Genomic DNA, 57,671 nt, shown 5'->3' on the forward strand with positions numbered 1-57,671 from the left:
CATCTTCCCCGACGGCGAGATCCTCCCGTTGTCCGACACCGTGACAGCGATGGAATCGGCTTCCCTCGAGGTACGCGACAGTGAGGCCTTGCGTGAACACTACGGACTCACCCTGCGCGCCTGGACGGCGAATCTGCAGGCGAATTGGGATGCGGCAGTGGAGATGGCCGGTATCGAGCGCGCTCGCACCTGGCTGCTCTACCTGGCCACCTGCGCCCTGGCTTTCGAGCGCGGGCGCGTCACCATCCACCAGGTGCTCGCGGTCAAACAGGACCGCATCGGCGCAAGTGGGATGGGCTGGAATCGTCGCTCGTGGACCGACGACGGAGATCGGTCGGCCTGAGTCGCGGAGTCGGGAACTGGTTGCGCGGCGCGCACGAGAACTCATTGCGCAGCCCTCACCCGCGGGCGGCGCTCACCCACTCGACGACGGCGTCGACATCCCAGGTGGTGACCACGCGATCAGCGGGAATACCGAGTCGTTCGGCACGCTCACACCCGTAGGACTTGAAATCGAGTTGGCCGGGAGCGTGTGCGTCGGAGTCGATCGCGAACAGACATCCCGCTTCCATCGCGATACCGATCAGATCGTCGGGCGGGTCCTGACGTTCGGGTCGTGAGTTGATCTCCACCGCCGTACCCGAATCGGCGCAGGCCGCGAAGACCGCGCCGGCATCGAATCGAGAGGCAGCGCGCCGCCCGCGACCCCCGGCGACCAGTCGTCCGGTGCAGTGCCCGAGTACGTTCACATTCCGATTACGCACCGCCGCAACCATTCTCCGGGTCATCGCAGCAGCATCCATCGACAGCTTGGAATGCACAGACGCGGTGACCACATCGAGTCGGGAGAGCATCTCCTCGGTCTGGTCCAAAGAGCCGTCGTCGAGGATGTCGACCTCGATACCCCGCAACACCCGAAAGGTGGGCAGCGCGGCGTTGATGACATCGATGAGGTCGATCTGATGGGAAAGTCGTTCTGCCGACAGACCGTTGGCGACGGTCAAGCGCGGTGAGTGGTCGGTGACCGCCGTCCACGACTGGCCCAGTTCGGCGGCGGTCGCGACCATCTCGTCGACCGGTGCGCCGCCATCACTGAAATCAGAGTGCATGTGGAGATCACCGCGAAGCGCGCCGTAGAGCTGCCGCCCGCCGTCGGCAAGGGGCCGGTCGACTGCCTGCAGCCGCTGCAGATAATCGGGCATCTCACCCGCCACGGCCTGCTCGACGACCGTGGCGGTGGTCGAACCGATCCCGTCGATGTCTCGCAGCCTGCCGGTCCGGACGAGTTCGGTGGTCGCACTCGGCCCCAGGGCGTCGATGGCGCGTCCGGCACGGCGAAAGGCCTCTACCCGGTAGCGTCCGGCGCCACTGCGTTCGAGAAGATAGGCGATGCGCCGCAGGGCCAGGCTCGCCGACACCGGCGCGGCAAGCGGCGCGACCTCATGCATCGATGCACGTCCTCCTCACCCGCCCACGGTCCCACCGGCGTGGGCCGCGATGGCACCCATCGTCGACCGAAGTCCGGCCGTTCGATGCGCCCGGCTTCGGTCCTGCGACCTACGGTGCCACAACCAGCGCAGTGACGATGACAATCAGCGCGGCCGACTCCCCGGCCGCACACGCCCCCACCGATGTGCGAGCGGTCATATCCGATTTCACCCAGCGTGATCGCATCCATTGTCACGTGCTCAAGCGGTCCATATGCTCGGACGTCGTGGCACCCAAGGCTCTCACTTTCCCCAATCCGGTCAACGAGTACGCGGCGCGTTCGACGGCCGGGCTCGTGGTGGTCCTGGCCATCGTGGCGATCGTGGTCAACTCGCCGATCGTGTACGCGATCCTCGCCCTCGGGTTCGCGCTGCGCGTGATGGCCGGACCGCGCTTCTCCCCGTTCGGCCAACTGTCGGTGAGGGTGATCGCGCCACGCATCGCCCCGGCGAAGTCGGTGCCGGGACCACCCAAACGCTTCGCGCAGGCCATCGGCCTCACCATCAGCGGCACTGCATTCGTGCTCAGTCTGATCGGATTCGGCCTCGCGGCACAGATCGTGGTCGGCCTGGTGGTCATCGCGGCGACGCTCGAGTCGGTGTTCGGCTTCTGCCTCGGTTGCGTGGCCTTCGGCTTACTCCAACGCGCGGGCATCATTCCCGAGACCGTGTGCGAGGCATGCAACGACATCTCGCTGCGCCTCACCGCACACTGAATCCAACCCGCACAGACTGTCCGACCCGTACAGACCCCGAGCTGACACCGACCGAATCCGCCCGAGGTAACCGCCCCCTCAGGCGATACTCATCGCGATCCCGTCGAGAATGTCGTGTTCACTGACCACCATCTCCTCGACGCGCGAACCCTCACGGCCAGAACCGATCACGCGGGCGAGTTCCTCGCAGATGATCGCCCCGCTGCCGATCACGTCGACGCGACCCGGATGCATCGCACCCTGCTCCGCACGCTCCGACTTCGACATGTGGATCAGTCGCTCGCACACGTCGCCGAGTTCGGTGAGCGACAACCGCGACAGGTGAATGCGTTCGGGATCATAGGAGGGCAGATCCTGAGCGACGGCGCTGATGGTCGTCATGGTTCCCGCGACCCCGACCCAGGTGCGCACCCCGGCCAGTGACACGTGGTCGAAGGCGCCGGCGAGGATGTCTGCAGCAACCCGATGTCCTTGTGCGACATCATCATCCGAGGGTGGATCGGCCGGCTTGACGCGCTCGGTGAGGCGCACACAGCCGATGTTCGCCGAATACGCCGACCACACGGCCCGCGCATCGCCCACCACGACCTCGGTGGACCCACCCCCGAGATCGGTCACCACGAACGGTCCTTCGGACGGATCGAGATCACCGACCGCCCCCGCGAAGGACAGTCGCGCTTCCTCGTCACCCGAGATCACCTCTGCGACAGCGCCGGGGACCACCTCACCGAGCAACTCGGCGGTCATCGCGAAGAACTCCTCGCGGTTGTCGGCGTCGCGGGTCGCCGAGGTGGCGACCATCCGCACCCGCGCGACGCCGAGAAGTTTCATCAAGGTCACGTAGTCACGCAGCGCGACCCGCGTGCGCTCGATGGCCTCACCGGCCAACCTGCCGGTGCGATCGACATCCTGACCGAGCCGCACGATCCTCATCTGCCGCACCACATCCGAGAGCGAACCGTCATCGCCGCATTCGGACACCAGCAAGCGGATGGAGTTCGTTCCGCAATCAACCGCCGCGATCCGTGTCACGGACTCCCCCGACGTCGACCCGCCGCCAGTCTCCACGACCGTCACCGGTCATCTCCCCGACCGTCACCGGCACCAGCCGAATCATCAGCGGCACCAGCCGACTCCTCACCCTCACCGAGATCGCTCGTCGAGGGCCAGTCCTGCGGTACCGCGATCCCGCGCAGACCGGCGTCGGCGATCATCGCCACCGTCTCGTCGCCGAGGGGATTGACCCCCGGCCCCTTGGCGAGCGCATGCGCGACCAGTACGTGCAGACACTTCACCCGATCGGGCATTCCACCGCCGGTGAAGTCGGTGCCGAGCGACTCGATCGCATCGCGCTCGGCGAGATACGACTCATGTGCTGCGGTGTAGGCCGCCGAGAGTTCGTCGTCCTGCCCCAGCCGTGCGGTCATCTGCTTCATCACGCCATCGGATTCGAGGCGACTGGCCTCGGCGGTCAGCCGCGGGTCGGTGAGGTAGTACAGCGTCGGGAAGGGCGTGCCGTCGGGTAACCGAGGAGCGGTCTTGACGACCGCAGGACGCCCGTCGGGGGTCCGGTAGCTGATCTCGATCACACCTCGCGGTTCGCGGCCGAGCTGCTGGGCGATCACGCGGAGATCGTCGGGGTCCACACCTGCTGTGTCTGTCACGCCCGCAGGTTACCCGTGCGAGGGGTCGCTGACCGATTCCCACAGGTTGGTGTACCAGGGCCGCGATGCCTCGCGCTGCTTCTTGGCCTCTTCCGGCGACAATGTGGGCGCCGGCGGGTACTGCATGGTGAACGCCTTGTCGCCCGGCTTCACGAACTGCAGGCGCTCACGGGCCTGCGCCTCGATGTAGGCCGGATCGTTCTGCCGGTCGACCTTCTGCTGCAGATCCGACACCTCGCGGTCGAGCTGCGCATTGGAACTCTTGAGCTGTTGGTACTCGCTCTGCTGCGAGAAGTAGGTGCGCAACGGCACGGCCAGGGTCAGGGCGACGATCGTCAGGACCACCGCGAGGATCAGCACCCGCTTCGGGTTCATCCCCTCAAAGCGGTTCGCCAGTCCCGCGGCGGTCTCCGACATCGTCTCTCCTCGCTCAGCGTTGCGCTCGTCGTGCGGCAGCTGCCGCGATCCTCACTTGCCCGCGGTGTACCGCGGGAAGGCCTGGTCGCCGGCGTAGCGTGCGGCATCACCGAGGCCCTCTTCGATGCGCAGCAGCTGGTTGTACTTGGCAACGCGCTCACTGCGCGCGGGCGCACCGGTCTTGATCTGTCCGCAGTTGCAGGCAACGGCGAGGTCGGCGATCGTGGTGTCCTCGGTCTCACCCGAACGGTGGCTCATCATCGTCTTGTAGGAGTTGTTGTGCGCCAACGTAACCGCGTCGAGGGTTTCGGTCAGCGAGCCGATCTGGTTGACCTTGACCAGCAGCGCGTTGGCCGCGCCCAGGTTGATGCCGCGCTCGAGTCGCTCGGGGTTGGTGACGAACAGATCGTCGCCGACCAGTTGCACCTTGTCGCCGATGGCCTCGGTGAGCTTGACCCAGTTGTCCCAATCATCTTCTGCCAGGCCATCTTCGATGGAGACCACCGGGAAGTCGGTGAGGAGCTTCTCGTAGTAGGAGATCATGTCGTCGGCCGACCGGTCGGATCCCTCGTACTTGTAGACACCGTCTGAGTAGAACTCGGTGGACGCCGCGTCGAGGGCCACCACGACGTCGGTGCCGAACTTGTAGCCGGCCTTGCCGACCGCCTCACCGATCACCTCGAGGCCGGCGTAGGCGTTCGGCAGGTCCGGCGCGAAACCGCCCTCGTCGCCGAGTGCGGTGTTCATGCCCTGCGAGTGCAGGACCGACTTCAGCGCATGATACACCTCGGCACCACATCGCAGCGCCTCCTTGAAGGTGGGCGCACCGATCGGGGCGATCATGAATTCCTGGAAGTCGATGCCGTTGTCGGCGTGTGCGCCACCGTTGATGATGTTCATCATCGGCACGGGCAGCAGATGCGCGTTCGGTCCGCCGACATAACGGAACAGCGGCAGCCCAGCCGACTCGGCCGCACCCTTGGCCACCGCGAGCGAGACACCGAGGATCGCGTTGGCGCCCAGCCGCGACTTGTCGGGGGTGCCGTCGGCGTCGAGCAGCACCTGGTCGACGAGTCGCTGCTCGTCGGCCTCGATCCCGATCACCGCCGGGGCCAGCTCGTTGAGCACTGCCTCGACGGCCTTCTGCACGCCCTTGCCGCCGTAGCGTTCGCCACCGTCCCGCAGCTCGACTGCTTCGTGTTCGCCGGTGGAGGCGCCCGAGGGCACCGCGGCGCGGGCGAAGGTCCCGTCGTCCAGCGCGATCTCGACCTCGACCGTGGGGTTGCCCCGGGAGTCGAGAATCTCGCGGGCTCCGACCTGTTCGATGATGGCCACAGCTAACCCCTTCATTCGTCACGCCGCTGTTGCGGCCCATCCGTCACGACACGTGCGCGGTTTCCGCGCCGTCGTGCCGTTCCTCGTCTTCTGCCGAAATGTCAGTGCTCAACCTCTGACCGCACCCGGCGGTCGTCGCCGTGCAGTCGTCGGGTCAAAGCCTAGACGCAACGCGTGCGAAGGTCTCCTCTGACGCGCAGCAGTGCCGTCAGTAGGCGACACCGATCGAATAGGCATTTGCGTGATCCCGCACATCCAGGACATAGGTGGTCGAGTTGTTGTAGACGAGAACCGCTTTCTGCCATCCGGCGGGCGTGCCGAGGTCGCCTCCCGAGATGCACAGGTACCGAGCAGCGCCCAGCGCGGCGTCGTCGATGTTGTCCGGGTCGGCGCGGCCGTCACCATTGCCGTCGGCACCGAATCTGACCCACGTCTCGGGGAGGAACTGAAAGGGCCCCATCGCCCTGGCGTACTCGCCGGTGGTGTGCGGATCGGTCCGTGAGTTGGGGATGGTCCGGTTGCCGCCCGTGCCGTCGAGTTCGACGCCGCGGATGCGCGGGCGGACGTCGCCGACCGCCGAGATCGACGCCCCGTGGTAGGTGCCGTGTCTGCTCTCGACGCCGCCGATACCGGCCAATGTGGTCCACGCCAGCCGGCATCCGGGGTTGCGCTGGCGCTGCGTCTCCGCAGCCCGGCCGTAGGCAATCAACGCACGTTGCCCGATGGCGGTGTCCTGCGCCACCGGCTGCGCCCACGCTCGCAGCGCCGCATCCGAACCCGCCCGGTCGGCGAGATCCAGAGCGGGTTGGGTGACCCCGGCCCCCGGCGGGATCCCCTCGGGGATCTTCGGGCGCTGCTGTGACGGCAGATCGATACAGCCCGCGCACATCACCGCGACCATCACCACCGCACCGATGGCGATCACAGAGGAGACAAGGCGGTGGCGGTTCATCGCATCCACTCATACCCGATGGGTCCGTCTGCCCGGTACGCCCGATTCGAACCCCGCTGCACCGACACAGGGTCGGTGGTCCCCGATGACAGACGCCGATATTGTGCTCGCAGGATTGGAAAGCGTAACCTAACCGTCGTTCAGTCGGCCGAGGCGAGGCTGGCCGGCGTCACGCATTCCGGTCACCGGGATCGAGGTGATCGACGGAGCGGACTCGCATCCAGACGTTCTGGGGAGCACCCGCCTCCTCCAGAGCAGGGAGTTCCATGTTCGCCACCCTCGTGATCGGCCTGCGTGAAGGCCTCGAGGCCGCCCTGATCGTCGGCATCATCGCCGCCTTCCTCCGCAAACAGGGCCATCAGAAGGCGCTGAAGTGGATGTGGGCCGGCGTGGTCGTGGCCGTCGTCATCTGCGTCGGTGTGGCGATCGCGCTCGAGGTCATCTCCTCGGAACTGCCCCAGCGCGCCCAGGAGGGACTCGAGACGGTCATCGGCGCCATCGCGATCGCGATGGTCACCTACATGATCGTCTGGATGCGCAACCACTCCCGCCATCTCAAACGCGAGATCGAGAGCGCCGCATCCGACGCGATGGTCTCCGGCTCGGCGATGGCGCTGGCAGGCATGGCATTCCTGGCCGTGCTGCGCGAGGGGCTGGAGACCTCGGTCTTTCTGGTCGCTGCCTTCAACGCCAGCCACAACGCGGTGCCCGCCACCATCGGCGCACTGCTGGGTATCGGGATCGCGGTGGTGCTGGGATACGGCATCTACCGCGGCGGCGTGCGCATTAACCTCGCCAAGTTCTTCACGTTCACCGGCCTGCTTCTGGTACTCGTGGCGGCCGGTCTGACGATGACCGCGCTGCACACCGCGCACGAGGCCGGCTGGCTCAACGTCGGACAGCAGCAGGTCGTCGATCTCACCTGGCTGGTACGGCCGGGTTCGATCCAGGAGTCGCTGCTCACCGGTGTGCTGGGCATCCAGGCGCGACCGGTGCTCATCGAGGTCGTCGGCTGGGTGCTCTACATCGTGATCGTCGGCGCACTCGTGCTGTGGCCCCAGAGCAAGCCGCTGCCCCGCCGCTCGATGGCGGTCGCCGGTGCACTCGTGGGCGTCGGCGCGCTGATCGCGGCCACCGCGGTGTGGGCCACCGCCCCCTCCGAGCCCACCCCGACCCCGGCGGCGCTGCGGCTACCCGCGGCATCCGCGGCCACCGCCGACGGCATCCTCGCCGGCCACACCGTCACCGCCCCCGCGGATGTGACCGTGCGCACCGACGATGGCGGCACGACACCGCCGACGATGAGTCTGACCGCGGCCGGGACCACCACCGAGCTCAAGAATCTCGTCGGACCCGACGAGACCGATCTGTTCGGCGTCTCCGCGCACACCTGGACGACCCTCGCCTCACCCGACATCGACGTGACGGCCTTCGTCCGTGACGCGCCCACCACCGTGACACTGGCTCAGATCATCGCCGGCAACGGTGGCCGCACCCCGGTGGGCCTGAACACGCAGACCTTCGGTGAGTCAGCTCCGGTGGTGTACGTGGCCTCGGCGACGGTGACCGCCGCCCTCGATCCCACCTTCGAGCATCCGATGCAGGCGAGCGTGAACTGGGTGCTCACGGCAACGGCCACACCGCGCTCGGGCTCGGCCGTCGTGCTCGGCAAGGTCGTGCGCGCGCAGAACATCCATCAGGCCGATGCGGCTCAGGCCGATGCGATCGTCGAGGACCAACAGCAACTCGACGCCCACCACACCCGAGGGTTCTCGGTGCCGCTGACACTCACCGTCATCGGTGCAGTGCTGCTCGCGCTCGCCGTCTGCGTATGGCCGTGGCACCGGCGCGGCCATCGCGACGCCGACACCACCGCCCCCGGTGGATCCGACCACATCCCACTCACCGAAGACCAGCACACGCACGAAAAGAAGGAGATAACTCAATGAGGGCCGGCCCTATTCTCGCCGTCGGCGCCACCGTCATCACGATGGTGTCGCTCGCCGCCTGCTCGGACAGCAAAGACGACAGCAAGGACAGCAGTTCGAGTGCGACGAAGACCGTCAAGGTCGAGATGACCAATGACGGTTGCAAGGCGACCCCCGACAAGGTCGACGCCGGTCCCATCACGTTCTCGATCACCAATACCAACGCCGCCGCGGTCAGCGAGGTGGAGTTGATCAAGGACAACCGCATCCTCGCCGAGCGCGAGAACATCGCCCCGGGTATGGCCGCGGTCTCGTTCTCCCACAAGCTCGACGGCGGCAGCTACGAGCTGTACTGCCCCGGAGCAAGTACCGAGAAGACCGCTTTCACCGTGACCGGCAAGGCGGCCGCGGCCACCGGAACTGTCGCCGATCAGCTCAAGCAGGCAACGGTCGACTACAAGCAGTACGTGGTGACGCAGGTGAACAGCCTCGTCGACTACACCGGACAGCTCACCGCCGCCGTCGACTCCGGAAACCTCGCCTCCGCCCAGGATCTCTACCCCAAGACCCGCCCGTACTACGAGCGCATCGAGCCGGTCGCCGGTGCATTCTGCACCAACGGCGCCACCGACTGCTCCGACAACGCCTCGGTCTCACTCGACTTCGCCATCGATGCCCGCCCCGCCGCGGTGGGCCCCACCGACAAGTGGACCGGCTTCCACGTGCTCGAGAAGGGTCTCTTCGAGGAGAAGTCGCTCACCGGGATGAAGCCGGTCGCCGACGAACTGCTCACCAACGTCAAACTGCTGCAGACCGTGGTGAACAAGCCCACATTCGGCTTCTCCCCCGCCGACATCGTCAACGGTGCCGGTGATCTGCTCGACGAGGTGTCGACCACCAAACTCACCGGCGAGGAAGAGTTCTACTCCCACATCGACGTACTCGACATGCAGGCCAACATCGAAGGCTCTGAACAGGCTTTCGCGATGGTCAAACCCGCTCTCTCCGAGATCGATTCGCAGCTCAGCGACACCATCACCAAGGCATTCGCCAACGTCGACAACTACGTGGACTCACTGCGTGACCCCAACCAGCCGGGCGGGTTCAAGCTCTACACGGAGCTGACCGCGGAGGAGAAACGTCAGTTGGCATCCGCGGTGATCGCCGTCAAGGATCCGCTGGCCGAGGCCGGCGGCAAGGTCGCGGCCGCCAGCTAGATTCGAGTATGTGATGAGTGATGACAATTCCCCCGAGGTCTCGAACACACCGGGACAGGGGTCCGCACCGCAACGGCGCCGGGGTATCGGTCGGCGCGGATTCCTCACCGGTGCAGGCCTGGCCGGTGCCGGGCTGGTCGTCGGAGCGGCGGCCGGCGGCGCGACCGGCTATGTGGTGGGCAACGACGACACCACCGACGCCGGTGCGGCCACCGAGCCCTTCTACGGTGACCACCAGTCCGGAATCGTCACTCCCCAACAGAATTCGATGGTGTTCGCGGCATTCGACGTCAACGACTCGGTGATCACCAGCCAGCTCCAGACGATGCTGGCACGGTGGGCGGCGGCGGCGAGTCTGCTGACCGTCGGCAAGCCGGTCGGGCCGGTGGAGACCCAGCCCGGGTCCCCACCGGCCGACACCGGCGAGGCCTTCGACCTGGGCCCGCACCGTTTGACGGTGACCGTGGGCTTCGGTGAATCACTGTTCGACGACCGCTTCGGTCTGGCCGACAAGAAGCCGGCGGCACTCGCGCCACTGGGCCAGCTCGCGGTGGACTCCTCCATCGACCCGACGATCAGCGGCGGGGATCTGTGCATTCAGGCGTGCTCGGAGGATCCGCAGGTCGCCTTTCACGCGGTGCGCAACCTCGCGCGCATCGGCCGAGGCGTGGTCACGCTGCGCTGGCTCCAGGAAGGTTTCGGTCGCGCGTCGGCGACCTCCACCTCGCAGGTGACTCCCCGAAACCTGATGGGATTCAAGGACGGAACCGCCAACATCAAGGCCGAGGATCCCGACATCGCCGACAAGTGGGTGTGGGTCGGCGACGAGAGCGACCAGGAGTGGATGAAGGGCGGCAGCTACCTGGTCGCCCGCAAGATCCGCATGCACATCGAGGCATGGGATTCCGACGACATCGTCGACCAGGAAGCCATCTTCGGTCGCAGCAAGGACTCCGGCGCCCCACTCTCGGGTGGTTCGGAGTTCACCGCGTTGAACTTCACCAAGAAGGGTCCAGACGGCAAGCCGCTGGTCGAACGCTTCTCCCATGTGCACCTGGCCCATCCCGACACCAACGGGGGTGTGCAGATCCTGCGGCGCGGCTACAACTACACCGACGGGATCGACACGCGCACCGGAACTCTCGACGCAGGGCTGTTCTTCATCGCCTACCAGAAGAACGCGCACGAGCAGTTCGTGCGGATCCAGAACAACCTGGCACAGGACCGGCTCAACGAGTACATCGCACCGATCTCGAGTTCACTGTTCGCCGTGCCGCCGGGTCTGACCGCGGTCGGCGACTGGTACGGCAAGACGATGTTCGGCTACGTCGCCTGATCGTGGTCGCCCGAGCCGGGCTCGCCCAAGAAGCGTCTCCACTGGTCGGCGCTGCGCGGGGTGAGACCGGCTGCGCGGGCACGATCCTCGGCCGCACGCACGGTCTGCATGAACGCGAGCACCGCGCGCCGCAGATCGTCCTCGACACTGGCCTCACCGCCGACGACCGACACCGTTGTGACCGTCGACGGGATCGACCCGGCCGGAAAGCCTGCCGCATCGAGCCGCTCGACCACCTTCTGCGCCAGCGCCAGTGACGGCTGCGCGGTGGCGATCCCGTCGAGAACCGAATCCCGCTTCTTCTCGGCGGCCTTACGCTCCTCCCATTGGCGCAGCTGTGTCTCCAGATCGACGGGCCCGTCCAGCACACCGTGGGTGCGATCGGAGACCTTTGCGGTGAAAGCCCTGGCCACATCGTCGATGTCGAACGGGTGGTCGGGATGATCGGCAGCCACGCGGGCGTGAAACAGCACCTGCAGCAACAGATCGCCGAGTTCCTCGAGCAGATGCCGCTGGTCGCCGGAGTCCACGGCGTCGAGGAATTCGTAGGTCTCCTCCAGCAGGTACCGGCGCAGCGAGTCGTGGGTCTGCGTGCTCTCCCACGGCCCCTGCCGGCGGAGGCGATCCATCAACTCGACCGCGTCGAGCAACGCCTCACCCGAGCGCGCTCCCGCGCGGCGATCGGCCGTCTCGGGATCGGCCTGCTCGAGATCGGCAGGGTCAGGGCCGGAGCCGACCCCTCCGCTCTCGCTCACACCGCTTCCTCGGCACCGGTGCGCACGCGCATGCTCACCGTCCCGGGGTTATCCCCGCGCGCCACCAGCAGCAGGTCGGCGACCACCTGGACCAGATCGACATCGCGGACACGCGCCGAACCCACACCACCCGTCCGCGGTATCGGCATGGTCACCACAGAGGTTGTCGCACGGTAATTCGACTGCGGGAACAGACGTTTCACACGCACCTGCTTGCTGTCGGCCAGATCGAGCGGCGCCACCTTGATCTGCGTCCCGGTGGCACCGATCTCGGTGACCCCCATTTCCCGCGCGAGCAGCCGCAGTTTGGCGATCGAGACCAGCCGCGACACCTCGTCGGGAATCGGCCCGTATCGGTCGATGAGTTCATCGACCACCGCGGTGAGTCCGGCGTCGTCGGTCGCGGAGGCGAGTTTGCGATAGGCCTCCAGCCGCAGGCGGTCGGAGTCGACGTACTCGGCAGGGATGTGCGCGTCGACGGGGAGGTCGATGTGGACCTCCTTGTTCTCCTCCACCGCAACGGGTTTGCCGTCTGCGGCCGCGCGGTAGGCCTCGACGGCCTCGCCGACCAGTCGCACATAGAGATCGAAACCCACCCCGGCGACATGGCCGGACTGCTCGGCACCGAGAACATTTCCCGCACCACGCAATTCGAGATCCTTGAGCGCGACCGCCATACCCGCACCGAGTTCGTTGTTCTGCGCGATCGTCGACAACCTGTCGTATGCAGTCTCCGAGAGCGGCTTGTCGGGACTGTAGAGCAGGTAGGCGTATCCGCGTTCGCGTGAACGTCCGACCCGTCCGCGCAGCTGATGCAACTGCGACAGGCCCAGCGCCTCGGCGCGATCGACGATCAGGGTGTTCGCGTTGGAGATGTCCAGACCGGTCTCGATGATCGTGGTGCACACCAGCACATCGAAGTCCCGGTTCCAGAAGCCCGAGACGGTGCGCTCGAGTTGATCCTCACCCATCTGGCCGTGCGCCACAGCGACGCGAGCCTCAGGCACCATCTCGGCGACCTCCTTGGCCACCTTGTCGATCGAGCTCACGCGGTTGTGCACGAAGAACACCTGCCCGTCGCGCAGGAGTTCGCGGCGGATCGCCGCGGCCACCTGTTTGGGCTGGTAGGGGCCCACATAGGTGAGCACCGGATGCCGCTCCTCCGGCGGGGTCAGGATCGTCGACATCTCGCGGATGCCGGCCATCGACATCTCCAGCGTGCGCGGGATCGGCGTGGCCGACATCGTGAGGACGTCGACGTGGGTGCGCAGCGATTTGATGTGTTCCTTGTGCTCGACACCGAATCGCTGTTCCTCGTCGACGATCACGAGACCGAGGTCTTTCCAGCGCACCCCGGTCTGCAGCAACCGGTGGGTACCGATCACGATGTCGACACCGCCGGTGGCCATCTCGTCGATGGTCTGCTTCGACTCGCGCGCGTCGGTGAACCGCGACAGCCCCTTGATCCGTACCGGGAACCCGGCCATCCGCTCGGTGAACGTCTGCAGATGTTGTTGGGCGAGAATGGTCGTGGGGACCAACACCGCGACCTGTTTGCCGTCCTGCACCGCCTTGAACGCGGCGCGCACGGCGATCTCGGTCTTGCCGTAGCCGACGTCACCGACGACGACGCGATCCATCGGGACGGGCCGCTCCATGTCGCTCTTGACCTCACCGATGACGGTCATCTGATCGACCGTCTCGGTGAACCCGAAGGCGTCCTCCATCTCCCGCTGCCAGGGCGTATCCGGCGAGAAGGCGAAGCCCGGCGAGGCGTGGCGTGCGGCGTACAGCTGCACGAGTTCGCCGGCGATCTCGCGAACGGCCTTGCGCGCCTTGCGTTTGGTGTTCTGCCAGTCCGATCCGCCGAGTTTGCTCAGCGCGGGCTGCTCGCCGCCGACGTATCGCGACAACTGGTCGAGAGCGTCCATCGGCACGAACAGCCGGTCGCCGGGCTGGCCGCGCTTGCTCGGCGCGTACTCGATGACGAGGTACTCGCGGCGGGCGCCGCCGACGGTGCGCTCGATCATCTCCACGAACCGACCGATGCCATGCTGGTCGTGGACCACCATGTCGCCGGCCTTCAGTGCCAGCGGATCGACCTGGTTGCGGCGTTTGGCTGGCAGCTTCTTGCCGTCTCGACTACCGGTGACGCGCGCACCGGTGAGATCGGGTTCGGTGACCACCACTAATCCGGCGTCGGGGGCGATGATTCCGTGGCGCAAAGTGCCGCACAGGATCGTCACCGCACCGCGCACGGGTTGTGACCCCGGTTCGCCGATGTGCACGGGTACCTCGGCCTCGCGCAGCCGCTCGGCCATCCGCTCGGCCGTACCCTTGCCCGCGACCACCAGCGCCACGCGGCCACCGGTGGACACGTGTGCGCGCAGTGAGGCGAAGGTCGTCGCCGCGGCGTCCTCGGCGCCGCGCGGCGCCGGCCCCGGTTCGAGGTCGAGATGGATCTCGTCGTCGTCGAGATCGTCGGGAACCCCTGCGGCCAGTGGACTCAGCGTCCACCAAGGCCGCCCGGAGGCCATCGTGGTGTCGCGGACCGCGTCGAGCGGGCGGTAGCTGCTCGCGGCCAGGTCGACACCGAGACTGCCGCCGTCGATCGGCGCATCACCACCGAAACCCGCTGCGGCCCAGGATGCCTCGAGAAATTCCTCGCCGGTCTTGGTGAGATCGGCCGCGCGTGTGCGTACCTTCTCCGGGTCGAGCACCAGCACGTGACTGCCGTCCGGCAGCACCTCGGTGAGCAGTTGCATACGCCCGGGCACCAGCGCGGGGATGAGGGCCTCCATACCCTCCACCGGAATGCCCTGCGAGAGCTTGGTCAGCATCTCCGTGACCGGATCCGCGGGGGCGCGGCCGGACGCCAGTTCACCCGCACGTATACGCACATCCTCGTCGAGGATCAGCTCACGGCCGGGATGGATGTGCACCACCGAGGTCTCCACCTCGGGGTGACTGCGCTGATCGGCGACCGAGAAGGCACGCATCTCGGCGATCTCGTCACCCCAGAAGTCCACGCGCACAGGATGATCCGCCGTTGTCGGGAAGACATCGAGGATGCCGCCGCGCACAGCGAACTCGCCGCGGCGTCCGACCATGTCCACACGTTCGTAGGCCATCTCGACCAGGCGCTCGGTGAGCTCGTCGAAATCGAGTTCCACTCCCTCGCGCAGCGTGATCGGTACCAGCGAGCCCAACCCGGGTGCCATCGGCTGCACCAGCGAGCGCACCGTGGTGACCACCACCGACAAGGGCGGACCGTACGTGGCATCGGCGGGATGTGAGAGCCGGTAGAGGACCTCCAACCGCGCCCCGACAGTGTCGGCGCTCGGTGACAGCCGCTCATGCGGAAGCGTCTCCCACGACGGGAACTGCGTCACCCGATCGCCGAGGATGTCGTGGAGTTCGGCGACGAGATCGTCGGCCTCACGGCCGTTGGCCGCGACGACCAGTATCGGCGCGGGTGCGGTGGACGAATCAGACTGGGACGAATCCGACTGGGCCGGATCAGACTGGGCCGGATCAGACTGGGCCGGATCAGCAGATGACGAGACGGATGAGGAAGCAGCGGCAGCGGCGAGTGCGGAGACCACGAACGCGCGAGACGCGTCCGGTCCGGTGATGTCAAGGGTCGGGCGGGTGAACCGCTCCCTCACCCCTGCGATCGACCGATCGTCGCACGCGATCTCGGCGAGACCGGACAGCGGAGCAGACACACCCCGAGTCTATTCCGCGCATCGGAGTCGGCATACCGGTGGGCTGCTGCGCCCGCGGTGACCACACAGACGTGAGCGACAACGACGCGCCGGCTTCCTGTCACGCAGGCCACCGACGCCTGATTCACACGTTTCACGGTTTGTCACCTCCTGTTCATGGATCCGGCTTACCGTTGCCCGGTCGCACGTACGGTCACAGGAATTCAAGGAGTTCGACATGGCCTCTGGCCCCTTCGCAGGTATGTCCCGACGGGACTTCTTCGCACGCGTCGCCGCGGTCGGTGGCACGGCGTTCCTCGCGAACTGGGCCAACCCGATCATCGACCGCGCCTACGCCGCCGACCCGGCGGGAGCCGGATCGTTTTCGGATATCGAGCACATCGTGCTGTTCATGCAGGAGAACCGCTCGTTCGACCACTACTTCGGGACCCGCGCGGGAGTACGCGGATTCGCCGAGGACCCCGAGTCGCTCAAGCAATACGGCTGGGCACCGGGCAAGGGCCCGACCAAGAACGGCTACACGCTGCCCTTCCGCCTGGACACGACCCGTGGTGCCAGCCTTGCCGGGGAGATCATCAACGACCCCGATCACTCCTGGGGTGGCCTGCACCGCGCGTGGAACAACGGCCGCAACAACGGCTGGTTGCCCAATGCCATCAAGGCAAACGGTCCGCAGAATGCACCCGCGGTCATGGGCTACTACGAACGCGCTGACATCCCGGTGCACTGGGAGCTCGCCGACGCGTTCACCCTGTGCGACAACTACCACTGCTCGGTGATCGGCCCCACCGATCCGAACCGGCTCTACTGGATGAGTGCGAACCTCGACCCCGAGGGCACGCACGGCGGGCCGCTTCTGCGGACGCCGACGGGACTGCCGGTCAACGCCTACTCGTGGCGCACGATGCCCGATAACCTCCGCGACGCCGGGGTCAGCTGGAAGATGTACAACAACCGCGACGTCGGCCCGATCTCGCAGGTGATCCTGGACGGGATGATGGTGTGCTTCAAACAGGCGGCTGACCCCAACTCCGAACTCCATCGCCGCGGCATCGACCCCACCTATCCGGGGACGTTCATCGAAGACGTCAAGAACGACCGGCTGCCCGCGGTGTCCTGGGTCATCCCCCCGCTGATCGATTGTGAACACCCGGCGCTTCCCGCGGCGCTCGGCGCCGTCGGACTCGTGCAGCTGCTCGACATCCTCACGTCCAATCCGGCGGTCTGGGAGAAGACCGCACTGATCGTGAGCTACGACGAGAACGGCGGCTTCTTCGATCACGTGACCCCGCCGACCCCGCCGCCGGGAACACCCGGCGAGTTCGTGACCGTACCCAACATCAACTCGGTCACCTCCTCGGAGGGCATTCGCGGTCCCATCGGGTTGGGATATCGCGTCCCCGCCTTCGTGATCTCGCCCTACAGCCGAGGGGGACTCGTCGCCTCGGAGGTGTTCGACCACACCTCGCAGCTCAGGTTGATCGAACGTCGATTCGGCGTCGAGGTGCCCAACCTGACTGCCTGGCGGCGCAAGACCACCGGGGACATGACCTCAGCATTCGACTTCGCACATGCGCCCAACGCCAAGAAGCCTGCGCTCAGCGATCCTGCCCCGCGGGCACGTCCGTTCACCGACCCCGCAGCAGGGGCAGCGCAGAACTGGGTCCAGATCGGCTTGGGTTCCGAGGCAAACGCGGCGCCCAATTTCCCGGTACCGCCGAATGCGATGCCCCGGCAGGCCAGCGGGACGAAACGGGTGCCGTCGGGCCTGATCTGATCTGTCGGATCGTCCACGGTTGGGCCGGGCGTGCGACGGTACGCTGCGGGTCATGACGATCACGATCCGCCCGGCGAGTGCATCCGACAGCGCCGAGATCGCGGCGATCTACCGGTATTACGTGGACAACACGGTGATCACCTTCGACTACGAGTCACCCGATGCACACGCATGGCAGGTGAAGATGGCCGGAATCCACGATGCCGCACGACCTTTCCTCACCGCGGCCGACGAGAACGGCACCGTCGTGGGCTTCGCCTATCTGGCGCCGTTTCGCGCCAAACAGGCCTATGACTGGACTGTGGAGGACACCATCTACCTCCACCCCGACCACCGCGGCCACGGGACGGGACGGCGACTGCTCGCGGCACTGCTGACCTCGGCGTCGGTGGACACCGTGCGCCGCATCATCGCGGTGATCGCGGTGACCGAGGAGACCGCCGCCTCGATCGCCCTGCACACACGCCTCGGCTTCACCGACTCCGGAACACTGTCACGTGTGGGCTTCAAACATGATCGCTGGGTGGACTGCCGAATGCTGGAGTATTCGCTCGACCCCGTCGACGGCGCCGACGCACCACCGACGGGGTAACCGAGACGTCACCGCGTCTGCCGACCAGCTCGACGTGATCGCCGGTGCTCGTCAGAACCGCGGACTGTGGTCGAGGCTGAATGCCCACGGCCGCAGCTTTTCGATGGCGGTGCCGATCCGGAACACCGTCGGATCGTCGTAGGTGTGGCCAACGATCTGGACACCGGTCGGCACGTTGTTGTCGGCATGACCCGACGGGACCGCGAGCACCGGGCACCGGTTGCAGATGTTGAACGGCAGCGTCATCAACGCAAGCAGTGAGAGGGGGACGTGCGTTCCGTCGATGTCGACCCCGTCGGCGAGCGTGTCCCCGGCCGGCAGGCCAGTGGACGCCGATGTGGGGCAGATCAGCGCGTCGTATCCCGTCATCGCCTCGGCCAGCGCGCGCTGCATACCCGTCTCGATCTGCGTCGAACGGAAGTAGTTGACCTCGTCGGTGCGGGCGATGGGACGCAGCATCTCCACGAACGCACGTCCATAATCGGTCAGCTCGTCGACTCGGCCATCAACGGTGGAGTAGACCATCTGCGCCATCATGGTGCCGAAGTGGCCTGCCGAGGCGAGGACGATCTCCTCACTGCGCCACGGCAATTCGATTTCCTCGACAATCGCACCCGCTGATTCGAGTGCGTGCGCCACCGCACGCGTGTTCACGATCACCTGCGGGTCCACCACATAGTCGCCGAGCCGGTAGCACAACGCGATGCGCATCCCGGCGACATCGTCGTATTCGCGCGGAAGGGTGATCGCGGGCACCGTGGCGTGATCGCGGGGATCGGGACCGATGAGCTGGTTGGCGAACAGGATCGCATCCGAGACGGTCCTGGCCATCACCCCGTCACCGCGGTAGTAGTCCATCGACATCGGACCCGCGCCGGGGATGCGGCCGTAGGGAGCCTTGAAACCGACTGTCCCGGTGAAGGACGCAGGCCCACGCGTGGATCCGCCGATATCTGACGCCGTGGCCAGCGGCGTGGAGCCGGCGGCGAGGGAGGCACCGGCACCACCGGATGAGCCGCCCGGAGTGAAGTCGGGATTCCACGGATTCCTTGTGACACCCCACATGTCGCTCTGCGTGTAGAGCGCGATGGAGAACTCGGGAGTCGCGGTGCGGGCGTGGATGATCCCACCGGCGGCGAGCAGCCGGTCGATCACCGGCGCGTTCTCGAGGGCAATATTTCCCTTGAGCGCCAACGATCCTTCGGTCAGTGTGCGCCCGGCTATCGCATGCTTCTCCTTGGTCGCGATGGGCAGACCTTCGAGTGGACGCGGGGTCGCCTCCCGATCGGCATAGACCGCCTGCGCCGTCGTTGCGGCAGCGAGGGCTTCGTCGTACAGCGTTTCGCAGAAGGCGTTGATCGTCGGCTCCACCTTCTCGGCACGATCGATAAGCGCGGTGAGGTATTCGACCGGCGAAAGCTGCCCGGAGGCGAACTGCGCCAGCACATCGGTGGCACTGGCGTATACGAGCGGATTTGTCATCTTGTCTCCTTGACATCGGTGTCGACAACGGTCTGGTCGGTGAAATGGTCATGCGATGGTGGCTGCGAACCGGAGTCGGTCGAGCTGCCTGCCGCGGCACCGAAGCCGGCTCGGAAGGCATTCGCATCCGCTGGGGCACACAGGGTCGCGATCACGGCGATGATCGGGCCGATCGCCAGGAACACGAATCCTGCTGTCCACGAGAACTCGTCGATGATCACGCCGACGAGAGTCGGTGCGACCACACCGGCGATCATGCCGCCGAGCAGGATCATCGACGAGGCCGTCCCCGCGACCTCCGGCGGCAGACCTCTCATCGCGAGAGCGAAGGTCGGCATGTAGGCGATGGCGGCCACCGCCGATGCCACGGTCATGCAGATGACGAGCGTGGGTACGTTGGGGCACAACGGCATCACTGCGATGAGAACTGCGGCGACGAGCATCGACGGGATCACCAGCGGTCGTGGTCGCCCGGCCAACCGATCCGACCACCTGCCGCTCACCGCGATCATCACCGCCGAGAGAATGGTCGGGAACGCCATCAGCAGGCTGGCGGTACCGAGTCCGACATGCCTGTCCTCGTTCAGATAGGACGGCGCCCAGGTCTGCGAACCCCACACCAACAAGTCGTACCCGAAGAAGGCGATCGCAAACATCCACATCGCGCGATTGCGCAGCAATGTGCGCATGGTGATCCCGGACAACGCAGTGTCACTGCCCCGCTGCGTCGAGGTCAGCGCCTCGGGCATCTTCCATCGCAGCAACACTGCGGTGAGTGCACCGATGATGGCGATCGCCGCGAACATCCCGCGCCATCCGATCAACGGCAGCGCCACGCCGGCGATCAACGCGGCCAGCAGTGCACCCACGGCGTTGGATGCCTGGACCGCGCCGGTCGCGCCCATCCGATCGGCCGCGGTCGTCCGCTCCGACAGCAACTTGAAGCCGGCCGCCGGGAACACGCCTTCGGCGAATCCGAAGAGAATCCGGATGATCAGCATCGACACCAGGGAGAAGGCGAGCGCGGTGAACAACGACCAGGCGATCAGCGCGAGCACCGCCACACGCAGCGCGCCGTATTTGTCGGCGATCAGGCCACCCGGCAGCTGCGCGAGCGCGTAGGCGACGAAGAACGCCGACACGATGAGGCCGCGCTGGCCGTGGTCGATGCCGAGGTCGTGGCCGATCTGCGGCAACGCCGAATTGATGACGAGGCGATCGATGTAGTCCACCGACCATGCGATGAAGAGAAGCCATACGGTGGTCTTCGTCGTGGGATTCATTCGTCTCTCCAGTAGGCAGGGGGTTCAACCGGTGGAGGTGAACGTAAGCTTTCCGACTATCGATGACGTCAAATCGCTGATATTCGGCACTGAGCAAGATCTGGAGCCGGATTCGGTCAGGCAGTTAACCGAGCCGGAACTCGAACTCATCCACGCCGTGCAGATCTCTCCACGCGCATCATGGTCGGAAGTGGGCCACGCGCTGGGGATCGACGCATCGACGGCAGCTCGACGCTGGAAGCGCCTGGAGCATCGCGGTCTGGCATGGGTGATGGGCTATTCCGACGAACAGTCGGGCGCGGTGATGTACGGGCGCATCAAATGCGACTCGAGTGCGATCCGCGAAGTGGGCGCCGCCCTGGCCGCGGCACCCTGGACGTTCATGGTCCAGCGAACAGACGGCCGCTACGACTATTTCGTTGCGGTCGCACTCACCTCGGCGACACACGCCGACGCGTTCATCCTCACCGTTGCGGCGATGCGCGGCGTCACCGACGTCGCCATGGTCACACTCCTGCACACCTTTCACGACGGGACGACCTGGGAGCCGGGTGTGCTGACCAACCCGATCCCGCGAGACGGTTTCGTGGAGTTCTCCTCGTCACGCCGCCGGCGGACGCCGCTGAGCGACCGCGACCGGAGTCTGATCGACGCCCTCGGGCGCGACGGGCGCGCATCGTTCACCGAACTCGCCGCCGCGGCAGGGATTTCCGAGGCCACGGTTCGCCGACGAATCGGCGCACTGCAGAGCGAACACCGCCTGCACATGCGCTGTGACATCAGCCAGACCGCCGCCGGCTGGCCGTTGACGATGCTCGCGATGCTCGCGGTGGATGAAGATCCCGCCGAGTTCGCCCGGTCGATCGTCCGTCGCTCCGAAACCCGGTTGGTGGTCGCGACCACCGGTGATCATCAACTGCTGACCCAATTCTGGTTGCGCACACCCGCCGAGGGCTATGCACTGCAACGACGACTCTGGGGCACTGGACGCGGGGTCCGCGCAGTCGACACCGTGATGATCACTCGCCAGATCAAGCGCATGAGCAGACTATTCGGCCCCGATGGCTCAGCCGTCGGATTCGTGGGCTTCGAGCCCTTCACCGCCGCACATCCGTCGCTGCGACGTGCGATGGCCGTCACAGATTCGCATTGAAACGGACCGTAGTCCGATTAATCGGCTTACACTGAGGACCATGAGCGACCCCACCCAGGTGCCTGATTCACCAGACACGCACGGTTCGACAGACGCGCACGGTTCGACAGACGCGCACGGTTCGACAGACGCCCCCACGGGGCGGATGCCGGCACTGTTTCTCAGCCATGGCGCACCGCCGCTGGTCGACGACGTGCGCTGGGTCTCCGAGCTCAAAGAACTGGCCACCAAGCTCCCCCGCCCCCGCCAGATCCTCGTGGTGTCGGCGCACTGGGAGGCCGCACCCCTGACCGTGGGTGCGACCGATTCGCGGGTGCCGCTGACCTACGACTTCTGGGGCTTCCCGCAGCGCTACTACGACACCACCTACGATTCCCCCGGCGCACCGGATCTGGCCGACGCAGTCGCCGCGCTGATGCCCGACGGTCAGGCGATCCACCGCGACGAGACCCGGCGTCTGGACCACGGGGCGTATGTACCGCTGACGGTCATGTACCCCGAGGCCGACATCCCGGTGCTGCAGGTGTCGATGCCCACCCTCGACCCCACCACTCTGCTGTCGGTAGGACGTCGACTACGCGAACTGCGCGATCAGGGCGTACTCATCATCGGATCGGGCTTCACCACACACGGCCTGCCGTTCCTGACCGACTCGCGCCCCAACGCAACCCCTCCGGGATGGTCGGTGGAGTTCGACGCCTGGGCCCGTGAGCGATTCGCCGCCGGTGACATCGAATCCCTCGTGGACTTCACCCACAAGGCACCGGGAATGCCCTACGCGCATCCACGCACCGAACATTTCGCACCACTGTTCGTCACGCTGGGTGCGGCCGACGAGCCCGAGGACATCCCCGATCAGGTGATCGACGGATTCTGGATGGGGCTGGCCAAACGCAGCCTTGTGGTCAACTGACCTTCCCGCTGACGTCCCGACCCCCCGCATCGCGCCCGACGGCCTCGTCACCGACAGCATCGTCGTCGGGCAACGGCTCACCGGCCGGATCGACCAGGACGGGGTGATCTTCCATATGCGACAAGCCGTTCCAGCACAGATTCACCAGATGAGCGGCGACGACTTCCTTGGACGGCTCACGAACGTCGAGCCACCACTGAGCGGTGAACGAGACCATCCCCACCAAGGCCTGGGCGTACAGCGGCGCCAGTGACGCATCACGCCCACGTCGCTGGAAATCACCGGCGAGGATGTGCTCGACCTGACTGATCGCATCATTGAGCAGACTCGAATAGGTCACGGTCTCACCGGTATTCGTCGGCACACCGCGAACGAGTATCCGGAATCCCTCGGTGCGCTCCTCCATGTAGGTCAGCAGCGCGAGCGCCACCTGCTGTACGCGGAAACGCGAACGGTTCTCGGTCAGCGAGGCGGTGACCATGTCCAGGAGGGTCTCCATCTCGCGGTCGACGATCACCGCGTAGAGGCCCTCCTTGCCTCCGAAGTGCTCGTAGACAACCGGTTTGGACACACCCGCGCGCTGTGCGATCTCTTCGATCGAGGTGGCCTCGAAGCCCCGTTCGGCGAAGAGTCCCCGTGCCACGTCGATCAGCTGCAGACGTCGCTGCGCCCCGGTCATCCGCGCCCGCGGCGCCCGTTTCACCCGTTCTGACGCAGTCGGCTGATCGGTGGCCATCGCACCTTCCTCGTCTACTCGGCGGTGATACGGGATACGGCCCCACGCCGTGCACCCGAGGCCGGCGATCACCTCATCATCGGGCCACGGTACACGGTGACACCGCTAGAATCGGGGCTGAGCACGGCTGGGGATCCTCCGAATGGAAGGCACCGATCGTGAACGAGAGCAACACCGGCAGCAGCTCTGACACCTCCTCTGCTGTGGAGGTCGCACCATCGGAGACCGATACTCCCGAGGCCCGCGTGCCCGCGTCGAAGGCCGAACGCAGCACGCGATTGTCCGATCTGAGGGCCAAGGTTTCTGCTCTGCGCGAGGACGCACTCGACGCCGAGAAGCAGTGCGCCGAACAAATCGAGGCCGTGGCCCCGCGACATCGCAACGGGGCCGTCAACATGGTGCACTACGGCGCGGTGCGCTCACACGACCTGCGTGAGCTCCAACCCGCGCTTGCCGCCGAGGGGCTGTCCTCCCTCGGACGTATGGAGGCCGGCGTCCTGGGCAATCTCGAGGCCGTCATCCGCATCATCGATGACGCACTCGATCAGTCGGGAACGTCGGTGGATGAGCGCACCATCACCGTCGCGGGTGCGAGAGTTGAAGCGCAACAGGGCGGTGACATCCTCGCGCGAAACGCCGCCGACCTCCTGGGTGGTGAGCCGACCGACCGCAGCACCCGCATCATGGTGACAATGCCCTCCAACGCCGCCACCGACCCGGATCTGATCACCCACTTCGCCACCGCCGGCATGGACGACGCCCGGATCAACTGCGCCCACGACGATCCGGGCACCTGGCGGGCGATCGCCGCACACATCCGCTCGACCAGCTCATCGTTGCGTATCGCGATGGATCTCGGGGGTCCGAAGTTGCGCACCGGCCCGATCGCCGAGGGCCCGCGGGTGATCAAGGTCCGCCCGCGCCGCAACGCCCTGGGCACTGTGCTGACCCCGACGCGCTGCTGGTTCGGTGAGGCACCCGGCCACAGTGAGATCACCGTCGCCGTACCGGTTGACGGCGTCGAGTGGGTGGCTGCCCGACGCGTCGGTGACACCCTGAGCCTGTACGACGCGCGCGGCCGGCACCGTCATCTCGAGGTGCTCGCGATCGGCAGTTCCGGCGTGCTCGTCGGTTGCGACCGCACCATGTACCTCGTGCCGGGGACCGTGGTGTCGGCCCATCGCGGCACCACCGCAATTCTCGGTGAGGTGGCACCCGTGGCGCAGGCGCACCGGATCTTCCGCGGTGACACGGTGACTCTCACCGCGGACATGACCCCGTCCGAACCCTCCGACGGATCCACCCACCGCATCGGCTGCAGCCTCCCCGAGGCCTTCGGCGCGGTGCGCGCGGGCGATCGGGTGCTGTTCGACGACGGCAAGATCGAAGGCGTCGCCACCGCCGCGAGCGACACCGAGATCTCGGTGAACATCACCCGCGCGGCACCCACCGGCACGAAACTCAAGGCGCAGAAGGGGATCAACCTCCCCGACACGTCGCTGCCCGTTGATGCAGTGACCGCTCAAGACGTGCAGGATCTCGACACCGTGGTCGACATCGCCGACTTCGTCGAGTTGTCGTTCGTCCGGACACCCGCCGACGTCGCCAAACTGCAGAAGCTGCTCGCCGAACGCAACGCAGCCGATCTCGGCGTCGTCCTCAAGATCGAAACAGCCGCCGGGTTCGCCAATCTGCTGTGGATCATGCTGCAGCTGATGCAGACCGACAATGTCGGCATCATGATCGCGCGCGGCGATCTCGCGGTGGAGGTCGGATTCGAGAGTCTCGCCGAGGTCCAGGAGGAGATCCTCTGGTTGTGCGAGGCCGCCCACATCCCCGTCATCTGGGCCACCGAGGTGCTCGATTCGCTGGCCGACCACGGCATCCCCACCCGCGCGGAGGTGACCGACGCCGCCGCCGGTGAACGCGCCGAATGCGTGATGCTCAACAAGGGCCCCTACATCGTCGACGCCATCGAGGCACTCAGCGAGATCCTGGCGCGGATGAAGGGGCATATCGACAAGAAGCGCCCCATCCTCAACAGGCTCGGGACCTGGGACCCGCATCACTGACCGGCGCGTAGTCCCGCCCTCGCGCGGATCGCCTCAGCCCTCGCGCTGATGGACGATTCGAGCCATTTCGACGCGCTCTGATCGTAAAGACTCTCCCGTTGTGCCACAACAGCTTTGAGCGGCGATGAGTTGCTGTCGCGTGCCGCCCTCTGGATCGGCGGCTCATCCGGTGTGCACCATATGCCGGACGCAATCTGTTCGGGCGCCCGCCCATACGCGTCACCGCGCACATCACAGAGGAGCAGAAGTGTTCACCATCCGACGGCGTTCGATCGCCGCACTGTCCGTTGTCGTCGCCGCGACGATCGGGCTGTCCGCGTGTTCGTCGTCGAGCGACTCGGGCGGCTCCTCGGCCAGCGGTGCATCCGGCGACAAGGTCACCCTCGTGGTCGGCGACCAGGTACGTCAGACCCAGTCGCTGCTCGAAGCATCCGGTGAACTGAAGGATCTGCCCTACAACATCACCTGGTCGTCATTCGAGTCCGGCCCGCCGCTGCTCGAGGCAGCCTCGGCGGGCAAGGTCGACATCGGTGGAACCGGCGACGTACCGCCGGTGTTCGCGCAGGCATCCGGCGCGCACGTCAAGATCGTCGCCGTGCAGGATCGCCAGGCGGCCAACGACTTCCTGCTCGTCCCCAAGAGCTCCACCGCCACCTCGATCGCCGATCTCAAAGGCAAGTCGATCGGTGTCGCCAAGGGGTCGAGCTCGCACGGACTGCTGCTCGGGCTGCTCAAGAAGGCCGGTCTGACCCCCGCCGACGTCAACGTCAAGTACCTGCAGCCCACCGAGGGACTCTCGGCGTTCCAGTCACACCAGATCGACGCCTGGGCGGTCTGGAATCCCTACACCGCGGTCGGTGTCGCGCAGGCCGACGGCAAGATCATCGGCGACGCCAAGGGTGTGACGACGCTGCAGAGCTACTACCTCGCCTCTGACGCGGCGCTCGCCGATTCGGCGAAGTCGAAGGCTCTCGGCGACTTCGTGACACGTCTGACCAAGGCACTGGCATGGTCGGGTACCCACGAGGACGAGTGGATCCCCACCTTCAGCAAGCTGACCAAACTTCCTGCGCCCGTTGCCAAGGCGACCTTCGAGACGAGTAAGGGCGTACTGGTGCCGATCGGCGATGCCCAGATCGCACAGCAGCAGGAGCTGATCGATCTCTTCCACGGCGCCGGTGAGATCTCGTCGGCACCGAAGGCCGCCGAGTACTTCGACGACCGGTTCAACTCCGACGTCAGCGCGGGAACCGCACAGTGACGGCCTCGACTGTCGAGGGCAACCGTAGCGCGGCAGCCGTCGAACCGACCGCGAGTTCTGCGGCGGTTCGGCGGCGTGGCCGGTCGTGGCGATCGCTGCTGCGCCTGATCTCCCCAATCGCACTGCTGGCGCTCTGGCAGATCGCGTCGAGTTCGGGTCTGATCTCCGAGTCGAAACTGCCTGCGCCGACCCAGGTCTGGTCAGCGGCGACGGAGTTGTGGTCCGACGGTGAGCTGCAGTCGGCGTTGACGGTGTCCTTGCAGCGCGTCGCGATCGGACTCGTGATCGGCGTGGCCGTGGCCGTGATTCTCGGCCTGCTGGTGGGCTTCTTCACCGTCGCCGAGTACGCGATCGACCCGCCGCTGCAGATGCTGCGCACCGTTCCCTTCCTCGGCCTCATCCCGCTGTTCGTCATCTGGTTCGGCATCGGCGAAGAACCCAAGATCCTGATGGTGGCACTCGGAGTGCTCTTCCCGCTCTACCTGAACCTCGTCTCCGGCATCCAGGGCACCGACCCGAAACTGGTCGAGGCCGGAAAGTCCCTGGGACTCGGGACTCTCGGACAGGCGTGGTACGTGGTGTTGCCAGCCTCGCTCCCGAGCGCACTGACGGGCTTCCGGCTCTCGCTCGGAGTCGCATGGCTGTCGCTGATCGTCGCCGAACAGATCAACGCGGATGCAGGCCTCGGATATCTGATCATGAACGCGCGCACCTATTTCCGAAACGACATCATCGTTCTCGGCCTGGTGATCTATGCACTGCTGGGATTCGTCACCGATGCGCTCGTGCGCCTTCTCGAGAGCCGGCTACTGCGATGGAGGATCGCGCGATGACCCACATCTCCGCACCACACCGGAACCGACCCGGTGCCCACGGACGAGGTGCCCACGACGGCGCCGGCGATCGCGCCCTGACGCTGCAGGCGCAGGGTGTCACCCGCTCGTTCGGCGACACCGAGGTACTCCACGGCATCGATCTGACACTGCATCGCGGCGAGATCGTGGCGCTGGTCGGCAGATCGGGCTCGGGTAAGTCGACGCTGCTCAACTGCATCGCCGGGCTCGATCCCGGACACGGCGGCAGTATCGAGGTCCACGGTTCGCGGGCGGTGGCATTCCAGGAACCGCGCCTGCTTCCGTGGCGCAAGGTGGTGGCCAACGTCTCGCTCAACCTCGATGGGCCCGATCCGAAATCGCGTGCGCGTACGGCCCTGGCCGAGGTAGGACTCGACCATCGGGCGGACGCCTGGCCGCTGACACTGTCCGGCGGTGAGGCACAGCGGGCGTCACTGGCACGAGCGCTGGTCCGCGACCCCGACCTGCTGCTGCTCGACGAACCCTTCGGCGCACTCGACGCCCTCACCCGATTGTCGGCCCATGATCTGCTGCTGCGACTGTGGGATGCACACCGGTTCACCGCACTGCTCGTCACCCACGACGTCGAGGAGGCGGTCGCACTGGCCGACCGGATCCTGGTGCTGGAGAACGGATCCATTGCGCACGACGTGTCAGTGCCCCTCCCCCGCCCACGGTCACGCGCACACCCCGAGGCGGTGGCGCTGCGTGAGCTCGTACTAGACCACCTCGGCGTCCACGGCGCGGATGTGCGCCCATCCCACTCCCGCACGGATCGTGTCGATACCGCGGGTATCGGTGCCGCCGACTTTCACGCGACCCCCGCCCGCGCACAGGAGATCTGATAGCGATGACCGCACATTTCCACTGGTTCCTGCCCACCTCCGGCGACGGCCGAGAGGTGGTGGGAGCGCTCCAGTCGTCCGGGCTGGTCGGCACCGCCTCGGCCTACCGCCCACCCTCGCTGGACTATCTGACCCTGGTCGCCAAGACCGCCGATCAGCTCGGCTTCGAGTCGGTACTCACTCCCACCGGCACGTGGTGCGCCGATGCGTGGATCACCACCGCCGCACTGATCCAGCAGACGTCGCGTCTGAAGTTCCTCGTCGCCTTCCGGCCGGGCCTGATCACCCCGACGCTGGCAGCCCAGCAGGCGTCGACATTCGCCGAGTTGTCGGGGAATCGCCTGGCGCTCAACATCGTCACCGGTGGTGACGCCGAGGAGCAGCAGCGTTTCGGCGACTACCTGACCAAGACGCAGCGATACGAGCGAACCGGTGAGTTCATCGACATCGTTCGTGGGGCGTGGACGGGACAACCGTTCGATTACAGCGGCGAGCACTTCACGGTGACCGGAGCGATGGTCGCGCGGCCGCCGAGTCCGGCGCCGGAGGTCTTTTTCGGCGGGGCGAGCGAGGCGGCGCGTGAGGTCGCGGCGAAAGGTGTCGACACCTATCTGACCTGGACCGAGCCGCCGGCGAAGGTCGCCGAACTGGTCGCCGATGTGACGGCTCGTGCCGAGAAGTACGGGCGCACATTGTCATTCGGGATCCGCGCGCACGTGATCGCCCGGGACACCCATGAGGAGGCCTGGGCCGAGGCGCGGCGCCTGCTCGACCGGATGGACCCGAACGTGATCGCATTCGCGCGGGAGCGGTTGCTGGCGTCGGAATCCGAGGGCCAACGACGCCAACTGGCCCAGAACAGCGACATCGACAATCTCGAGATCTACCCGGGTCTGTGGTCGGGGTACGGCCTGGTCCGCCCCGGTGCTGGAACAGCACTGGTCGGCAGCCATGCCGAGGTCGCCGATCTGATCGAGCAGTATCGGGCGGTCGGGGTGGACCACTTCGTGATGTCGGGACAGCCCCATATCGAAGAGGCGTTCTGGTTCGCCGAGGGTGTGGTCCCTATCGTTCGTGCCACCGAGGCCGCGCGGGCCTCCACCGGTCCCGAAGCCGCCGTCCCGGTGAGCTGAGCACGCCGGTTACGGCCGTTTGCCGAGGGCCTGCTGGATCTCGTACACCTGGTCGTCGGTCATCGGCGGCGTGTGCAGCGGGCCGCGATCGGCGTCGGCGCGGATTCCCTCGAGCATGATCTCGAGATAGCGACGCCACAGACCCGGCACGGTGGCTTCGGTGTTCCGGGCGATCTCCGAGAGCATCATCGAGATCCCGAAGAAGTCGGTGTTCACCACGCCCGGACGTACCGCACCGGCCGTCACCGCACGGTCGAAGACCGATTCGACGCCCGCAACGAGCTGCTTCTTGAGCGGTTCGATATCGGGGTGGGAATGATCCACCCGCATCATGATCGCCCCCAGCCCGCGGTCCTCGGCGAACACGCTGCCGAACCATGTCATCAGGTGGACCACACCGGTCCAGGGGTCAGGAGCGTCGAGCGCCTCGCTGACCTGCGAGGACACGTCACGCAGATGCTGGGCGAACACGCCGGCGATGAGCTCGTCACGGTTGGCGAAACGTCGATAGACGGTGCCGACGCCGACCCCGGCTGCCGCTGCCACATCATCGAGCGACACCTCGAGGCCGCGTTCGGCGAACAGTTCCTTGGCCGCGGCGACGATGCGCAGCCGATTGCGTTCGGCGTCGGCGCGCAGCGGACGCCCGTCTTCGGCGCCGTCGGTGCATCCGCATGCCATCGCTGTGCCTCCTGCAGTCGTGGCCATCATCACATCTCTACAACCGGAGGAACAATCTCCGCATTCCCTCCGTTGGCCCCTGAGTAACCGGAGGAACTATCTCCACCTAGTACTCGGAGGCGCCATGACGACAGTAAGCGACGGGGTCGACACACAGTCGCCCCCTCAGGAATCCTCGGAGGACCGTCACCACCGGCTGCGCTGGGTGGTTCTCGGTGTCCTCGCACTCGCGCAGCTGATGGTGGTCCTCGACGCCACCATCGTGAACATCGCGCTGCCCCACGCGCAGTCGTCGCTGGGCTTCGACAACGCCGACCGTCAGTGGATCGTCACCGCCTATGCACTGGCATTCGGCAGCCTGTTGCTGCTGGGCGGCCGCCTGTCGGACCTCATGGGTCGCAAGCTGACGTTCATCATCGGACTCGTCGGATTCGCGGTCATGTCGGCCATCGGCGGCGCTGCGGTCAACTTCGACATGCTCGTCGTCGCCCGCGCCGGTCAGGGCATGTTCGGTGCACTGCTGGCTCCGGCGGCTTTGTCGCTGCTCACCACCACGTTCACCAATTCGCAGGAGCGCGCGAAGGCGTTCGGCATCTTCGGCGCGATCGCCGGTGGCGGCGGCGCGCTGGGGCTGCTGCTCGGCGGCATGCTCACTGAGTGGGCGAGCTGGCGCTGGTGCCTGTACGTGAACCTCGTGATCGCCGCGATCGCGCTGGTCGGCGCGCTGCTGTTCGTGGGGTCGCACAAGTCCGACAGCCATCCCAAGCTCGATATCCCCGGCGTGGTGACGGTGTCGATCGCACTCTTCTCGATCGTCTACGGCTTCTCCAACGCCGAGACCAACGGCTGGGGCGACTGGGCCACCATCACCTGGCTGGTGCTCGGCGTGGTGCTGCTCGGTGTGTTCACCTGGCTGCAGATGCGGACCCCGCATGCCCTGCTCCCGTTGCGCGTGATCCTCGACCGCACCCGTGGTGGCGCTTATCTGGTGGTGTTCATCTCGGCGATCGGGATGTTCGGCATCTTCTTGTTCCTCACCTACTATCTGCAGCAGAATCTCGGCTACACGCCGATCAAGACGGGTCTGGCCTTCCTGCCGATGATCGGTGCGGTGATCGTGGTGGCGACCACCTCGACGGCGGTTGTGCTGCCGCGCTTCGGTCCTCGCTGGCTGATGATGTCGGGGATGTTCGTCGCCGCTATCGGTATGGGGTTGCTCACGCAGCTGACCGACAGCAGCACCTACGTCGCGAACATCCTGCCCGGGTTGATCATCATGGGCGTCGGTCTCGGCGCCTCGATGGCACCGGCTATGCAGGCAGCGGTCTCCGGTGTGTCCCCTCAGGACGCGGGTGTGGCATCGGCAACGGTCAACACCATGCAGCAGGTCGGCGGTTCCGTCGGTACCGCGCTGCTGAGCACGATCGTGTCGAGTGCAGCCGCGTCGTATGTGACCAGTCATGCTGCGGCAGCGAAGAATGCGACCGAGCTGTCGATGCAGGCAGCGGTGCATTCCTACACGGTGGCCTTCTGGGTCGCGACGGCCGTCTTCGTGGTCGGCGGCATCGTGGCCGGACTGCTGGTGCGCAGCGGCAAACTGCCTTCTTCCGAAGGAGAGTCAGTGCCGATGGCCCACTGATCTCGATGGCGCACTGACACGCCGGTGATGTACACCAGTAGCACGTATACGCAACGCGGACCCGCATATGAGGATTCGTCTCGCGTATACGTGCTACTGGTGTATTCACCCAGCGCTACTACGCGGTCACGCCCTGCAGGCGGGCCGATTCGCGCCGGTGCGCGGTCAGCATCTCAGCCAGCGCCGAGTTCTGGATCTGTCCGTCGCGCACCAGGATTCGCCCCGCCACCACAGTCGTGTCGGCAGCCATCGGTCCACAGCGCAGCCAGGCTTCGACCGGGTCGGTCAACGCACCAGCGAGTGAGAGTTCTGACCCGCCCCAGATCACCAGGTCCGCACAGGCACCTGGAGTCAGATGACCGGTCTCGTCCTCCCATCCCAGGCATCTCGCACCACCGCGCGTGGCCATGTCGAGCACATCGCGGGCGGTCATCGACGTCGGCCCGCATCGGAAGCGGGCGAGCGTGAGCGCAGCGCGCGCTTCGAGCCACAGCGAGCCGTGGTCGGTGGACGCCGAACCATCACAACCGATTCCGACCGGTGCACCCAGCCCACGCAGGCGCTGCACATCAGCTGAACCTCCCCCGATGAGCATGTTGGAGCTCGGGCAGTGCGCCACCCCCACGCCGGCGGCAGCCATCCGCTGCTCCTCGTCAGGGCTGGGGTAAATGAAGTGCGCGACCCACGACCGCGACTGCATCCAGCCCACGCTGTCGAAGTACTCGACCGGCGTCATGCCGTACACCTCTTGGCAGTAGGTGAGTTCGTCGCCGTCCTCGGCGAGGTGGGTGTGCAGACGCACGTCGTGCTTCTCGGCGAGGGCTGCCGAATCACGCATGGTCTCGCTGGTGACCGAGAAGGGCGAGCACGGGGCAAGCGCCATCCGGGTCATCGCCCCCGGCGCGGGGTCGTGGTATCTCGCGATGAGACGCTCACTGTCGGCGAGGATCTCATCGCGCGACTGGACCACCTCGACGGGCGGCAGACCGCCGTCCTCGACCGATCTCGTCATCGACCCGCGGTTGGCGTAGAAGCGGAAGCCGAGGTCCCCGGCCGCACGCACCTGGGCGTCGATCAGTTCACCATGCGGATGGACGTACATGTGATCCGACGACAGCGTGCACCCGCCGAGCAGCAGCTCGGCCATCGCCACCCAGGTGGACAGGTAGACCGACTCGTCGTCGATCTGCGACCAGATCGGATACAGCTGCGTCAGCCACGTGAACAAATCGGCATTGACCACCGGTGCAAAGGATCTCGTCAGATTCTGATACATGTGGTGATGGGTGTTGACCAGTCCGGGGGTCACCAGTCGCCCACCGGCATCGATCGTCTCGGTTGCGGTGGGCGCCGGTTCACTGTTTGCCCCCACACCCGCCACACGGCCATCGGTGATCGCAATCCACCCCGACGAAATCTCCCACCCGGCGTCGACGTAGATGTAGGCGCCGGTGATGAGCAGATCACACGAACCGGTGGTTGCCGCTTGCTGATTCACGAAGTACTTCTTCCTGGACGGGGGCAGCTCGATGAAAGCTGCTCGTCGAAACCCTGTCCCGGAGGTTGGCCAACCGGATCGTCACCGCAGAAGCGGACGGGCGACTGTGCTCACCGATAACTATGCGCCACCGGTGTTGCGGCGAGGTTACCCGAAGGGGGTACGTGATCGATCGAGGACAGTGGGGACCCGGGCCACCACCTTTTGCTCCCCCACCAGGACTCGAACCTGGAATGCCTGAACCAAAATCAGAAGTGTTGCCGATTACACCATGGGGGAATACTGCGCGTGGTGATTGTGCCATGACTGCGACCGGCGTCGGCAACCAGTGGTCGGTCCCAGGCGGTGTCCGCAGTCGCACTGGCAGTGACCGTGCCAGAGGCCCTGGCAAAAATCGTCCCCGTGAGCGCCGCGGAGGGCAATGTTCCCTCGGCGACGCTGAGGGGGCCGACAATTGCCACGGCTGCGACCGGAGCGCGACGTCCACTGTCGGCGGCGCGTGAATTGCCGCTTTCAGCTGGTACATCGGGGAAAGACGCTACTCGGCGCGCACTCGGGCGGCGTCGGTCACGACCAGGCGACGACGTAACATCGCCCTCGAATCGCACCCGGCTCGTATCGACCCGGCCGACCGCGCACCAAGGCCCGCAAGGCCACGCGCGTCACCGGCCCCGAGGAGTGGCATGACATCCAGCAGCAGCCAACCGTCCGTCCCCCGCAGCACACCCCGGGCGGTCATCGTCCTCGCGGCGGGAGCAGGCACACGGATGCGGTCGTCGACACCGAAGGTGCTGCACTCGATCGGCGGGCGCACGCTGCTGGCCCACGCGCTGCGAGCAGCCGCCGACACCGATCCGTCATTCCTGGTGACGGTGGTCGGCCACGAACGTGACCAGGTGACGCAGGCCTGCGACGCCGAGGCCACCGCACTGGGCCGACCGATCCTCACCGCCGTCCAGGAGGTCCAGGACGGTACCGGTGGCGCGGTGCGCGCCGGCCTCACCGCGCTCCCCGACGACTTCACCGGAACGGTGATCGTCACCGCCGCCGACGTACCACTGCTGACCGGTGACGCACTCGAGCAGCTCACCGCACTGCACACCGAGACCAGCGCAGCGGTCACACTCATGACCTCCACCGCCGAGGACCCGACCGGCTACGGCCGCATCCTGCGCACCCAGGACGGGCAGGTCACCCAGATCGTGGAACAGAAAGACGCCACCGAATCGCAGCGTGAGATCACCGAGGTCAATGCCGGCGTCTACGCCTTCGACGCGTCCTTCCTCAGCGCGGCGCTGGCATCGCTGTCCACCGACAACGCCCAGCACGAGCTGTATCTCACCGACGTGGTGGAGATCGCCCGCGACATGGGAAAGCCGGTGCACGCCAGTCACATCGACGACGCCGCGCTGGTCGCCGGCTGCAACGACAAGGCCCAACTGGCGACTCTCGGCGCCGAGCTCAACCGCCGCATCGTCACCGCCCACATGCTCGCCGGGGTCACCGTGATCGACCCGGCGACCACCTGGATCGGTGTCGAGGTCACCATCGAACCCGACGCGACGATCCTCCCCGGCACCCAGTTGCACGGTCGAACCCACATCGCGCGCGATGCCCAGGTGGGCCCGGACACCACCCTCACCGACGTCACCATCGGCCGCGGCGCCCACGTCATCCGCACCCACGGCAGCTCCGCCGTGATCGGCGACCACGCGCAGGTCGGCCCGTTCGCCTATCTTCGCCCCGGCACCTATCTGGGCACCGAGGGCAAGATCGGCACATTCGTGGAGACCAAGAATGCCGTCATCGGTGAGGCGACCAAGGTGCCGCATCTGACCTACGTCGGCGACGCCACCATCGGCGACCACAGCAACATCGGCGCGTCGAGTGTGTTCGTGAATTACGACGGGGTGAACAAACACCGCACGGTCATCGGCTCACACTGTCGCACCGGATCGGACACGATGTTCATCGCTCCGCTGACCGTGGGTGATGGCGCCTACACCGGAGCAGGTACCGTCGTGAGGGAAGATGTTCCGCCGGGTGCACTGGCGGTGTCGGGTGGTCATCAACGCAATATCGAGGGCTGGGTACAGTCCAAGCGTCCTGGCACGCCCGCAGCCACCGCTGCGGCAGCCCATCAGTCCCGCGACGCATCACCGAGCAGCGACCGCGATACGAGCACGACACAGAACGGATAAACGCACGTGAGCTGGACCACCGAGAACCACAAGAACCTGATGCTGTTCACCGGGCGTTCACACCCCGAACTCGCCGATCAGGTCGCCGATGAACTCGGGATCAAGGTCACCCCGCAGACCTCCCGGGACTTCGCCAACGGTGAGATCTTCGTTCGTTATGAGGAGTCCGTCCGCGGTTCCGACGCCTTCGTGATCCAGAGCTGCCCGGTGCCGCTCAACAAGTGGGTCATGGAATCGCTGATCATGATCGACGCACTCAAGCGCGGCTCGGCCAAGCGGATCACCGCGGTCCTGCCGTTCTACCCCTACGCACGCCAGGACAAGAAGAGCCGCGGTCGCGAGCCCATCTCAGCCCGACTGATCGCCGATCTCCTCAAGACCGCGGGCGCCGACCGCATCATCACCGTCGACCTGCACACCGACCAGATCCAGGGCTTCTTCGACGGTCCGGTCGACCACATGCATGCTCTCGGCCAGCTGTCGGACTATGTGCGCACCAACTACGGCACCGACAACATCACGGTGGTCTCCCCCGACTCGGGCCGCGTGCGTGTGGCCGAGAAGTGGTCGGACGCCCTCGACCAGGCGCCGGTCGCCTTCGTCCACAAGACCCGCGATCCGCTGGTTCCCAATCAGGTCATCGCCCACCGCGTGGTCGGTGAGGTCGAGGGGCGCACCTGTGTGGTCATCGACGACATGATCGACACCGGCGGCACCATCGCCGGCGCGGTGAAGATCCTCAAGAACGCGGGCGCGGGCAAGGTCATCATCGCCACCACTCACGGCATCTTCTCCGACCCGGCCACCGAGCGTCTGGCCAACTGCGGGGCCGAGGAGGTCATCGCGACCAACACGCTGCCGATCCCTCCCGAGAAGCAGTTCGACGGGCTCACCGTGCTGTCGATCGCACCGATGCTGGCACAGACGATCCAGCAGGTGTTCGAGAACGGGTCGGTCACCAGCCTCTTCGACGGCATCGCCTGATCGCGAGAGGATCGATGGCCGCCACCATCTTCCACAACCCACGGTGTTCGACGTCGCGGAAGACCCTGCAGCGTCTCCGCGACGCCGGCATCGAGCCCGATGTGGTGCTCTACCTGAACACTCCGCCCACACGGGCGCAGCTGTCGCAGATGATCAGTGATGCGGGCATCGACGTGTCCCAGGCAGTGCGCAAGCGTGAAGCGCTCTACTCCGAACTCGGTCTGGCCGATGCCTCCGACGACGAGCTCCTCGACGCGATGGCCGAGCACCCGATCCTCATCGAACGTCCGTTCGTGGTGACCGACAAGGGAACACGACTCGCCCGACCCATCGACTCGGTCGACGAGATCATCTGATCACGACTCGGCGGGCTCGCCGTCCGCACGTCAACGTCTGCTGCGCAACCGGATACGTGTGGTCATCGGCTCGACGAGCGCGACGACCACCCCGCGTGCCACGTCATACCAGTCGAAGTAGTCCCGCCACACCGTGATCCGCCCGTCGGACACCTCGAAGTGGCCCCACACCCAGAACCGAATACGCAACCGCCCGACTGCGACCTCGTCGGTTCGTTCGATGAGCACTGTATCGGCGGTTGCGGCAATCGCCTTCTCCTGCATGGAGAATCGCACCGGAGAACGATCGAGGGCACTCAGTGCCCGCAGTACAGATCTCTTGCCGCGTGCGGTCGGGAGCGACACGTTGGTGAACACGATGTCGTCGGCCAGGTAGGGCTCAGCACCGCGGGCACCGCTCTCCGTCATCGCTGCGAAGAACGCACGCACCACGTCGATCGCATCGGCAGAGCGCTCGGTACCCATGACGCCAGCCTGTCAGAGCCACCATCCCTCGGCCAGGGCACACCGGCTCGCCCTGTCATCCCGACAGCCCGAGGATCCGGTCAGGACAACCACGCCGCCTGATCGTCACGCGATGCTGTTGCGGGCAGATGCGGACGGGCGGCGGGGATCAGGGCGCCGACAGCGCCGCGCGCACAGGCACCGGCCACCTCGGCCCAGTCGAAGTAGTCGCGCCATTCGACGATCTTGCCGTCGACCACCCGGGTACGACCGCATACCGCGAACTGCACCCACACCGGCCCGAAGCGATAGGCGTCGGTGCGTTCGCTGAGCACCACCACACCATCTCCGACGACGTTGTGGATGAAGGTGTCGAAGCGGCGCGGCGACCGGGCGCGACGCAGCATCGAGCGGCATCCGCGCGCCGGCAGCCACCCGAAACGGAAGCTCACCTGCGGCGCGAGCATCTTCTCGGCCAACTCCACATCTCCTCCGGCCAGGCAGTCGAGGAATCGGGCGGTCACATCCGGAGGCGACCACAACGGTGTGTAATGCATGTCACCTCTCTTCCGTGTACGCAGCGGGTGTCCCCGGGGCGTGGATATCCATGGTGCAGGCGGTCGCGATCACGAGCCGGAACTCGACATGAAGGCCAGGCGAACACTCGCCGCGCGGACCGTCCCGAAGGCGACGGATCGGGCAGAACCCCTGGATATGACCCCGCAGATGTGACACACCGTCCGTGTCGCAGCTATGCTGGTTGCCGTTGTCACGGCGAGGGTGTGTATGCACCGTCATCGGCGCGGCAGTCGAGTCTTCCGGTGGGGTTCTGCCGAGGTCGTCGATGCGCGTCTTCATATGCCGCGACCCGACCCACCGATGAAGGAGACCACCATGAGTGCACCCACTCAGAGCAAGCTGACCGTGTCCGTGCGCACCGAGAAGGGCAAGGGCGCCGCCCGTCGCGCGCGTCGCGAGGGCCTCGTGCCCGCCGTCCTGTACGGCCACGGCAGCGATCCGCAGCACCTGTCCCTGCCCGCTCGCGAGTTCGCCGCGATCCTGCGCAACAACGGCCTCAACGCGATCGTCGACCTCGACATCGAGGGCACGAGCCAGCTCGCGCTGACCAAGCAGGTCGACATCCACCCGATCCGCAACTACATCGAGCACGCCGATCTGCTCATCGTCCGCCGCGGCGAGAAGGTCACCGTCGAGGTCACCATCTCCGTCGAGGGCGATGCCGCACCGGGCACTCTGGTGGTGCAGGACGCCTCGACCGTCGAGATCGAGGCCGACGCCCTGTCGATCCCCGAGCAGATCGTCGCCTCCGTCGAGGGTGCCGAGGCCGGCACCAGCGTCACCGCCGGTGATCTCGAGCTGCCCGAGGGTGTCTCGCTCGTGTCGGATCCCGAGATGCTGATCCTGGCCGTGAACGAGGCCACCGTCGCCTCGACCGAGTCCGAGGACAGCGCCGACGAGCCCGCCGAGGGCGATGCCGAGGGTTCCTCGGACTCCGAGTAACACCCGACTCTCTCGCGAGTCGACACTCTTCACGAGAACGCCAGCGGCACGGGAACCATCGTCGATCGATGACCCGTGCCGCTGTGTTCGCCGACGATGCCTCGGCGCCTGACCGGCCACCGGCATCCCCGACACCAGTACCCACGACGAGACGGGGAGCATGAAACTGATTGTCGGCCTGGGCAACCCGGGCCCGCGGTATGCGGCCACCCGCCACAACATCGGTGCGATGGTCGCCGATGCGCTCGCCGACGACGCCGGCGAGTCGTGGAGGGTGCACAAGAAGTCCGGCGCCGACCTCGTGACCACCAGCTACGAGGGTCAGACCGTGCACATCGCCAAGCCGCGTACCTACATGAACGAGTCGGGCCGCCACGTCGGCCCGTTGATGAAGTTCTTCTCGGTATCGCCGGCCGATCTGATCGTCATCCACGACGAACTCGACATCGACTTCTCGCTGGTGCGCCTCAAACGCGGCGGCGGCGAGGGCGGCCACAACGGGCTGCGGTCGATCTCCTCGGCGATCGGCACCCGCGACTATCTGCGGGTGCGGATGGGCATCGGTCGCCCACCGGGACGCCAGGATCCCGCCGACTTCGTCCTCAAACCGTTCTCGTCGGCAGAACGGGACCAACTGCCCTTGTTCATCACCAACGGTTGTGATGCGGCCAAGCTCCTGGTGTCGCAATCATTGGAAGATGCACAGAACTCGGTGCACTCCTGGTGAGAAACCAACCTACGGCGTCGTAGGCTGAGCATGCGACGGGGCAGACGAAACGGGCACACGCGGAAACAAGCGGGGCCACAACCCCGATACACCTCGAGGAAGCCCCCACGGGGCAACGCCCTGGCAGCCCATCCGGCCGCGGTCGGGGCAGAGTAGACGAAGGACGGAACATCACCATGGTCAGCATCGCCACCAACACGCCACGAGCGAACGTCGGGATCCTCGGTATCGGCGCTTACCGTCCTGAGCGGCTGATCACCAACGACGAGCTGTGCCAGACGCTGGACTCCACCGACGAGTGGATCTACGACCGGAGCGGCATCCGCGCACGTCGCTGGATCAGCGGCGAGGAGACCAACGAGTCGATCGCCGTGGCGGCCGGAGAACGCGCCATCATCAACAGCGGCATCGACCGCGAGAAGATCGGCGCCGTGGTGATGACCACCAGCACCTGGCCGCACATCGTGCCGCACGGCGCCCCGACCATCGCCTACGACCTCGGCATCAACGGCGTGCCTGCCTTCGACCTCGTCGCCGGCTGCGGCGGCTTCTGCTACGGCCTCGGCGTGGTTGCCGACATGATCCGCGCGGGCACCGCCGAATACGTGCTGCTCATCGGCGTGGAGACGATGTCGGCCGGACTCGACCCGACCAGCCGCTCGACCGCCTTCCTCTTCGGCGACGGCGCAGGAGCCGTGGTCGTGGGACCGACCGAGGAGAACGGCATCTCTCCGACCGTGTGGGGCAGCGACGGCGAGAACGCGATGGCCATCGCCCAGACCAGCAGCATCATCGAGTACATGGACCGCGCCGAGGCCATGCAGGGTGTCGACCCGGCAGTGGAGAAGGTCGGCCGGATGACGCTGACCATGGAGGGCCAGCGCGTGTTCCGCTGGGCAGCCATCACCCTGCCCAAGGCGCTGACCAGTGCTCTCGAGCTCGCCGGCCTGCACAACGACGACGTCGAGGTCTTCATCCCGCATCAGGCCAACGGCCGCATCAACGACCTGATCAAGAAGAACCTCGGGCTGCCCGAGGAGGTCCCGGTGGCCAACGACATCGAGTTCACCGGCAACACCTCGGCCGCATCCATCCCGCTGGCGATGGAGGAGATGCTCGCGACCGGCAAGGCCAAGGGTGGCCAGACGGCGCTGCTGCTCGGTTTCGGCGCGGGCCTGAGCTACGCCGCACAGGTCGTCACACTGCCGCCGGCTCCGACCGAGGTCAGCCTCCGCGACTGACCGCAGATCACTGCACACTGGTCACGTGAGCGGGCCGTTGGCGATATATTTCCGCAACGGCCCGCTCACGTGACCACTTTGTCGGCGCGCCCTCACCGCGACCCGGGTGAGCACCTCGCGAACACGGTGGAACACGGATTTCGTGCACTGCCACGCCGTTGATTACCCTCGTTGAGTGAGTTCTTCAGCCGACGTCAGCACCTCTGGCAGCACCGATCGCCGCCACATCGCCACCGAGGCTGCCCGGCGCCGCACCTTCGCCATCATCTCCCACCCCGACGCCGGTAAGTCCACGATGACCGAGGCGCTGGCACTGCACGCCCGCAAGATCTCCGAGGCGGGCGCCATCCACGGCAAGGCCGGACGCAAGTCCACCGTCTCGGACTGGATGGAGATGGAGAAGGCGCGCGGAATCTCGGTGAGCTCGACGGCTCTGCAGTTCACCTACGTCCCCGACGGCGCCGATCCCGACACGGGAGGCGCGGTGATCAACCTCGTCGACACCCCGGGCCACGCCGACTTCTCCGAGGACACCTACCGCGTGCTGACCGCGGTCGACTGCGCGGTGATGCTCATCGACGCCGCCAAAGGTCTCGAACCGCAGACGCTGAAGCTGTTCCAGGTGTGTCGCCACCGCGGCATCCCGGTGATCACCATCATCAACAAGTGGGACCGGCCGGGTCGGACACCGCTGGAGCTGATCGACGAGATCATCGACCGTATCGGCCTCACGCCCACTCCGCTCTACCTGCCTGTGGGTATCGCCGGTGATTTCCGGGGTCTGCTGGACCGGCGCAGCGGCGAGTACATCCATTTCACCCGGACTGCCGGCGGTGCGACCATCGCACCCGAGGAGTACGTGGATCCCGAGTCAGCCGCCGAACGCGAGGGTGATGACTGGGTGGCCGCGGTCGAGGAGAGTGCTCTGCTGTCGGAGATGGGTCAGGACCACGATCAGGAGATGTTCCTGGCCGGACAGACCTCTCCGATGATCTTCGCCTCGGCAATGCTGAATTTCGGTGTGCGACAACTGCTGGACGCACTGGTCGCGCTGGCTCCCGCGCCGAAGGGACGCGAGGGCATCGACGGCACGATGCGCGAGGTGACCGATCCGTTCTCGGCCGTGGTGTTCAAGGTCCAGGCGGGTATGGATTCCGCGCACCGGGATCGGCTCGCGTTCATGCGGATCGTGTCGGGCGAGTTCGAGCGCGGCATGGTGGTCAACCACGCCCAGACCGGAAAACCGTTCGCCACCAAATACGCTCAAACAGTGTTCGGCCGTGATCGTCAGACCGTGGACACCGCCTACCCCGGCGACGTGGTGGGTCTGGTCAACGCGATGGCACTGGCGCCGGGCGACACCCTCTACATCGACCCCAAGGTGCAGTACCCGCCGATCCCCTCGTTCGCACCCGAGCACTTCGCGGTGCTGCGTGCCGAGAGTGCCGGCAAGTACAAGCAGTTCCGCAAGGCGATGGACCAGCTCGACTCCGAAGGCGTGGTTCAGGTGCTGCGCAACGACATCCGTGGCGACGCCTCACCGGTGCTCGCCGCGGTCGGACCGATGCAGTTCGAGGTGGTGACCGCACGGATGAAGACCGAATTCGGCGTGGACACCTCGATCCAGTCATTGCCCTACAGCCTGGCCCGACGCACCGACGCCGACAGCGCAGAAGAACTCGCACGTCAACGCGGCGTGGAGGTGTTCACCCGCACCGACGGCGCGATCCTCGCGCTGGTCAGCGATAAGTGGCGGCTGCAGTACATCGAGAAGGAAAGCCCCGACCTGACGCTCGAACCGCTGGTCGCCGCGGCCGACTGAACCCGACACGACCCGCGAGGCCACGCACGGCCGGCGGCTACGGGCTATGCGTACACAGATGACACGTGTGCGAGTCACCGACCCCGTATATGCGGTCCGTAGCTCGCACAGGTGTCATCCATGTACACGTCGGCCGATAGACCGCACCGCGGGCTCAGTCCCCGACGATGTCATAGACGGTTGCCGCGTCCACGTCCTCGACGGTCGCGGGATCCCACTGGGGGTCGCGATCCTTGTCGACCAGCACCGCGCGCACACCTTCGGCGAAGTCGTGGCCGGTGGTGATGCGATCGGCGGCGTGCAGTTCGCGGTCGAAGCACTCGTCCAGCTGTGACGACGACCCCTTGTCGATGAGGTTCGCGGTGACCAGCAGGCTGGTCGGCGAGGCGGCCTCGAGCGCGCGCAGCGCCTCGGTTGCCCACAGATCGTCGACCGCGACAGCGCCACGAAGGCCGCCCATGATCGCGGTGACGTTGTTGTCGTCGAAGTACTGCGCCGCCTTGTCCATCATGTCGATGTCCACCGCCGCCGGCTCCACATAGTTCGCGAAGGCATCGGCCAGCCGCGCACCACCACGGATGGCCGCCGCGACATGTGGCAGGTTGTGCGAGCGAACGTAGTGGGTCGCCAGACCCACCGCGATCATGCCCTCACCCGACACGCGTTCGCCGGTCAGACCCATCCACATGCCCACACCTTCGGGCAGTCGCGGCAGGAAGTAGCTGGCACCGATATCGGGGAAGAACCCGATGCCGGTCTCGGGCATCGCGGCGACGGCCTTCTCGGTGACCACCCGGACCTCACCGTGCACACTGATCCCGAGTCCGCCGCCCATCACCACGCCGTCTATGAGGGTCACATAGGGCTTGGGGTACTCCGCGATCAACTGGTCGAGCCGGTACTCCGACTCGAAGTAGTGGTGGACCTCCTCGGTCTCGCCCGCCAGCGCATGCTCGCGGATCGCCCGGATGTCCCCGCCGGCGCAGAAGGCGCGGTCGGAACCCGACGTGACCAGGACGGTGTCCACTCGGGCGTCGTCGCCCCAGGCGAGCAGGGTCTGATACATGTCGTCGACCATGCTCTGGTCGAGCGCATTGAGTGCTTTCGGGCGATTCAGGACGATCTCGCCGACTCCGTTGTTGGTCGAGGTGTCGATGAAGGACATACCTGCAATCTATCGGAGCCGCCGCGCACACCGTGGCGATCGGGGCTTGCGGGTGTGCCTGCCCGGCCCGTTTCTCAGCCCCATTCCTCGGCGAGTTCGAGCCATGCCATCTCCGCCTCATCCTTGGCCGCGGTGACCTCACGGAGCTGGGCATCGAGCTCCTGCAGTCGCGTCACGTCTGTGGCGGCCTCGGCAAGCTGTTCATGCAGCTTCGCCTGCTGCTCGCCCAGCTTCTCCATCTGCCGCTCCAGGCGGCGCATTGTCTTCTGCGCTTCGCGCTCGGCGGCCGAATCACGCTGTGGCGTTGTCATTTTGACGTCGATGGTGCCGCTATCGGACCGAGCCGAGGCGGCTGCTCGCGACGACCCGACCCCACCGGCAGCCATCTCCGACCGACGCTGCAGATACTGCTCGATACCGCCGGGAAGGTTGGTGAGCTTGCCGTCGCCGAACAACGCCCACGTGGAGTCGGCCAGCCGTTCGATCAGATAGCGGTCGTGGCTGATCACCACCAGGGTTCCGGCCCACGAGTCGAGCAGATCCTCGAGTTGCTGCAGCGTGTCGATGTCGAGATCGTTGGTGGGTTCGTCGAGAAGCAAGACGTTCGGCTGGGCCATCAACACCCGTGTGAGCTGCAGACGTCGGCGCTCGCCGCCGGAGAGATCACGGATGGGCGTCCGCTGGCGGGCAGGGGTGAACCCGAGCCGCTCGGCGAGCTGCGCCGCCGAGAGTTCTCTGTCGCCCACCGTGATCCGCTCCGCGACGTCCTCCACCGCGTCGAGCACCCGGATGTCGGTGGGCAGATCATCGAGTTCCTGTCGCAGCCAACCGATTTCGACAGTCTGTCCTTGGATCCGACGGCCCGGCGACACGTCTTCGTCACCGGCAAGCGTACGCAGCAGAGTCGTCTTGCCCGAGCCGTTGACCCCGACCAGACCGATCCGCTCGCCCGGCTCCAGCCGCCAGGTGAGGTCCTCGACCAGGATCCTCTCGTCGGGCGTCGTGAGGGTCGCGTCTTCGAGTTCGATGACGACCCGACCCAGTCGACGCTTGGCGAAGGCGGTCAGCGCGACGCTGTCGCGGGGCTCGGGCACATCGGCGATCAGCTTCTCGGCGGCCTCGATGCGATAGCGGGGCTTGGACGTACGGGCCGGCGGGCCACGACGCAGCCACGCCAACTCCTTGCGTGCGAGGTTGCGCCGACGCTCCTCGGCGGCGTCATCGAGTCGCGACCGCTCGGCGCGGGCGAACATCCAGTCGTTGAATCCGCCCTCGTATTCGGCCACCCCACCGCCCTGGACCTCCCACGTGCGGGTCGCGACCTGATCGAGGAACCAGCGGTCGTGCGTGACCACCACTAGTGCACTGCGCCGGGCCAGCAGGTGATCGGCGAGCCACTGCACACCCTCCACATCGAGGTGGTTGGTCGGCTCGTCGAGCATCACCAGGTCGAGTTCCTGCACGAGCGCCGCACCCAGCGCGACTCGTCGCCGTTCGCCACCGGACAGTTCGCCGATCCGGGTCCCCAGCCCGAGCCCGGAGATCCCCAGACCGTCGAGAACCGAACGGATCTTGGCGTCCGATGCCCATTCGTGTTCGGCAACCCCGAGCGGGGTGAGCACCACCTCACCGATGGTCAGCGCCGGATCGAACTCGTCGCGCTGGGTGACCACGGCCATCCGCAGGTCGCCCACGTGCGACACGCGACCAGAATCCGGGGGTTCGACACCGGCGAGCACCTCGAGCAGCGTGGTCTTGCCACCGCCGTTGAGCCCGACCACACCGATGCGCTGACCGGCCTGCACACCGAGGCTCACGTCGTCGAGTAGGGGTTTGACCCCGAAGCTCTTGCTGATCTTCTCCGCATTGATCAGGGAGGTGGCTGGCGTTGTCATCGATTGGCCAGTTTATGTCACCGTGCTTCCGGGTCGACCGCGGCTATCGTCAGGGAGGTGCGCCACGACCCCGACGGCCCCGACGCGAGCGGCCCCGCAGCCGGCGACCCCGCCTCGGGTAGCCGCCGCCGAATGGAGTCGCGCCCAGGGCGCGCACAAGGTGACGTTGCAGGTGTGGCCGCACAATCACGCCGCCATCGCGCTGGACCGCCGAGCCGGATTCGTCGAGGAGGGCGTGCTGCGCCGGCACAATCACAACCGACAGCTGATCTCCACCGCGTCGTGTCCACGTGCACCCATGCTCATGCTCATGTAGCCATTGCCCGGGTCACGCACATAGTCGAGGTAGGGCGCGACGTCCGCGCGTGTCGTGTTGTCGGCGACGATGGTCGCCCCTGAGCGCAGGTTCGGCTCGATCAGCGCCAGCACCGGTAGGTACATCTCCTTCCAGCCGTCGAGCAACACGATCCCGATGCTTTCGGTCACCGACGCCAGGGTCTCGCGGGCGTCGCCGGGCAGGATGGTCACCACGTCGGCGACCCCGGCTTGCTCGAAATTCCGCGTGGCAGCAGTGACCTTCTTCGAACTCAACTCGGTCGTGTACAGATGCCCGATACCGTTGTCGCGCAACGCGGCTGCGATGTAGAGACCCGAGATCCCGTAGGAGGTACCGAATTCGACCACCACCTCCGGTCTCGCAGCACGGATCATCGTGTAGAGGAGGGTCCCGGTGTCCGGGCTGATCGGCATGTACCGGTCGCTCATGAGGTCGGCTCGATGCTGGGCTGTTGCGTCGGCAGGAAGCTGCACACGCGGCGGCCCGGAAGCCGAGGAGCGCTGCTCCTCCGCTCGCTCATAGAGTCCGGCAAGCGTTGCGGCAAGGGGCTCGCTGACAATGGTGGCGGTCATGTTCGTGACGCTAGCCCCGGTCACTGGCGATCAGCTGTGAATCCGCTGGCGGGCACCCGCCGACCGATCGGCCTCACCGCGAACACGATGTGCAACAAGTCTTGACGGTCATGTAACACCCTCGTCATTATCCGGAACTTGGATAAGGTCATGGGCGCACCGCCGACGAGACCGATGATCGTGACACGCATCCGTGACATCGCACCCGATGTCCGCGAGTTCGAGCTGCGTGCGGCCGATGGCTCCGAATTGCCGTGGTATGAACCGGGTTCGCATATCGGGATCGAACACGAGGCCGGTGAACGACCAGAATTCAACGCCTACTCGCTGACCGACAGCGGCATCGCCCCACAGGCGTACCGGATCTCGGTCCTGCGGTGTGGTCACACCGACGATGCGGGGGCAACCGGCGGATCCGACTGGCTGCACGACAATCTCACCGAGGGAACCCAGGTCCGCGTACAGGGTCCGGTGTCGGCGTTCCGACCGGTCCCCAGTGCGCGCAACCATCTGCTGATCGCGGTCGGGATCGGCATCACCCCGATCCTGTCGCATCTGCGCGCCGCACGGCACTGGGGACGACCCATCACCGTTCTCTACGGCTACTCCCCCACCCGTGCACCACACCTGGACGAATTGTGTGCCGAGGCAGGCGACAACCTCCGTCTGACCTGTGGTCGCGCTGAGATCGCCGAGGCGACCGCAGAGCTGATGTCGGCACAACCGATGGGCACCTACGCCTACGCGTGCGGTCCGGCCGGCTATCTCGAGGACTTCGAGAAGATGGCAGCCGCCCTCGGCTGGCCGGAAGACCGTGTGCGCGTGGAACATTTCGCCGGCCTCGAGCTCGACGCGGGCGATCCCTTCACCGTCACGGTGTCCTCGACGGGTGAGCGGATCGACGTGCCGTCGGGTGTCAGCCTGCTCGACGCGCTCGACTCCCACGGCGTCACGGTGCCGAACATGTGCCGTCAGGGCGTGTGCGGACAATGCCGGGTACGGATCGCGTCGGGACGGGCAGTGCACCGCGACATGCTCACCACCGACGCACAGCGCCAACAGCATTCGCATCTCTATGCCTGCGTGTCGCGCGGCGTCGAGGACACCCTGGAGGTAGCCCTGTGAAGGTCGGGACGGGTAAGACCGATGTCACCGACGCCGTCGGCGCACCGGCACCGCTGTCCCTGCCTCGCTGGTCCGACCAGCTACCGACACCCGACCCGAGAGCCCTCGCTTACTTGGTGATCGGACTCGGCGAGGACGGCCCCGCACTGGCCGCCCAGTGGGCAGGACGACTCAACATGCCGTGCACCATGCTCACCGGCGACCGGTTCAGCGACGTCGACGCGGCGGTGTCGGCGGCACTCGACCGCCTGCTCGTGGGCCACCGCGTCTGCGCAATCGGGCCCGAGGCAGACCTCCTGCTCATCGCCTCACGATTGGACGCCGCGGGACTCATCGAGGCGGAGTACGCGATGTGCGCCACCTCCACCAGCGACCTCACCGTCTACTGCGTGCACTGTTCGGCGACGACCCGTACGGCCGCGCGTACCGGCGACATCGTGATCTGTTCTGGATGCCGCCGTCACCTCTACATCGATGCCCACGTCTCGCGACTGCGAGGCGGATATCTCGGAACCGACGCCTACGCTCAGGAGTTGCGATGACCGTCCCGTCGTACTATCCGTGGCCGTTCTCTCGTGGCGACAACACCTTTCGCTACTCGGTGAATGTGTCCAGAGCCCGCGAGCTCGCGCACACCGCCGTCGGGAGCTGGGGCCGTTACGTGGTGGAGGTCGAGAACGATCACGACTACATCAGCGCATGCCGTGCCCGGTCACGCATCCTCTACGAGGACCCTCGCCGACTACAGGTGCGCGATCACATGCGTCCGGCATGCTGGGACACGGTCATGTTCTATCTGCGCGAGCTGTGCGACGCCCGCCCCGACGTGATGTCGTTGCGCACCGACGGCGATCACCATGTGTGGACCAACGGTCTGCTCGAGCAGGAGGTCCGCTTCCGCTACGGCGACGACGACACCGTCCCGATGGGGCCACTCGGGTTCATCGGATCCCAGGTACCCGAGGACCTGCTGTTGCTGAGTGAGCGCGACGGCCAACTCTGGTTCGACGCCGGCATCGTGACCTTCGCAGGCAGCTGGTCGTTCGACTTCGACCTGGGCATGAGCTTCCATCAGATCCATTCGCCGATACCGCGTTTCACCGGGGAGGGGCATACCGGCGCCGCAGAGCGATTCATGATGTCGTTGACGCCCGACAACATCTACCGCCGCACGAACTGGACCTTCTCCTCGACCGGAACGCCGCGGCTGGACACGAGCCTGGAGGCGATGCCGAGCTGGGGCTGGGAGATGCCGGCGTTGATCGCCGCACAGGACTGGGGGCGCATCCAGTTGCGCATCGAGACCGAGCATTTCATCCGACTTCCGGCCAGCGGCGGACTGGTGTTCAGCATCCGCACCACGATGCTCTCACTCGCCGACATCGCCACGGTGCCCGAATGGTCACGTCAGTTGATCGACATCGTCACCGAATTGCCCGACGACATGGCCGAGTACAAGGGAATGACCGATTACCGGGCGCCGGCGATGGCCTGGCTTGCGCAGGCCGCCGGTATCAATTCCCCTGCCGCGGAGCACTATTCGACGTGCCGGGACTGCCGCCACCCTGGACGTATGCCGGCCGCCTCCACCCCGAGCTGCGCGGCGACCATCCGGGCCAGTCGTTCGACCACATCGACTCCCTCCGCACCGAGGTCGATGATGCCGGCGGCGTACGCGAGGTCGTAGCCGTCCATCGTGGCGAGGATGGTCTCGGCGATCGTCACCGAATCGGCCACCGGCGTGAACAATCCGTCGGCGACACCGTCGTCGATGGCCTCGACGAACGGACGCGCCCATTCGGCGTGGATCGCCGCAATCCGCTCACGCTGCCGCTCACTGCGCGCGGCCGATGAGCCGAATTCGACCCACAACCGGCTGCGCTGACGGAAGTCCCCGACGTCACCGTAGGCGGCCAGTGCCCGCATGATCCGCTTCCACGGATCACCGCCCCTGGCGCTGAGCTCCTGGATCTGACGCACCACCCCGAGGGTGTAGGCATAGAAGGCCTCGTCGATGAGCTGCTCGCGGGTGGCGAAGTGATGTTGCAGTGCCCCCACCGACACGCCGCACCGAGCGGCGACATCGGAAAGCCGAACGCTCGACACCCCGTGTTCGGCGATCAACTCGACCACCGCGATGAGGATCTCGCCTCGTCGCTCGTCGGTGAGCCCCGTCCCGCGCGTACCCATGGGCACCCACTCTAGGTGCCCACGGGCCATGCGGATGCGATCAGAGGCAGTCGGTCACCCGGATGCGCTCTGACCGGGTCGGATCACACGTGCCCGTCGGCCACCGGTACCTCGGCGGTGTCGGTGGTGATCGACGGACGCTGCTCGGGGTCGGGGCCCAGGCCCGCATACGCACGGCCCATTCGGCGGATGAACTGGTACACGCCGTCCTCATCGGGGGCGAGCGGACCGGCGATCGCGAACGGCGAGGCCAGACCGCGCTGCACTGATTCGCATGCCGTCCAGTCCTGTCGGTTGGTCAGATCCCAGAAGTCGACGGCGTATGCACCGTCGAAACCCGCGCGCTCCGCGGCCGCGACGGGAAAGGCCCATGAACACTCCACGAACGTCGACTCCGGCGTCAGTGGCCGCAGCGTATGGGTCATCACATAATCCGGATGCAGACTGATGAGGATGTTCGGGAAACACACGGCGTACATCACCGTGCGCATCCGGGTCTCGTCGAGTCCGGGGATCGGCACGCCACCCGAGCGCCCGTCCAGCGACATGGTCTGCGCGCGATCGTCGAGATCCATCCACCCGCCGATCCACTCACCGTCGGTGTCAACGTTCTCGCCGCTGTCGGGTGGGCTCACCCGACACAACTCCGGGTGGATCGACGGGCAGTGGTAGCACTCCTGGTAGTTCTCGATGATCACCTTCCAGTTGGCGGCGATCTCGTAGGAGTGAGTGGCAACGGTGCGCAACTCCTCGGGTCGGTATGGCGCGACCACACTCTCGAGGTCACGCACGTGATCGTCGAAATCGCCTGCGTCGCCGGATGGGTCGACGAAGATCCAGCCGTGCCAGTCGGTCACCGCGATCGGGACCAGGCCGAACTCGCTCTTGTCGAACCCGGCCACGTCACGAAAACCCGGGGCATTGCGCAGTCCACCGTCGAGTTTGAACGACCACGCGTGATACGGGCAGACGATCGAACGTCGTTGTGCAGTACCGCCACACGGGATGAGTTCGTGAGCGCGGTGGCGGCAGTAGTTGGCGTAGGCGCGGATCTGTTCATCCTCGTCGCGCACCAGCAGCACTCCCCCGGCACCGGTCTGCACCGAGAGCTGACTGCCGACTCGCGGGAGTTTGTCGGCGGTGGCCACACACATCCAGCCGGAGAAGATGTTGGCCTGCTCCCAGTCGAGGACCTCAGGACTGGTGTAGGCCGCCGGCGGCAGCATGCGGGCCTGTTCGAAGGGTGCGTAGGCGCGTGCCACCTCGTCGGCGCGCAGGGGCGCCGGGACGCCGCGCAGTGCTGGTGTGCTCACGTGGTACTCCTGATGTCGTTGTGTCTGTGGTGTTTTGTTGCGGTGGTGGTTTCACGCCTCGCCGGCGAAGACACTCAGATCGGCTCCATTGCCGCTTCTACGTCCCAGCCAACGGAATACGGCGAACCCGAGCGCGATCGCGATCATGGCCGCCGCGAGCAGGATGGTGGCCAGGGCGTTGAGCGCCGGTGTCGGTGAGGATCGTGCCGAGTTGTAGATGAGCACCGAGATCGGCTCCGTGTCGGCGCTGCCCGACAGGTAGCGTACGAGTACGAAGTCGTCGATCACGTCGGCGAACACCAGCACCGCGCTGGCCACGATCGCCGGTGCCAGCATCGGCAGGATCACCCGCAGCTGCGCCTGTAGCGGTGACGCCCCCAGATCCATTGCGGCTTCCTCGTATTGCGTGCCGATGGTGGCCAGCCGCGAGCGGACCAACACCGCCGGATACGACAGCTGGAAGGTCACCAGTCCGATGACCTGCGCGGAGGTACCCAGGCTCACCGGCAGGGCCAGGTTGGTCACCACGAACAGGATCGCCACTGCGAGCAAAGTTTCGGGGACCACGAACGAGATCAGGGTGATCCCGTTGACGCCCGAGGGAATCCGACCGCGCCACCGGTCGAGCCCGATACCGAGCGCAGCCCCCAGCGGGACGGTGATCAGCGTCGTCAGCAGGCCCAGCCAGAGGGTCTGCACGATCGCCGAGTGCAACGTGTCGTTACCGAGCACCGACTGGTCGGACCCGAAATACCACCGGGTCGAGAAGCCCTGCCAGACCGACCGCGAGCGACCGCTGTTGAACGAGAACAGGATCGCGATGACGATCGGCAGAAGCGACCACAGCAGGTAGAACGCGGTGATCGTGGCGAGTACCCGCGGCTTGCGCCACGGGTCATCCCACCAGCGTCGAATCCAGGTCACGGTGCACTCCTCACATCGCGAATCCGTCGGACCGGGAGACCGATCGGATGTAGTACAGCATCGGCAACAGGCACACCAGCAGCACGAGGAGCACAAATGCGCCCGCCTGCCCGGTCTGTCCGGGCGTCAGGACCGTCTCGTTGATGAGGTTGCCCACCATCGATGTGCGCGGTGATCCCGAGAGCAGGTCGTTGGTGAAGTAGTCCCCCAGCATCGGCAACGAGGTGAGCAGAAGGCTGGCGATAATGATGGGTCGCGTCATCGGCAGGGTGACACGGAAGAACGCATCGGTGCGACTGGCCCCGAGGTCGCGCGCCGCCTCGATCGCCAAGTCGGGCAGCCGGCTCAATCCGGCGACCAGCGGCACCACCATGTAGGGCACATATCCGTAGACCAGACCGAGGATCACCACGAACGCACGTCCGGAGAGCCAGTCGATATGGGTCGGCAGCAGTCCACCCAGACTCAGCACCTTGTTGACCAGTCCGTCGACGGCGAGCAGATTCACCCACGCGAGCATCCGCATCATGTAGCTGATCCAGAACGGCGCGATGAGCAACGCCAGCAACGGCCCTCGCCACCGGCCGGCAAGTCGCGCGACGAAGTAGGCGATCGGCAGCGCGACGAACACGCACACCACACTCGCCACCGCCACGTAGACCAGGGTGCGCAGCAGGGCCGGCCCGAAGATGCCTTCGGGGCCGACGATGTGTCGCAACACGTAGGTGAACTGCGCGGGATCCCAATAGCGCGGATCCCATTCCGGTGCCGCGGTGCGGAAGACCGGGTCGACATGTCCGAACACGACGGCGAGGACCACGTAGAGCGGTGCGATGAAAAATGCCAGCAACCACAGCGTCCCCGGCATCGCGAACGCGACACCCAGGTCCAGGCGCCGTCCGTGCCGTCGGCTTCGACGGCGCCCGTGCGGCCGCGCCTGCGTGGGTCCGTCGGTCGCAGCAGCAGTATCAGGCGGTGACGTGCTCGCCACGTCGGGCTCGACGCTCATGTCTCACACCCCCGCCTTGAACGACTGCCACACGGTGTGCCAGGCGGCATCATTGGCCGGGGCGAGTTCCAGCAGCCGGTACCCGCCGGTGAACCAGTCCTCACGCACCGCCGCCTGCGACAGGCTCTGCGGCAGATATCCCTGTGCGACGAGGGTGTTGGTGTCGAGAGTGCGCTGCGGGGGCTGATATCCGATGCTGGAGAAGTTCTTCGTGGCATTGTCGGTGTCGAGCATGTGCTGCAGAAACAGATGTGCGAGCACCGGGTTCTTCCCGCCGCGCATCACCACCATCAGGTCGTTGTCGACCAAACCCTTGCCATCCTCGGGGAACCAGTACCGGAGGATGTCGGCGGATTGCCCCTTGGGCAGGTAGTACTGCGCGTTGACGGCATCACCCGACCACATCTGCGAGATGCCGAGCTGACCTGCGGGCAACTGGGTGTACATATCCGAGGTGACCTTGGGGTTGGTCGCATTCTTCATATCCGACAGCCCCTGTGCCACCTTGTCGAGGTTCTGCTTCGAATCGGTGTTGACGTCATCGATTCCGTCACGCAGCAACACCATCGCCATGGCCGTGTGCCAGTCGTCGATCAGCCCGACCTTGTTCTTGTACGCCGGATTCCACAACGACTCGTACGGATTGCTCAGCGTCGAGATGTCCTCACCGATAGCGTCGGAGCTCCAGGCGATGCCGGTGGTGTACACGGTGTAGGGCACCGTATAGCGCCACTGCTGGTCGTACCACGGGTTGGTGAACGTCGGCCACACATTGTCGATGTTGCTCAGATAGGTGTGGTTGAGCGGACGGATCAGCTTGGCCGTCACCAGTTTCGAGATCTGGTCGTAGCTGGGGATGTAGACGTCGAAGGGAACCGCGCCGGTACGGATCTTGGCGATCGACTCGTCGGCGTCGTTGAAGGTCGAGACCTCCACCTTGACCTTGTACCGCTCTTCGAAACTCTTCACCACATCGGGTGCGATGTAGTCAGGATAGTTGTAGACGAGCAACGGCCCTTTCTCGGGTGCGAGTCCGTCGGCGATCGGCTGGTTGTCCGAGGCGATCGGCCACGTCACCGGGTGATCGGGGGAGGCGAGAGTCAGAGTCGTGGCGGTGGCGGAGTCACCACGCTTTGCGCATCCCTGCAGCGTGGCCGAGAGCACCGGCGCGCTTATTCCGAGAAGTGCTGCTGCGCGGAGGAATTCGCGCCTACTGGTCCGTGGCGACGGCATAGCGGAACCTCATCTGGCCGGACGGGAAGATCCCGTATCGCGAGTGTTGTGTCAGGCATCTGCGGCATCTAAGCTCGCCGAGAAGGCACCGACTGAACGCTCAGTCAATCTAACTTCTCCCGTCACTCCGGAGGTTTCGCGATGGTTACGTCTATGTCAGCTTCGGCAACACTCGACGCGGCCATCGCGTCGGAGAGCGACATCTTCATCCGTCGTCAGCCACGCGGCTCCGCGCTCGGCACCGCGGCCACCGACGTGCTCGCCGGCGGTGCCACGTCGAGTTGGCAGATCGCCGATCCCCAGCCGGTGTGGCTCGATCACGGTGCGGGCGGGCATATCTGGGATGTGGACGGCAACGAGTACGTGGATCTGCACGGCGGGTACGGCGCCGGGATCGCCGGTCATGCCCATCCGGCGATCGTCGCCGCGGTCACCGAACAGGTCTCCCGGGGCACGCACTTCGCTCAGCCGACCGAGGACGCCCTGTGGGTGGCCCGGTCGCTCGCGCAGCGATACGACCTGCCGCTGTGGCGATTCGCCAACTCCGGAACCGAGGCGACCATGGATGCGGTACATCTGATGCGGGCGGTCACCGGCCGCGACATGATCATCAAGGTCGAGGGCTGCTATCACGGCCACCACGACTCCGTTCAGGTGTCGGTGAGTCCAGACCTCGACGAAGCCGGTCCGGCGCACCGGCCCGAGAGCGTGCCATCGAGTACCGGCATACCCACGGCGATCACCGAGCTCACCCGCATCGTCGGCTTCAACGATCTCGACGCGGTGCGACGAATTCTCGACGAGAACCCCGGGCAGGTGGCGGGGATGATCGTGGAGCCGGTGATGATGAACGCCGGCATCATCACCCCCGAGCCCGGCTACCTCGCCGGGTTGCGCGACACACTGCACTCGGCGGGGGCGTTACTCACATTCGACGAGGTCAAGACCGGTTTCACCGCCGGTCCCGGCGGTGCCACCGCCCGCTTCGGTGTCCGTCCCGACATCATCTGTCTCGCGAAGTCACTCGGCGGTGGGCTCTCCACCGCAGCCATCGGCGGTACATCCGACGTCATGTCCGCCATCGCCGATGGCATCTACGAACAGGTGGGCACGTTCAACGGCAATCCACTGGCGATGGCCGCGGCGCGCGCCAACGTCTACCAAGTTCTCGACGACTCCGCATACCGCCACCTCGCCGACCTCGCCGCACACGCCAGTGCGGCGATCACCGACGTCATCGCCGCACACGGACTGGCGTGGCATGTGAAGTCGGTGGGCGCCAAGGGATGTGTGATCTTCTCCCCCACCCCGGTGACCGACTATCGCGAGTTCTTACAACTCGACGACCGCTGGGGACAGCTGCACTGGCTGATACAGCACAACGGCGGCGTCTTTCTGCCACCATGGGGCAAGGTCGAACAGTGGTTGCTCTCCGTGGCCCACACCCACGCCGACGTGGATCGTCTCGTCACCAATTTCGAACGCCTGGCGGTCATCGCCGAGGAGGTACTCGCATGATCACCAACGACGCCACGGCACCGACAGGCACTCCCCCGGGCGCACTGAGCCTGCGCGGAATACACAAGTCCTACGGCGAGGCGACGGCCGTCGCCGGCATCGACCTCGACATCGCCGCCGGTGAATTCTGTTCTCTTCTAGGCGCTTCCGGATGTGGCAAGACGACGACACTGCGCATGATCGCCGGCTTCGAGCGACCAGACGCCGGCACCATCACACTCGACGGCCGCGACATCACCGCATCGCCGCCACATCGGCGCGCGGTCAACACGGTGTTCCAGAACTATGCACTGTTCCCACTGATGACCGTCGCCGACAACGTCGCCTTCGGCCTGAAATACCGACGCGTGCGTGGTGCCGAGGCACGACGCCGCGTGGCCGAGGCACTCGACATCGTTCAGTTGCGCGCCCATGCCGATCGCCGGCCCGCCCAGCTCTCCGGCGGTCAGCAACAGCGTGTGGCGCTGGCCCGCGCACTGGTGTTGCGGCCGGCGGTCCTGCTGCTCGACGAGCCGATGGGGGCACTCGACGCCGCACTGCGCGCACAGTTGCAACTCGAGCTGCGATCGTTACAACGTTCGCTGGGAACCACATTCGTCCACGTGACCCACGATCAGCAGGAGGCACTGTCGATGAGTGACCGGGTGGCGGTGATGGCCGACGGCGTGATCCATCAGGTGGGTACGCCGCATGAGGTCTACACCGCACCGGCGACGGCATATGTGGCCCGATTCATCGGTCACGCAAGCCTTGTCGAGGCGACCGTGCTACGGGTCGATTCCGAACACGCGGTCTGTGAGGCGTTCGGCACGCTCGTCCATGCCCGAGCGGCCACCGGACTGTCCGCGGGGCCTGCCACCCTGATGATCCGCCCCGAGCAGATCACCCTGCGCGACCGTGGCGCGCCCGTGGACGCCGATCACAATCGGGTGGATGCCGTGGTCACCGACGTGGTGTACCTGGGGTCGAGTTCACAGGTGCACACACGCACCCCCGACGGCACGCGACTGACCGTGGAGGTCACCAACTCGGCCGCACCCGTATCACTGACCACCGGTTCCCCGGTGCAGTGTTCGTTCACTCGCGACGCGGTACGGCTGTTGCCCGACGACGTCGCGGCACGACCTCAGACCGACGCTCAGCTCGCCGAACGCATCAACCGCGGTAACTCGACGTCCAGCGCGGTCTCGGCATAGGACATGGCCATCTCATAGGCCACCGCGGGGGTCACCTCCGAGTCGGCGAGAGCGCACTGGATGGCCAGTCCGTCGAGCAGTGCGGTGAACGTGAGTGCGAAGTAGCGCGCGTTGACCTCGGGAATCTCACCCGACTCGATCCCCTCGCGGACCACGTCTTCGAGAAGGGCACGCCACTTGGTGTCCTGGAGCTTGCGCACCGCGGCGATCTCCGGATGCCTTGTGGCCATGGCCCATACGTCGAGCCACAGACCCCAATCACCCGGTGACTCGTCATCGGCCCGCGCCACGCAGCATGAGCTGACGATGCGGTCGATGCGGTCGGCGAATGCCGGCGCATTCGACATCGTCTCCGACATCGCGCGGTAGAACTCCTCCTCGTAGAGGGTCAGTGCTTCCACGAGCAACCGGTCGCGAGTACCGAAGTAGTAGATGACCAGCGCC

General features: G+C 66.1%; 50 protein-coding genes, 1 tRNA gene and 1 pseudogene (2 of these 52 cut by a window edge). 27 read left to right on the forward strand and 25 right to left on the reverse strand.

Annotation, left to right across the window (positions count from 1 at the left end; translation table 11 throughout):
* Positions 1 to 343: the 3' portion of an SAM-dependent methyltransferase gene (locus IEW22_RS07090; protein WP_188585912.1), read on the forward strand. Its footprint begins 1,025 nt before the window's first position; 343 of the gene's 1,368 nt are visible here — the last part of the coding sequence; its start codon lies beyond the left edge, outside the window; it ends in the stop codon at positions 341 to 343.
* A gap of 55 nt (positions 344 to 398) precedes the next feature.
* On the opposite strand, the gene IEW22_RS07095 is transcribed toward IEW22_RS07090, so the two are convergent.
* Positions 399 to 1,448 (reverse strand): PHP domain-containing protein, encoded by a 1,050-nt coding sequence (locus tag IEW22_RS07095; protein WP_188585913.1) that lies wholly within the window; start codon positions 1,446 to 1,448, stop codon positions 399 to 401.
* A gap of 266 nt (positions 1,449 to 1,714) precedes the next feature.
* Here IEW22_RS07095 and IEW22_RS07100 point away from each other — a divergent pair, with 266 nt between their 5' ends.
* The gene (locus tag IEW22_RS07100) at positions 1,715 to 2,203 is read left to right on the forward strand and encodes a DUF4395 domain-containing protein (RefSeq protein WP_229742277.1); all 489 of its coding nucleotides are present in this window, start codon (positions 1,715 to 1,717) and stop codon (positions 2,201 to 2,203) included.
* 78 nt (positions 2,204 to 2,281) lie between these two features.
* Here IEW22_RS07100 and IEW22_RS07105 read toward each other — a convergent pair whose 3' ends face one another.
* The 5 genes from IEW22_RS07105 to IEW22_RS07125 form a co-directional block, all read right to left on the reverse strand.
* On the reverse strand, positions 2,282 to 3,235 hold the full coding sequence (locus IEW22_RS07105; protein ID WP_188585988.1) for a Ppx/GppA phosphatase family protein: 954 nt from the start codon (positions 3,233 to 3,235) through the stop codon (positions 2,282 to 2,284).
* Positions 3,236 to 3,276: 41 nt separating this feature from the next.
* Positions 3,277 to 3,867 carry a DUF501 domain-containing protein gene (locus IEW22_RS07110; protein ID WP_229742259.1) on the reverse strand — a complete coding sequence of 197 codons (591 nt, stop codon included), beginning with the start codon at positions 3,865 to 3,867 and terminating at the stop codon, positions 3,277 to 3,279.
* A gap of 9 nt (positions 3,868 to 3,876) precedes the next feature.
* Entirely contained in the window at positions 3,877 to 4,284 is a 408-nt protein-coding gene (locus IEW22_RS07115; RefSeq protein WP_188585914.1) for an FtsB family cell division protein, read from the reverse strand.
* A gap of 51 nt (positions 4,285 to 4,335) precedes the next feature.
* Positions 4,336 to 5,619: a phosphopyruvate hydratase gene (eno, locus tag IEW22_RS07120; protein ID WP_188585915.1), complete on the reverse strand. Its 1,284-nt coding sequence runs from the start codon at positions 5,617 to 5,619 to the stop codon at positions 4,336 to 4,338.
* Positions 5,620 to 5,827: 208 nt separating this feature from the next.
* Positions 5,828 to 6,571 carry a lytic transglycosylase domain-containing protein gene (locus tag IEW22_RS07125; protein WP_188585916.1) on the reverse strand — a complete coding sequence of 248 codons (744 nt, stop codon included), beginning with the start codon at positions 6,569 to 6,571 and terminating at the stop codon, positions 5,828 to 5,830.
* A gap of 266 nt (positions 6,572 to 6,837) precedes the next feature.
* Between IEW22_RS07125 and efeU the strand changes: the two genes are divergently transcribed.
* Genes efeU through efeB form a run of 3 tightly spaced genes read left to right on the forward strand, consistent with a single transcriptional unit; the run spans position 6,838 to position 11,052 of the window.
* Positions 6,838 to 8,520: an iron uptake transporter permease EfeU gene (gene efeU, locus IEW22_RS07130; RefSeq protein WP_188585917.1), complete on the forward strand. Its 1,683-nt coding sequence runs from the start codon at positions 6,838 to 6,840 to the stop codon at positions 8,518 to 8,520.
* Complete coding sequence (efeO, locus tag IEW22_RS07135; protein WP_188585918.1) at positions 8,517 to 9,716, forward strand: iron uptake system protein EfeO; 1,200 nt, start codon at positions 8,517 to 8,519, stop codon at positions 9,714 to 9,716. The genes efeU and efeO overlap by 4 nt, the downstream gene beginning before the upstream one ends.
* Before the next feature lie 13 nt (positions 9,717 to 9,729).
* Entirely contained in the window at positions 9,730 to 11,052 is a 1,323-nt protein-coding gene (gene efeB, locus IEW22_RS07140) for an iron uptake transporter deferrochelatase/peroxidase subunit (protein ID WP_188585919.1), read from the forward strand.
* Here efeB and IEW22_RS07145 read toward each other — a convergent pair.
* Positions 11,040 to 11,807 carry a MazG family protein gene (locus IEW22_RS07145; RefSeq protein ID WP_229742260.1) on the reverse strand — a complete coding sequence of 256 codons (768 nt, stop codon included), beginning with the start codon at positions 11,805 to 11,807 and terminating at the stop codon, positions 11,040 to 11,042. The two genes, efeB and IEW22_RS07145, sit on opposite strands and share 13 nt — an antisense overlap.
* The gene (gene mfd / locus IEW22_RS07150) at positions 11,804 to 15,535 is read right to left on the reverse strand and encodes a transcription-repair coupling factor (RefSeq protein WP_188585920.1); all 3,732 of its coding nucleotides are present in this window, start codon (positions 15,533 to 15,535) and stop codon (positions 11,804 to 11,806) included. The genes IEW22_RS07145 and mfd overlap by 4 nt, the downstream gene beginning before the upstream one ends.
* Positions 15,536 to 15,752: 217 nt before the next feature.
* On the opposite strand from mfd, the gene IEW22_RS07155 reads away from it, so the two are divergent.
* Positions 15,753 to 17,312 carry a phospholipase C gene (locus IEW22_RS07155; RefSeq protein ID WP_188585921.1) on the forward strand — a complete coding sequence of 520 codons (1,560 nt, stop codon included), beginning with the start codon at positions 15,753 to 15,755 and terminating at the stop codon, positions 17,310 to 17,312.
* Positions 17,313 to 17,364: 52 nt separating this feature from the next.
* Positions 17,365 to 17,904 carry a GNAT family N-acetyltransferase gene (locus IEW22_RS07160; RefSeq protein WP_188585922.1) on the forward strand — a complete coding sequence of 180 codons (540 nt, stop codon included), beginning with the start codon at positions 17,365 to 17,367 and terminating at the stop codon, positions 17,902 to 17,904.
* Positions 17,905 to 17,955: 51 nt separating this feature from the next.
* On the opposite strand, the gene IEW22_RS07165 is transcribed toward IEW22_RS07160, so the two are convergent.
* On the reverse strand, positions 17,956 to 19,386 hold the full coding sequence (locus IEW22_RS07165; protein ID WP_188585923.1) for an amidase: 1,431 nt from the start codon (positions 19,384 to 19,386) through the stop codon (positions 17,956 to 17,958).
* On the reverse strand, positions 19,383 to 20,669 hold the full coding sequence (locus tag IEW22_RS07170) for an MFS transporter (RefSeq protein WP_188585924.1): 1,287 nt from the start codon (positions 20,667 to 20,669) through the stop codon (positions 19,383 to 19,385). Before IEW22_RS07170 ends, IEW22_RS07165 begins: the two co-directional genes overlap by 4 nt.
* Positions 20,670 to 20,700: 31 nt before the next feature.
* On the opposite strand from IEW22_RS07170, the gene IEW22_RS07175 reads away from it, so the two are divergent.
* Positions 20,701 to 21,822, forward strand: a complete 1,122-nt coding sequence (locus tag IEW22_RS07175; protein ID WP_188585925.1) for an Lrp/AsnC family transcriptional regulator — start codon at positions 20,701 to 20,703, stop codon at positions 21,820 to 21,822.
* Between the two features lie 145 nt (positions 21,823 to 21,967).
* Positions 21,968 to 22,735, forward strand: coding sequence for a dioxygenase family protein (locus IEW22_RS07180; RefSeq protein ID WP_229742278.1), 768 nt, complete (start codon positions 21,968 to 21,970; stop codon positions 22,733 to 22,735).
* Here the strand turns inward: IEW22_RS07180 and IEW22_RS07185 are convergent.
* Positions 22,728 to 23,471, reverse strand: coding sequence for a TetR/AcrR family transcriptional regulator (locus IEW22_RS07185; protein WP_188585927.1), 744 nt, complete (start codon positions 23,469 to 23,471; stop codon positions 22,728 to 22,730). The two genes, IEW22_RS07180 and IEW22_RS07185, sit on opposite strands and share 8 nt — an antisense overlap.
* Positions 23,472 to 23,629: 158 nt before the next feature.
* Between IEW22_RS07185 and IEW22_RS07190 the strand changes: the two genes are divergently transcribed.
* From IEW22_RS07190 to IEW22_RS07210, 5 genes are all read left to right on the forward strand, one after another.
* Positions 23,630 to 25,543 (forward strand): pyruvate kinase, encoded by a 1,914-nt coding sequence (locus IEW22_RS07190; RefSeq protein WP_229742261.1) that lies wholly within the window; start codon positions 23,630 to 23,632, stop codon positions 25,541 to 25,543.
* A gap of 247 nt (positions 25,544 to 25,790) precedes the next feature.
* A complete protein-coding gene (locus IEW22_RS07195) occupies positions 25,791 to 26,804 on the forward strand; it encodes an ABC transporter substrate-binding protein (RefSeq protein WP_229742262.1) in 1,014 nt (337 codons plus the stop codon).
* Positions 26,801 to 27,637 (forward strand): ABC transporter permease, encoded by an 837-nt coding sequence (locus IEW22_RS07200; RefSeq protein ID WP_188585929.1) that lies wholly within the window; start codon positions 26,801 to 26,803, stop codon positions 27,635 to 27,637. Before IEW22_RS07195 ends, IEW22_RS07200 begins: the two co-directional genes overlap by 4 nt.
* Positions 27,634 to 28,503 carry an ABC transporter ATP-binding protein gene (locus IEW22_RS07205; RefSeq protein ID WP_188585930.1) on the forward strand — a complete coding sequence of 290 codons (870 nt, stop codon included), beginning with the start codon at positions 27,634 to 27,636 and terminating at the stop codon, positions 28,501 to 28,503. The genes IEW22_RS07200 and IEW22_RS07205 overlap by 4 nt, the downstream gene beginning before the upstream one ends.
* Before the next feature lie 5 nt (positions 28,504 to 28,508).
* Positions 28,509 to 29,636: an LLM class flavin-dependent oxidoreductase gene (locus tag IEW22_RS07210; protein WP_188585931.1), complete on the forward strand. Its 1,128-nt coding sequence runs from the start codon at positions 28,509 to 28,511 to the stop codon at positions 29,634 to 29,636.
* A 9-nt stretch (positions 29,637 to 29,645) separates the two neighbouring features.
* On the opposite strand, the gene IEW22_RS07215 is transcribed toward IEW22_RS07210, so the two are convergent.
* Positions 29,646 to 30,344 (reverse strand): TetR/AcrR family transcriptional regulator, encoded by a 699-nt coding sequence (locus tag IEW22_RS07215; RefSeq protein WP_229742263.1) that lies wholly within the window; start codon positions 30,342 to 30,344, stop codon positions 29,646 to 29,648.
* A gap of 97 nt (positions 30,345 to 30,441) precedes the next feature.
* Here IEW22_RS07215 and IEW22_RS07220 point away from each other — a divergent pair, with 97 nt between their 5' ends.
* Positions 30,442 to 31,956, forward strand: coding sequence for an MFS transporter (locus IEW22_RS07220; RefSeq protein ID WP_188585932.1), 1,515 nt, complete (start codon positions 30,442 to 30,444; stop codon positions 31,954 to 31,956).
* A 118-nt stretch (positions 31,957 to 32,074) separates the two neighbouring features.
* Here the strand turns inward: IEW22_RS07220 and IEW22_RS07225 are convergent, their stop codons facing one another.
* Both IEW22_RS07225 and IEW22_RS07230 read right to left on the reverse strand, forming a co-directional pair.
* Positions 32,075 to 33,454 carry an 8-oxoguanine deaminase gene (locus tag IEW22_RS07225; RefSeq protein WP_188585933.1) on the reverse strand — a complete coding sequence of 460 codons (1,380 nt, stop codon included), beginning with the start codon at positions 33,452 to 33,454 and terminating at the stop codon, positions 32,075 to 32,077.
* 207 nt (positions 33,455 to 33,661) lie between these two features.
* Positions 33,662 to 33,733, reverse strand: a tRNA-Gln gene (locus tag IEW22_RS07230).
* A 404-nt stretch (positions 33,734 to 34,137) separates the two neighbouring features.
* On the opposite strand from IEW22_RS07230, the gene glmU reads away from it, so the two are divergent.
* Genes glmU through arsC form a run of 3 tightly spaced genes read left to right on the forward strand, consistent with a single transcriptional unit; the run spans position 34,138 to position 36,995 of the window.
* Positions 34,138 to 35,655 (forward strand): bifunctional UDP-N-acetylglucosamine diphosphorylase/glucosamine-1-phosphate N-acetyltransferase GlmU, encoded by a 1,518-nt coding sequence (glmU, locus tag IEW22_RS07235; protein ID WP_188585934.1) that lies wholly within the window; start codon positions 34,138 to 34,140, stop codon positions 35,653 to 35,655.
* A 6-nt stretch (positions 35,656 to 35,661) separates the two neighbouring features.
* Positions 35,662 to 36,639, forward strand: coding sequence for a ribose-phosphate diphosphokinase (locus IEW22_RS07240; RefSeq protein ID WP_188585935.1), 978 nt, complete (start codon positions 35,662 to 35,664; stop codon positions 36,637 to 36,639).
* A 14-nt stretch (positions 36,640 to 36,653) separates the two neighbouring features.
* Positions 36,654 to 36,995, forward strand: a complete 342-nt coding sequence (gene arsC, locus IEW22_RS07245; protein ID WP_188585936.1) for an arsenate reductase (glutaredoxin) — start codon at positions 36,654 to 36,656, stop codon at positions 36,993 to 36,995.
* Positions 36,996 to 37,025: 30 nt separating this feature from the next.
* Here arsC and IEW22_RS07250 read toward each other — a convergent pair whose 3' ends face one another.
* Positions 37,026 to 37,460, reverse strand: a complete 435-nt coding sequence (locus IEW22_RS07250) for a limonene-1,2-epoxide hydrolase family protein (protein ID WP_188585937.1) — start codon at positions 37,458 to 37,460, stop codon at positions 37,026 to 37,028.
* An 80-nt stretch (positions 37,461 to 37,540) separates the two neighbouring features.
* Positions 37,541 to 37,996 (reverse strand): limonene-1,2-epoxide hydrolase family protein, encoded by a 456-nt coding sequence (locus tag IEW22_RS07255; RefSeq protein ID WP_188585938.1) that lies wholly within the window; start codon positions 37,994 to 37,996, stop codon positions 37,541 to 37,543.
* 337 nt (positions 37,997 to 38,333) lie between these two features.
* Here IEW22_RS07255 and IEW22_RS07260 point away from each other — a divergent pair, with 337 nt between their 5' ends.
* The 4 genes from IEW22_RS07260 to IEW22_RS07275 all read left to right on the forward strand — a co-directional run bounded on the left by IEW22_RS07260 (position 38,334) and on the right by IEW22_RS07275 (position 42,750).
* Positions 38,334 to 38,960, forward strand: coding sequence for a 50S ribosomal protein L25/general stress protein Ctc (locus tag IEW22_RS07260; protein WP_188585939.1), 627 nt, complete (start codon positions 38,334 to 38,336; stop codon positions 38,958 to 38,960).
* Between the two features lie 160 nt (positions 38,961 to 39,120).
* Positions 39,121 to 39,687 carry an aminoacyl-tRNA hydrolase gene (gene pth / locus IEW22_RS07265; protein WP_188585940.1) on the forward strand — a complete coding sequence of 189 codons (567 nt, stop codon included), beginning with the start codon at positions 39,121 to 39,123 and terminating at the stop codon, positions 39,685 to 39,687.
* A gap of 176 nt (positions 39,688 to 39,863) precedes the next feature.
* Entirely contained in the window at positions 39,864 to 40,928 is a 1,065-nt protein-coding gene (locus IEW22_RS07270; RefSeq protein WP_188585941.1) for a beta-ketoacyl-ACP synthase III, read from the forward strand.
* Positions 40,929 to 41,103: 175 nt separating this feature from the next.
* Positions 41,104 to 42,750 (forward strand): peptide chain release factor 3, encoded by a 1,647-nt coding sequence (locus IEW22_RS07275; RefSeq protein WP_188585942.1) that lies wholly within the window; start codon positions 41,104 to 41,106, stop codon positions 42,748 to 42,750.
* A gap of 154 nt (positions 42,751 to 42,904) precedes the next feature.
* Here IEW22_RS07275 and IEW22_RS07280 read toward each other — a convergent pair whose 3' ends face one another.
* The 3 genes from IEW22_RS07280 to IEW22_RS07290 form a co-directional block, all read right to left on the reverse strand.
* The gene (locus tag IEW22_RS07280; RefSeq protein WP_188585943.1) at positions 42,905 to 43,915 is read right to left on the reverse strand and encodes an enoyl-CoA hydratase/isomerase family protein; all 1,011 of its coding nucleotides are present in this window, start codon (positions 43,913 to 43,915) and stop codon (positions 42,905 to 42,907) included.
* A gap of 74 nt (positions 43,916 to 43,989) precedes the next feature.
* Positions 43,990 to 45,810, reverse strand: coding sequence for an ABC-F family ATP-binding cassette domain-containing protein (locus IEW22_RS07285; RefSeq protein WP_188585944.1), 1,821 nt, complete (start codon positions 45,808 to 45,810; stop codon positions 43,990 to 43,992).
* A gap of 252 nt (positions 45,811 to 46,062) precedes the next feature.
* Entirely contained in the window at positions 46,063 to 46,719 is a 657-nt protein-coding gene (locus IEW22_RS07290; RefSeq protein WP_188585945.1) for an O-methyltransferase, read from the reverse strand.
* 174 nt (positions 46,720 to 46,893) lie between these two features.
* On the opposite strand from IEW22_RS07290, the gene IEW22_RS07295 reads away from it, so the two are divergent.
* From IEW22_RS07295 to IEW22_RS20020, 3 genes are read left to right on the forward strand one after another with little or no spacing between them, the layout of a single operon-like run.
* Entirely contained in the window at positions 46,894 to 47,844 is a 951-nt protein-coding gene (locus IEW22_RS07295; protein ID WP_188585946.1) for a PDR/VanB family oxidoreductase, read from the forward strand.
* Positions 47,841 to 48,386 (forward strand): dimethylamine monooxygenase subunit DmmA family protein, encoded by a 546-nt coding sequence (locus IEW22_RS07300; RefSeq protein WP_188585947.1) that lies wholly within the window; start codon positions 47,841 to 47,843, stop codon positions 48,384 to 48,386. The genes IEW22_RS07295 and IEW22_RS07300 overlap by 4 nt, the downstream gene beginning before the upstream one ends.
* Positions 48,383 to 49,531, forward strand: coding sequence for a heme-dependent oxidative N-demethylase family protein (locus tag IEW22_RS20020; RefSeq protein WP_308421373.1), 1,149 nt, complete (start codon positions 48,383 to 48,385; stop codon positions 49,529 to 49,531). The genes IEW22_RS07300 and IEW22_RS20020 overlap by 4 nt, the downstream gene beginning before the upstream one ends.
* A gap of 32 nt (positions 49,532 to 49,563) precedes the next feature.
* On the opposite strand, the pseudogene IEW22_RS07305 reads toward IEW22_RS20020, so the two are convergent.
* From IEW22_RS07305 to IEW22_RS07325, 5 genes and pseudogenes are all read right to left on the reverse strand, one after another.
* Positions 49,564 to 50,064, reverse strand: a pseudogene (locus IEW22_RS07305) (TetR/AcrR family transcriptional regulator); the annotation flags it as partial.
* 53 nt (positions 50,065 to 50,117) lie between these two features.
* Complete coding sequence (locus IEW22_RS07310; RefSeq protein WP_229742264.1) at positions 50,118 to 51,347, reverse strand: aromatic ring-hydroxylating oxygenase subunit alpha; 1,230 nt, start codon at positions 51,345 to 51,347, stop codon at positions 50,118 to 50,120.
* A gap of 51 nt (positions 51,348 to 51,398) precedes the next feature.
* Positions 51,399 to 52,271 carry an ABC transporter permease gene (locus IEW22_RS07315; RefSeq protein ID WP_188585949.1) on the reverse strand — a complete coding sequence of 291 codons (873 nt, stop codon included), beginning with the start codon at positions 52,269 to 52,271 and terminating at the stop codon, positions 51,399 to 51,401.
* Between the two features lie 10 nt (positions 52,272 to 52,281).
* A complete protein-coding gene (locus IEW22_RS07320; protein ID WP_188585950.1) occupies positions 52,282 to 53,280 on the reverse strand; it encodes an ABC transporter permease in 999 nt (332 codons plus the stop codon).
* A gap of 3 nt (positions 53,281 to 53,283) precedes the next feature.
* The gene (locus IEW22_RS07325; protein WP_188585951.1) at positions 53,284 to 54,513 is read right to left on the reverse strand and encodes a polyamine ABC transporter substrate-binding protein; all 1,230 of its coding nucleotides are present in this window, start codon (positions 54,511 to 54,513) and stop codon (positions 53,284 to 53,286) included.
* 153 nt (positions 54,514 to 54,666) lie between these two features.
* Here IEW22_RS07325 and IEW22_RS07330 point away from each other — a divergent pair, with 153 nt between their 5' ends.
* Complete coding sequence (locus tag IEW22_RS07330; protein ID WP_229742265.1) at positions 54,667 to 56,031, forward strand: aspartate aminotransferase family protein; 1,365 nt, start codon at positions 54,667 to 54,669, stop codon at positions 56,029 to 56,031.
* The gene (locus IEW22_RS07335; protein ID WP_188585953.1) at positions 56,028 to 57,227 is read left to right on the forward strand and encodes an ABC transporter ATP-binding protein; all 1,200 of its coding nucleotides are present in this window, start codon (positions 56,028 to 56,030) and stop codon (positions 57,225 to 57,227) included. The genes IEW22_RS07330 and IEW22_RS07335 overlap by 4 nt, the downstream gene beginning before the upstream one ends.
* Here the strand turns inward: IEW22_RS07335 and IEW22_RS07340 are convergent.
* Positions 57,170 to 57,671, reverse strand: partial view of a TetR/AcrR family transcriptional regulator gene (locus IEW22_RS07340; protein WP_188585954.1) — the 3' portion only. The gene runs 140 nt beyond the window's last position; 502 of the gene's 642 nt are visible here — the last part of the coding sequence; its start codon lies off the right edge, out of view; its stop codon occupies positions 57,170 to 57,172. The two genes, IEW22_RS07335 and IEW22_RS07340, sit on opposite strands and share 58 nt — an antisense overlap.

The organism is Gordonia jinhuaensis (assembly GCF_014639795.1).
GTDB classification, from domain to species: domain Bacteria; phylum Actinomycetota; class Actinomycetes; order Mycobacteriales; family Mycobacteriaceae; genus Gordonia_B; species Gordonia_B jinhuaensis.

What these genes read in the sequence shown, in the direction of transcription:
- IEW22_RS07295 (WP_188585946.1), top strand. Translation starts at nt 46,894, where the DNA reads ATGATCGTGACACGCATCCGTGACATCGCACCCGATGTCCGCGAGTTC.
- IEW22_RS07220 (WP_188585932.1), top strand. Translation starts at nt 30,442, where the DNA reads ATGACGACAGTAAGCGACGGGGTCGACACACAGTCGCCCCCTCAGGAA.
- IEW22_RS07185 (WP_188585927.1), bottom strand. Translation starts at nt 23,471, where the DNA reads ATGGCCACCGATCAGCCGACTGCGTCAGAACGGGTGAAACGGGCGCCG.
- pth (WP_188585940.1), top strand. Translation starts at nt 39,121, where the DNA reads ATGAAACTGATTGTCGGCCTGGGCAACCCGGGCCCGCGGTATGCGGCC.
- efeB (WP_188585919.1), top strand. Translation starts at nt 9,730, where the DNA reads ATGAGTGATGACAATTCCCCCGAGGTCTCGAACACACCGGGACAGGGG.
- IEW22_RS07290 (WP_188585945.1), bottom strand. Translation starts at nt 46,719, where the DNA reads ATGACCGCCACCATTGTCAGCGAGCCCCTTGCCGCAACGCTTGCCGGA.
- efeU (WP_188585917.1), top strand. Translation starts at nt 6,838, where the DNA reads ATGTTCGCCACCCTCGTGATCGGCCTGCGTGAAGGCCTCGAGGCCGCC.
- IEW22_RS07095 (WP_188585913.1), bottom strand. Translation starts at nt 1,448, where the DNA reads ATGCATGAGGTCGCGCCGCTTGCCGCGCCGGTGTCGGCGAGCCTGGCC.
- IEW22_RS07165 (WP_188585923.1), bottom strand. Translation starts at nt 19,386, where the DNA reads ATGACAAATCCGCTCGTATACGCCAGTGCCACCGATGTGCTGGCGCAG.
- IEW22_RS07255 (WP_188585938.1), bottom strand. Translation starts at nt 37,996, where the DNA reads ATGCATTACACACCGTTGTGGTCGCCTCCGGATGTGACCGCCCGATTC.
- glmU (WP_188585934.1), top strand. Translation starts at nt 34,138, where the DNA reads ATGACATCCAGCAGCAGCCAACCGTCCGTCCCCCGCAGCACACCCCGG.
- IEW22_RS07330 (WP_229742265.1), top strand. Translation starts at nt 54,667, where the DNA reads ATGTCAGCTTCGGCAACACTCGACGCGGCCATCGCGTCGGAGAGCGAC.
- arsC (WP_188585936.1), top strand. Translation starts at nt 36,654, where the DNA reads ATGGCCGCCACCATCTTCCACAACCCACGGTGTTCGACGTCGCGGAAG.
- IEW22_RS07215 (WP_229742263.1), bottom strand. Translation starts at nt 30,344, where the DNA reads ATGGCCACGACTGCAGGAGGCACAGCGATGGCATGCGGATGCACCGAC.
- IEW22_RS07180 (WP_229742278.1), top strand. Translation starts at nt 21,968, where the DNA reads ATGCCGGCACTGTTTCTCAGCCATGGCGCACCGCCGCTGGTCGACGAC.
- IEW22_RS07270 (WP_188585941.1), top strand. Translation starts at nt 39,864, where the DNA reads ATGGTCAGCATCGCCACCAACACGCCACGAGCGAACGTCGGGATCCTC.
- IEW22_RS07260 (WP_188585939.1), top strand. Translation starts at nt 38,334, where the DNA reads ATGAGTGCACCCACTCAGAGCAAGCTGACCGTGTCCGTGCGCACCGAG.
- IEW22_RS07285 (WP_188585944.1), bottom strand. Translation starts at nt 45,810, where the DNA reads ATGACAACGCCAGCCACCTCCCTGATCAATGCGGAGAAGATCAGCAAG.
- IEW22_RS07115 (WP_188585914.1), bottom strand. Translation starts at nt 4,284, where the DNA reads ATGTCGGAGACCGCCGCGGGACTGGCGAACCGCTTTGAGGGGATGAAC.
- IEW22_RS07320 (WP_188585950.1), bottom strand. Translation starts at nt 53,280, where the DNA reads ATGAGCGTCGAGCCCGACGTGGCGAGCACGTCACCGCCTGATACTGCT.
- efeO (WP_188585918.1), top strand. Translation starts at nt 8,517, where the DNA reads ATGAGGGCCGGCCCTATTCTCGCCGTCGGCGCCACCGTCATCACGATG.
- IEW22_RS07170 (WP_188585924.1), bottom strand. Translation starts at nt 20,669, where the DNA reads ATGAATCCCACGACGAAGACCACCGTATGGCTTCTCTTCATCGCATGG.
- IEW22_RS07205 (WP_188585930.1), top strand. Translation starts at nt 27,634, where the DNA reads ATGACCCACATCTCCGCACCACACCGGAACCGACCCGGTGCCCACGGA.
- IEW22_RS07325 (WP_188585951.1), bottom strand. Translation starts at nt 54,513, where the DNA reads ATGCCGTCGCCACGGACCAGTAGGCGCGAATTCCTCCGCGCAGCAGCA.
- IEW22_RS07335 (WP_188585953.1), top strand. Translation starts at nt 56,028, where the DNA reads ATGATCACCAACGACGCCACGGCACCGACAGGCACTCCCCCGGGCGCA.
- IEW22_RS07210 (WP_188585931.1), top strand. Translation starts at nt 28,509, where the DNA reads ATGACCGCACATTTCCACTGGTTCCTGCCCACCTCCGGCGACGGCCGA.
- IEW22_RS07160 (WP_188585922.1), top strand. Translation starts at nt 17,365, where the DNA reads ATGACGATCACGATCCGCCCGGCGAGTGCATCCGACAGCGCCGAGATC.
- IEW22_RS07280 (WP_188585943.1), bottom strand. Translation starts at nt 43,915, where the DNA reads ATGTCCTTCATCGACACCTCGACCAACAACGGAGTCGGCGAGATCGTC.
- IEW22_RS07250 (WP_188585937.1), bottom strand. Translation starts at nt 37,460, where the DNA reads ATGGGTACCGAGCGCTCTGCCGATGCGATCGACGTGGTGCGTGCGTTC.
- IEW22_RS07155 (WP_188585921.1), top strand. Translation starts at nt 15,753, where the DNA reads ATGGCCTCTGGCCCCTTCGCAGGTATGTCCCGACGGGACTTCTTCGCA.
- IEW22_RS20020 (WP_308421373.1), top strand. Translation starts at nt 48,383, where the DNA reads ATGACCGTCCCGTCGTACTATCCGTGGCCGTTCTCTCGTGGCGACAAC.
- IEW22_RS07125 (WP_188585916.1), bottom strand. Translation starts at nt 6,571, where the DNA reads ATGAACCGCCACCGCCTTGTCTCCTCTGTGATCGCCATCGGTGCGGTG.